Source organism: Streptomyces sp. NPDC101776, from assembly GCF_044766845.1.
Taxonomy (GTDB): domain Bacteria; phylum Actinomycetota; class Actinomycetes; order Streptomycetales; family Streptomycetaceae; genus Streptomyces.
This window is the reverse complement of sequence record NZ_JBIWMV010000008.1, coordinates 94,928-148,798: the sequence shown is the minus strand read 5'-3', so window position 1 is coordinate 148,798 and position 53,871 is coordinate 94,928. Positions and strand designations below refer to the sequence as shown.

General features: G+C 67.3%; 64 protein-coding genes and 2 pseudogenes (1 of these 66 running past the window's edge). 54 read left to right on the top strand and 12 right to left on the bottom strand.

Translation table 11 applies throughout. From position 1 onward, the window contains the following. The 4 genes from ACIRRY_RS25285 to ACIRRY_RS25270 form a co-directional block, all read right to left on the bottom strand. Positions 1 to 179, bottom strand: partial view of a hypothetical protein gene (locus ACIRRY_RS25285; protein WP_200691634.1) — the 5' portion only. The gene continues 112 nt to the left of window position 1, outside the view; 179 of the gene's 291 nt are visible here — the first part of the coding sequence; it begins with the start codon at positions 177 to 179; its stop codon lies off the left edge, out of view. Between the two features lie 88 nt (positions 180 to 267). Next, on the bottom strand, positions 268 to 867 hold the full coding sequence (locus ACIRRY_RS25280; RefSeq protein ID WP_403976621.1) for a phage tail protein: 600 nt from the start codon (positions 865 to 867) through the stop codon (positions 268 to 270). 161 nt (positions 868 to 1,028) lie between these two features. Beyond that, positions 1,029 to 1,442: a hypothetical protein gene (locus ACIRRY_RS25275; protein WP_403976619.1), complete on the bottom strand. Its 414-nt coding sequence runs from the start codon at positions 1,440 to 1,442 to the stop codon at positions 1,029 to 1,031. A gap of 276 nt (positions 1,443 to 1,718) precedes the next feature. Then, positions 1,719 to 2,183: a helix-turn-helix domain-containing protein gene (locus tag ACIRRY_RS25270; protein WP_403976617.1), complete on the bottom strand. Its 465-nt coding sequence runs from the start codon at positions 2,181 to 2,183 to the stop codon at positions 1,719 to 1,721. Positions 2,184 to 2,503: 320 nt separating this feature from the next. Here ACIRRY_RS25270 and ACIRRY_RS25265 point away from each other — a divergent pair, with 320 nt between their 5' ends. From ACIRRY_RS25265 to ACIRRY_RS25180, 18 genes are all read left to right on the top strand, one after another. Beyond that, positions 2,504 to 2,830, top strand: a complete 327-nt coding sequence (locus tag ACIRRY_RS25265; RefSeq protein ID WP_403976615.1) for a WhiB family transcriptional regulator — start codon at positions 2,504 to 2,506, stop codon at positions 2,828 to 2,830. Then, the gene (locus tag ACIRRY_RS25260) at positions 2,823 to 3,512 is read left to right on the top strand and encodes a hypothetical protein (RefSeq protein WP_403976613.1); all 690 of its coding nucleotides are present in this window, start codon (positions 2,823 to 2,825) and stop codon (positions 3,510 to 3,512) included. The genes ACIRRY_RS25265 and ACIRRY_RS25260 overlap by 8 nt, the downstream gene beginning before the upstream one ends. A 26-nt stretch (positions 3,513 to 3,538) precedes the next feature. Beyond that, the gene (locus ACIRRY_RS25255) at positions 3,539 to 3,754 is read left to right on the top strand and encodes a hypothetical protein (RefSeq protein ID WP_403976992.1); all 216 of its coding nucleotides are present in this window, start codon (positions 3,539 to 3,541) and stop codon (positions 3,752 to 3,754) included. A gap of 156 nt (positions 3,755 to 3,910) precedes the next feature. Beyond that, positions 3,911 to 4,465, top strand: coding sequence for a DUF1707 and DUF4190 domain-containing protein (locus ACIRRY_RS25250; RefSeq protein ID WP_403976611.1), 555 nt, complete (start codon positions 3,911 to 3,913; stop codon positions 4,463 to 4,465). 551 nt (positions 4,466 to 5,016) lie between these two features. Beyond that, positions 5,017 to 5,388, top strand: coding sequence for a 30S ribosomal protein S12 (rpsL, locus tag ACIRRY_RS25245; protein WP_003948652.1), 372 nt, complete (start codon positions 5,017 to 5,019; stop codon positions 5,386 to 5,388). A gap of 3 nt (positions 5,389 to 5,391) precedes the next feature. Then, positions 5,392 to 5,862, top strand: a complete 471-nt coding sequence (rpsG, locus tag ACIRRY_RS25240) for a 30S ribosomal protein S7 (protein WP_005481264.1) — start codon at positions 5,392 to 5,394, stop codon at positions 5,860 to 5,862. 39 nt (positions 5,863 to 5,901) lie between these two features. Beyond that, positions 5,902 to 8,031 carry an elongation factor G gene (gene fusA / locus ACIRRY_RS25235; RefSeq protein ID WP_403976609.1) on the top strand — a complete coding sequence of 710 codons (2,130 nt, stop codon included), beginning with the start codon at positions 5,902 to 5,904 and terminating at the stop codon, positions 8,029 to 8,031. A gap of 143 nt (positions 8,032 to 8,174) precedes the next feature. After that, the gene (gene tuf / locus ACIRRY_RS25230) at positions 8,175 to 9,368 is read left to right on the top strand and encodes an elongation factor Tu (RefSeq protein WP_403976607.1); all 1,194 of its coding nucleotides are present in this window, start codon (positions 8,175 to 8,177) and stop codon (positions 9,366 to 9,368) included. A gap of 168 nt (positions 9,369 to 9,536) precedes the next feature. Next, positions 9,537 to 12,611, top strand: a complete 3,075-nt coding sequence (locus ACIRRY_RS25225; protein ID WP_403976605.1) for a glycosyl hydrolase 115 family protein — start codon at positions 9,537 to 9,539, stop codon at positions 12,609 to 12,611. A gap of 64 nt (positions 12,612 to 12,675) precedes the next feature. After that, complete coding sequence (locus tag ACIRRY_RS25220) at positions 12,676 to 13,038, top strand: hypothetical protein (RefSeq protein WP_403976603.1); 363 nt, start codon at positions 12,676 to 12,678, stop codon at positions 13,036 to 13,038. Positions 13,039 to 13,202: 164 nt separating this feature from the next. Further along, entirely contained in the window at positions 13,203 to 15,218 is a 2,016-nt protein-coding gene (locus ACIRRY_RS25215; protein ID WP_403976601.1) for a hypothetical protein, read from the top strand. Positions 15,219 to 15,496: 278 nt separating this feature from the next. Next, positions 15,497 to 15,751: a hypothetical protein gene (locus ACIRRY_RS25210; RefSeq protein WP_403976599.1), complete on the top strand. Its 255-nt coding sequence runs from the start codon at positions 15,497 to 15,499 to the stop codon at positions 15,749 to 15,751. Between the two features lie 253 nt (positions 15,752 to 16,004). Beyond that, positions 16,005 to 16,517 (top strand): hypothetical protein, encoded by a 513-nt coding sequence (locus tag ACIRRY_RS25205; RefSeq protein ID WP_403976597.1) that lies wholly within the window; start codon positions 16,005 to 16,007, stop codon positions 16,515 to 16,517. After that, a complete protein-coding gene (locus tag ACIRRY_RS25200) occupies positions 16,517 to 18,115 on the top strand; it encodes a translation initiation factor IF-2 (RefSeq protein WP_403976595.1) in 1,599 nt (532 codons plus the stop codon). The genes ACIRRY_RS25205 and ACIRRY_RS25200 overlap by 1 nt, the downstream gene beginning before the upstream one ends. A 14-nt stretch (positions 18,116 to 18,129) precedes the next feature. Next, complete coding sequence (gene mycP / locus ACIRRY_RS25195; protein WP_403976593.1) at positions 18,130 to 19,392, top strand: type VII secretion-associated serine protease mycosin; 1,263 nt, start codon at positions 18,130 to 18,132, stop codon at positions 19,390 to 19,392. 131 nt (positions 19,393 to 19,523) lie between these two features. Beyond that, positions 19,524 to 19,979, top strand: a complete 456-nt coding sequence (locus ACIRRY_RS25190) for a hypothetical protein (RefSeq protein WP_403976591.1) — start codon at positions 19,524 to 19,526, stop codon at positions 19,977 to 19,979. A 24-nt stretch (positions 19,980 to 20,003) separates the two neighbouring features. Next, a complete protein-coding gene (locus ACIRRY_RS25185; protein WP_403976589.1) occupies positions 20,004 to 22,286 on the top strand; it encodes a hypothetical protein in 2,283 nt (760 codons plus the stop codon). A gap of 2 nt (positions 22,287 to 22,288) precedes the next feature. Next, entirely contained in the window at positions 22,289 to 23,020 is a 732-nt protein-coding gene (locus ACIRRY_RS25180) for a hypothetical protein (RefSeq protein WP_403976587.1), read from the top strand. Here ACIRRY_RS25180 and ACIRRY_RS25175 read toward each other — a convergent pair. The 5 genes and pseudogenes from ACIRRY_RS25175 to ACIRRY_RS25155 all read right to left on the bottom strand — a co-directional run bounded on the left by ACIRRY_RS25175 (position 22,944) and on the right by ACIRRY_RS25155 (position 28,096). Then, positions 22,944 to 24,322, bottom strand: a pseudogene (locus ACIRRY_RS25175) (S41 family peptidase). The gene ACIRRY_RS25180 and the pseudogene ACIRRY_RS25175 sit on opposite strands and share 77 nt — an antisense overlap. Positions 24,323 to 24,928: 606 nt before the next feature. Beyond that, positions 24,929 to 25,975: a cytochrome P450 gene (locus ACIRRY_RS25170; protein ID WP_403976585.1), complete on the bottom strand. Its 1,047-nt coding sequence runs from the start codon at positions 25,973 to 25,975 to the stop codon at positions 24,929 to 24,931. 113 nt (positions 25,976 to 26,088) lie between these two features. Then, a complete protein-coding gene (locus tag ACIRRY_RS25165) occupies positions 26,089 to 26,169 on the bottom strand; it encodes a tryptorubin family RiPP precursor (protein ID WP_362982842.1) in 81 nt (26 codons plus the stop codon). 359 nt (positions 26,170 to 26,528) lie between these two features. Further along, positions 26,529 to 27,368: a helix-turn-helix domain-containing protein gene (locus ACIRRY_RS25160; RefSeq protein WP_403976583.1), complete on the bottom strand. Its 840-nt coding sequence runs from the start codon at positions 27,366 to 27,368 to the stop codon at positions 26,529 to 26,531. A 224-nt stretch (positions 27,369 to 27,592) separates the two neighbouring features. After that, positions 27,593 to 28,096: an ATP-binding protein gene (locus tag ACIRRY_RS25155; RefSeq protein WP_403976581.1), complete on the bottom strand. Its 504-nt coding sequence runs from the start codon at positions 28,094 to 28,096 to the stop codon at positions 27,593 to 27,595. 140 nt (positions 28,097 to 28,236) lie between these two features. Between ACIRRY_RS25155 and ACIRRY_RS25150 the strand changes: the two genes are divergently transcribed. After that, entirely contained in the window at positions 28,237 to 29,115 is an 879-nt protein-coding gene (locus ACIRRY_RS25150; protein ID WP_403976579.1) for a helix-turn-helix transcriptional regulator, read from the top strand. Continuing rightward, complete coding sequence (locus tag ACIRRY_RS25145) at positions 29,112 to 29,303, top strand: DUF397 domain-containing protein (RefSeq protein ID WP_403976577.1); 192 nt, start codon at positions 29,112 to 29,114, stop codon at positions 29,301 to 29,303. The genes ACIRRY_RS25150 and ACIRRY_RS25145 overlap by 4 nt, the downstream gene beginning before the upstream one ends. Before the next feature lie 18 nt (positions 29,304 to 29,321). Here ACIRRY_RS25145 and ACIRRY_RS25140 read toward each other — a convergent pair. Continuing rightward, a pseudogene (locus ACIRRY_RS25140) lies at positions 29,322 to 30,404 on the bottom strand (right-handed parallel beta-helix repeat-containing protein); the annotation flags it as partial. A 691-nt stretch (positions 30,405 to 31,095) separates the two neighbouring features. Between ACIRRY_RS25140 and rpsJ the strand changes: the two are divergent. The 31 genes from rpsJ (at position 31,096) to truA (ending at position 48,728) form a co-directional block, all read left to right on the top strand. After that, positions 31,096 to 31,404, top strand: a complete 309-nt coding sequence (gene rpsJ / locus ACIRRY_RS25135) for a 30S ribosomal protein S10 (protein ID WP_003948644.1) — start codon at positions 31,096 to 31,098, stop codon at positions 31,402 to 31,404. Positions 31,405 to 31,421: 17 nt separating this feature from the next. Beyond that, positions 31,422 to 32,066, top strand: coding sequence for a 50S ribosomal protein L3 (gene rplC, locus ACIRRY_RS25130; protein WP_266861021.1), 645 nt, complete (start codon positions 31,422 to 31,424; stop codon positions 32,064 to 32,066). Between the two features lies 1 nt (position 32,067). Next, positions 32,068 to 32,724: a 50S ribosomal protein L4 gene (gene rplD, locus ACIRRY_RS25125; RefSeq protein WP_200681735.1), complete on the top strand. Its 657-nt coding sequence runs from the start codon at positions 32,068 to 32,070 to the stop codon at positions 32,722 to 32,724. Then, positions 32,724 to 33,143 (top strand): 50S ribosomal protein L23, encoded by a 420-nt coding sequence (gene rplW, locus ACIRRY_RS25120; protein ID WP_403976574.1) that lies wholly within the window; start codon positions 32,724 to 32,726, stop codon positions 33,141 to 33,143. Before rplD ends, rplW begins: the two co-directional genes overlap by 1 nt. 50 nt (positions 33,144 to 33,193) lie before the next feature. Continuing rightward, positions 33,194 to 34,030, top strand: coding sequence for a 50S ribosomal protein L2 (rplB, locus tag ACIRRY_RS25115; protein ID WP_403976572.1), 837 nt, complete (start codon positions 33,194 to 33,196; stop codon positions 34,028 to 34,030). Positions 34,031 to 34,042: 12 nt separating this feature from the next. Next, entirely contained in the window at positions 34,043 to 34,324 is a 282-nt protein-coding gene (gene rpsS / locus ACIRRY_RS25110; protein ID WP_019055518.1) for a 30S ribosomal protein S19, read from the top strand. Between the two features lie 40 nt (positions 34,325 to 34,364). Then, a complete protein-coding gene (rplV, locus tag ACIRRY_RS25105) occupies positions 34,365 to 34,712 on the top strand; it encodes a 50S ribosomal protein L22 (protein WP_006604878.1) in 348 nt (115 codons plus the stop codon). Then, positions 34,712 to 35,575, top strand: a complete 864-nt coding sequence (rpsC, locus tag ACIRRY_RS25100; protein ID WP_403976570.1) for a 30S ribosomal protein S3 — start codon at positions 34,712 to 34,714, stop codon at positions 35,573 to 35,575. Before rplV ends, rpsC begins: the two co-directional genes overlap by 1 nt. A gap of 5 nt (positions 35,576 to 35,580) precedes the next feature. Next, positions 35,581 to 36,000, top strand: a complete 420-nt coding sequence (gene rplP, locus ACIRRY_RS25095) for a 50S ribosomal protein L16 (RefSeq protein WP_010986348.1) — start codon at positions 35,581 to 35,583, stop codon at positions 35,998 to 36,000. After that, positions 36,000 to 36,224: a 50S ribosomal protein L29 gene (gene rpmC, locus ACIRRY_RS25090; protein WP_005481220.1), complete on the top strand. Its 225-nt coding sequence runs from the start codon at positions 36,000 to 36,002 to the stop codon at positions 36,222 to 36,224. Before rplP ends, rpmC begins: the two co-directional genes overlap by 1 nt. Continuing rightward, entirely contained in the window at positions 36,224 to 36,511 is a 288-nt protein-coding gene (gene rpsQ / locus ACIRRY_RS25085; protein ID WP_019055521.1) for a 30S ribosomal protein S17, read from the top strand. Before rpmC ends, rpsQ begins: the two co-directional genes overlap by 1 nt. A 106-nt stretch (positions 36,512 to 36,617) precedes the next feature. Then, the gene (gene rplN / locus ACIRRY_RS25080) at positions 36,618 to 36,986 is read left to right on the top strand and encodes a 50S ribosomal protein L14 (protein ID WP_003998823.1); all 369 of its coding nucleotides are present in this window, start codon (positions 36,618 to 36,620) and stop codon (positions 36,984 to 36,986) included. 2 nt (positions 36,987 to 36,988) lie between these two features. After that, on the top strand, positions 36,989 to 37,312 hold the full coding sequence (rplX, locus tag ACIRRY_RS25075; protein ID WP_019072281.1) for a 50S ribosomal protein L24: 324 nt from the start codon (positions 36,989 to 36,991) through the stop codon (positions 37,310 to 37,312). After that, positions 37,312 to 37,869, top strand: coding sequence for a 50S ribosomal protein L5 (rplE, locus tag ACIRRY_RS25070; RefSeq protein WP_385404836.1), 558 nt, complete (start codon positions 37,312 to 37,314; stop codon positions 37,867 to 37,869). The genes rplX and rplE overlap by 1 nt, the downstream gene beginning before the upstream one ends. Positions 37,870 to 37,874: 5 nt before the next feature. Further along, positions 37,875 to 38,060: a type Z 30S ribosomal protein S14 gene (locus ACIRRY_RS25065; RefSeq protein ID WP_003948630.1), complete on the top strand. Its 186-nt coding sequence runs from the start codon at positions 37,875 to 37,877 to the stop codon at positions 38,058 to 38,060. Positions 38,061 to 38,299: 239 nt separating this feature from the next. After that, positions 38,300 to 38,698 carry a 30S ribosomal protein S8 gene (gene rpsH / locus ACIRRY_RS25060; protein ID WP_013001411.1) on the top strand — a complete coding sequence of 133 codons (399 nt, stop codon included), beginning with the start codon at positions 38,300 to 38,302 and terminating at the stop codon, positions 38,696 to 38,698. Between the two features lie 22 nt (positions 38,699 to 38,720). After that, positions 38,721 to 39,260, top strand: a complete 540-nt coding sequence (gene rplF / locus ACIRRY_RS25055) for a 50S ribosomal protein L6 (protein WP_266769348.1) — start codon at positions 38,721 to 38,723, stop codon at positions 39,258 to 39,260. 3 nt (positions 39,261 to 39,263) lie between these two features. Continuing rightward, positions 39,264 to 39,647: a 50S ribosomal protein L18 gene (gene rplR / locus ACIRRY_RS25050; protein ID WP_019055526.1), complete on the top strand. Its 384-nt coding sequence runs from the start codon at positions 39,264 to 39,266 to the stop codon at positions 39,645 to 39,647. A gap of 37 nt (positions 39,648 to 39,684) precedes the next feature. Then, positions 39,685 to 40,290 carry a 30S ribosomal protein S5 gene (gene rpsE / locus ACIRRY_RS25045; protein ID WP_006376045.1) on the top strand — a complete coding sequence of 202 codons (606 nt, stop codon included), beginning with the start codon at positions 39,685 to 39,687 and terminating at the stop codon, positions 40,288 to 40,290. Then, a complete protein-coding gene (gene rpmD / locus ACIRRY_RS25040) occupies positions 40,290 to 40,472 on the top strand; it encodes a 50S ribosomal protein L30 (protein ID WP_055553514.1) in 183 nt (60 codons plus the stop codon). The genes rpsE and rpmD overlap by 1 nt, the downstream gene beginning before the upstream one ends. A 2-nt stretch (positions 40,473 to 40,474) precedes the next feature. Beyond that, a complete protein-coding gene (rplO, locus tag ACIRRY_RS25035) occupies positions 40,475 to 40,930 on the top strand; it encodes a 50S ribosomal protein L15 (RefSeq protein ID WP_403976567.1) in 456 nt (151 codons plus the stop codon). Positions 40,931 to 41,347: 417 nt separating this feature from the next. After that, positions 41,348 to 42,661, top strand: a complete 1,314-nt coding sequence (gene secY / locus ACIRRY_RS25030) for a preprotein translocase subunit SecY (protein ID WP_403976565.1) — start codon at positions 41,348 to 41,350, stop codon at positions 42,659 to 42,661. After that, positions 42,661 to 43,332, top strand: coding sequence for an adenylate kinase (locus ACIRRY_RS25025; protein ID WP_403976563.1), 672 nt, complete (start codon positions 42,661 to 42,663; stop codon positions 43,330 to 43,332). Before secY ends, ACIRRY_RS25025 begins: the two co-directional genes overlap by 1 nt. A gap of 131 nt (positions 43,333 to 43,463) precedes the next feature. Continuing rightward, on the top strand, positions 43,464 to 44,300 hold the full coding sequence (gene map, locus ACIRRY_RS25020; protein ID WP_403976561.1) for a type I methionyl aminopeptidase: 837 nt from the start codon (positions 43,464 to 43,466) through the stop codon (positions 44,298 to 44,300). A 249-nt stretch (positions 44,301 to 44,549) separates the two neighbouring features. Next, entirely contained in the window at positions 44,550 to 44,771 is a 222-nt protein-coding gene (gene infA, locus ACIRRY_RS25015) for a translation initiation factor IF-1 (protein WP_003948620.1), read from the top strand. A gap of 59 nt (positions 44,772 to 44,830) precedes the next feature. Continuing rightward, entirely contained in the window at positions 44,831 to 44,944 is a 114-nt protein-coding gene (gene rpmJ, locus ACIRRY_RS25010) for a 50S ribosomal protein L36 (protein ID WP_003998809.1), read from the top strand. A 207-nt stretch (positions 44,945 to 45,151) separates the two neighbouring features. Then, positions 45,152 to 45,532, top strand: a complete 381-nt coding sequence (gene rpsM / locus ACIRRY_RS25005) for a 30S ribosomal protein S13 (RefSeq protein ID WP_403976559.1) — start codon at positions 45,152 to 45,154, stop codon at positions 45,530 to 45,532. Positions 45,533 to 45,601: 69 nt separating this feature from the next. Continuing rightward, complete coding sequence (gene rpsK, locus ACIRRY_RS25000; protein WP_003956432.1) at positions 45,602 to 46,006, top strand: 30S ribosomal protein S11; 405 nt, start codon at positions 45,602 to 45,604, stop codon at positions 46,004 to 46,006. 116 nt (positions 46,007 to 46,122) lie between these two features. Beyond that, positions 46,123 to 47,145, top strand: a complete 1,023-nt coding sequence (locus ACIRRY_RS24995; protein ID WP_019055532.1) for a DNA-directed RNA polymerase subunit alpha — start codon at positions 46,123 to 46,125, stop codon at positions 47,143 to 47,145. An 83-nt stretch (positions 47,146 to 47,228) separates the two neighbouring features. Beyond that, complete coding sequence (gene rplQ, locus ACIRRY_RS24990; protein ID WP_403976557.1) at positions 47,229 to 47,729, top strand: 50S ribosomal protein L17; 501 nt, start codon at positions 47,229 to 47,231, stop codon at positions 47,727 to 47,729. A 153-nt stretch (positions 47,730 to 47,882) separates the two neighbouring features. After that, the gene (truA, locus tag ACIRRY_RS24985) at positions 47,883 to 48,728 is read left to right on the top strand and encodes a tRNA pseudouridine(38-40) synthase TruA (RefSeq protein ID WP_403976555.1); all 846 of its coding nucleotides are present in this window, start codon (positions 47,883 to 47,885) and stop codon (positions 48,726 to 48,728) included. Positions 48,729 to 48,880: 152 nt separating this feature from the next. Here the strand turns inward: truA and ACIRRY_RS24980 are convergent, their stop codons facing one another. Then, positions 48,881 to 49,603, bottom strand: a complete 723-nt coding sequence (locus tag ACIRRY_RS24980; RefSeq protein ID WP_403976553.1) for a glycosyl hydrolase family 28-related protein — start codon at positions 49,601 to 49,603, stop codon at positions 48,881 to 48,883. Positions 49,604 to 49,677: 74 nt separating this feature from the next. After that, entirely contained in the window at positions 49,678 to 50,559 is an 882-nt protein-coding gene (locus tag ACIRRY_RS24975; protein ID WP_403976551.1) for a hypothetical protein, read from the bottom strand. A gap of 353 nt (positions 50,560 to 50,912) precedes the next feature. On the opposite strand from ACIRRY_RS24975, the gene rplM reads away from it, so the two are divergent. From rplM to glmM, 3 genes are all read left to right on the top strand, one after another. Further along, the gene (gene rplM, locus ACIRRY_RS24970) at positions 50,913 to 51,356 is read left to right on the top strand and encodes a 50S ribosomal protein L13 (RefSeq protein WP_013001400.1); all 444 of its coding nucleotides are present in this window, start codon (positions 50,913 to 50,915) and stop codon (positions 51,354 to 51,356) included. 42 nt (positions 51,357 to 51,398) lie between these two features. Then, the gene (rpsI, locus tag ACIRRY_RS24965; protein WP_019055538.1) at positions 51,399 to 51,926 is read left to right on the top strand and encodes a 30S ribosomal protein S9; all 528 of its coding nucleotides are present in this window, start codon (positions 51,399 to 51,401) and stop codon (positions 51,924 to 51,926) included. Between the two features lie 216 nt (positions 51,927 to 52,142). Next, positions 52,143 to 53,501, top strand: coding sequence for a phosphoglucosamine mutase (gene glmM / locus ACIRRY_RS24960; RefSeq protein ID WP_403976549.1), 1,359 nt, complete (start codon positions 52,143 to 52,145; stop codon positions 53,499 to 53,501). Positions 53,502 to 53,871 lie beyond the last annotated feature (370 nt).

Below are 53,871 nucleotides of genomic sequence, written 5' to 3'. Positions count from 1 at the left end.
AGGAGGAGTCGGAGCAGCCCGTCCACGTCGTTGTCGTCGAGCTTGCGCAGCGCCTTGGCGGTGGCGCGGGTCAGCTCGGTGGGGAGGGTGTAGCTCTCGGTGTCGAGTTCGAACGACCATGTGCGGCCGAGGGCTTCGAGCCGCTGGGCGCGGGCTGCGTTGACGTCGAAACGGGCCATGGCGATGAGTGCTCCTTAACAGGCCTCAGGGGGAGGGGAGTTGGGCCCGGGGTGGGACAGACACGGGCGCCTGTCCCACCCCGGTGGGTCAGGACGCGGCGTACGCGGCGTCCTTCATCACGAAGCTGGCCAGCGGCGAACCGTCGGCGGCAGACATGGCCGTGTAGGTGATGCCGAGCTGGGCCGCCGACTTGCGGGCCAGCTTGATGTCGTCGGCCGCCGTGACCTGGCCGCGCGGCACACCGAAGCGGTAGGTCACGGTCGAGCCGTCGCTGGCCCGGACATCCGTGAACTCCAGCCCGAGAGCGCGCACATCGGCGAACGGCCGGTCGGCGATGTCGTACTTGTAGACGCCCGTCGAACCGGTCACCGCGCCCACCGCACCGCCGCCCATGAAGAACGGCAGCGTGTCCTCGTTGAACTGCATCAGCGAGAACTTCAGGGTCAGATCGCGGTCCGAGTACACGAAGTGCACCGGGCTGACGGCCTGCCACACGTCGACCGGCTCCAGCTTGTCCTTCTTGCTGAAGGTGACGCCGTCACCGGAGGTGAAGCCGAGGTTCTTCCAGGTTGCCCAGTCCGTGGCGGTGTCGGAGGAGAACGTCGACGGTACGGCGGTGTCGGCCGGGGCGACGTAGAGGCGGCCTACGCCGGCGATGCGGATCTCGGAGGAGTTGGTTCCTGCCATGGTGAATCTCCTTGTTTTCCAGGTGAGTTGAGCTAGGTGCTGCCGTACTCGGGAGATCCCGGGTACGAAGAAGGCCCCGCCGGGGGGTGGCGGGGCCTTCGGTCTGTGGGGCGGCGCGGAGCGTCCGGGAAGGGGATCGGTGCAGGGGATCGGTGGCGGGGTCAGTAGACGTCCACGTACACCTTCATCACCGTGACGTAGCGGTTGGCCGCGGAGTACAGGTAGTCGGGCAGCCAGCGCGGGCCGTCCTGCTCCTCGACCTCGGTGACGAGGTTCGTGCCGTACTTGTGGTTCGCCATCGCCAGTACGGCCTGACGGGCGTCGTTGGCCAGGACGTGCGCGGCCTGCTTGGTCGGGCCGTACACCTCCAGCTCGATCAGCGGCTGGTCGACGTGGCGCTCACCGACCCAGGCGCCGCCGCGCCGGTTGACGAACACGGCGGCGGCCGTGCCGTCGAAGTCCGACGGCGCCTGTACGGCGACGATCGCGCCGGAGAGCCGGGAGTCGTCCTCCAGGATGTCGACGATCATCGCCTCGACGTCGGGGAAGGCGCTCGGTGGAGTGGGTGTGGTCATGCCGGGTCACCTCGGGGCAGCTTCGGGAGAGCGTGCGGGACGCGACGAGGCACTGAGCGGCCGACCTGCGGGCGCAGCTCCGCCGCTGCACCAACTGTGACAGACGAGCGTGCGCGCACGCAACTAAAAACCGAGAGTGCGTGGGGAGCCCGGGATCTGGGTGGGGGTGGATCTGGGTGGGGGGAGTGGGGGCGGTGGAGCTGGGGGAGGTGCTGTGGGGCGCGGGGGAGGGAGGGACCAGTCCCCTCGTTCCGCGAACCGGTGATCGGTCGGTGATCAGTCGGTGATCAGCAGTCGTGCGTCCTCGTGTGCCGACTCCGCCGCCGGCGCCTCGTTCGGCAGGAACTGCTCGACCACGCGCACGAACATCTCCCGCCGGTCGGCCGGCACCCCCAGCAGGTCGGCGACCTCCTCCAGCGTGGGGCGGCGGGCGAACTCGGCGCCGGGTGCGGGGGAGGCCAAGTAGTCGTGGGGGTCGGCCAGTTCCTCCGCGGTCAGTCGGCCGGAGCGGATGAGCATGTCGCGGACCGGCACGCCCAGCACGCGGGCGAGCCTGCGCGTGGTCTCCAGGTCCGGCATGCTCTGGCGCTGTAGCAGGCGGGTGACGGCGGCCCGGTGGACGCCCGCCTCGTCCGCTATCCGGGACTTGCCGCCGCCGCGTGGGCTGTCGATGTCGTAGCCGCGATCGCGCATCAGGTCCTCGACCCACGCGGCGAACGCGTCCAGATCCTGGCTGGTCATCTGTGTGCTCGCTTCCTTTGGATGGCAGCGAGTTTAGCTTGCTTGCGCGCAAGGAATTACGTGCTCGCGTGCAAGCACTGGAAAAAACGGCCCCAATTAAGGGGAGGTTCGGTGGAGATAGGGGTGTGATCGCCGGTTTCGTGACACGTGGTCGTCGCTCCTGTGAGGCGAGTGACCAAAGTTTACGTTGCGAGCGCGCGCGCAATCTGTAAACCTGGACGACCTGGACGGCACGTGCCAGACGCTCGTGCCAGATCCATGTCGTACCCATGGCACACCCATGTCGCACCCGTGCCGGCCCCGACCCATTGGGAGGCCCTATGTCCACCGACTCGTGCTCACCACCCCGCCCCCACGACAAACGCGCCGGCTGGCAGACCGCCGCCGCCTGTGCCGGGCTCCCGCCCAAGGCCGTCTTCTCCAAGAAGGTCAAGGAGGCCGCCCCGGTCCTGCGGGCCTGTGCCCGCTGCACGGTACGGCGGGACTGCGAGCGGATCGTCGCCCCGGCCGACAACTGGTTCGACGGCGTCTGCGGCGGCCGCCTCTACCGCTCCGGCCGCCCGGTCGAGATCCCCGCGCACCTCCTTCCGGCCGCCCTGACGGCGCTTCCCGCACTGCCCGCCGCGCGGGGAGGCTCCCTTGCCTGACCCGAGCCCGGTGCCCGACCCGAGTCCGGCGTCCACCGCGACGGACCCGACCGCGCACGCCGCCCTCTGGATCGGCACGCTGCTCCAGCAGTTCCCCGAACTGGCCGTCGAACTCGCCCCCGGCCGCACCGCGCCGGCCCACCGCGCCCCCGCCCCGCCGCCCCCGCCCGACCTCGCCGACCGGCTCCGCGAGGAGCGCGCGGAGGCGCTCCTCCTGGAGCAGCGGCACGGACTCGTCGCCCCCGGCCACGGCGCGGCCCCGCTGCGCCTGCACATCTCCGACACGATCCGGGACATCACGGACGGCGTCGTAGAACTGGAGGAGGCCGTGCGGGAGCGGCTCGGGCTGGGGCGGGCGCGGCGGGCGTCCGTGCCCGAGCGGTTGCGGCGGATCGCGGGGCTGCTCGACGAGGTCGCCGGCGACGCCGTACTCGCGGCGCATGTACGGGACGAGACGCGGCGGATGGCGCGGCGGTGCGCCCGCGCGCTGGGGGACGCGGAGACCGTCGTACGGGTGGCGGGCCGTTGCCCCTGGTGCGACTCGGTGTCGCTGCGGGCCTTCCCGGACCGGGGCGCGGTGCTCTGTGTGAACCCGGCCTGCCGTTGCGCGGAACCCGACTGCGGCTGCCACGACGACCCGGCCTACCGGCACACCTGGGACGAGGGGGAGTGGAGCCGATGAACACACCGACGATGACGACACCGAAGATGACGACACCGGCGAGGACGACACCGACGAGGACCGGACCGCCGACCCTGATCCCCGGACCGCTCGCCGCGCGGGAGGCCGGGGTCGCGCCCGCCACCATCCGCAAGTGGGTCCAACTCGGCCGGCTCCGGGCGGCCGGCAGGGCGGGCCGCGCCCAGCTGTTCCGCCTGGAGGACGTGTTCGCGGCGGAGCGCACCGCCCGCCGCACCCGCTGACACCGGTCACCCCGTTCCCCTCTGTTCTGTTCTGCAGGGGGGCGGGGTGGCAGTCCTCTTTCGGTATCGATCGGCATCGGTGGGGAACCGGTGCCGTTTTCGGTGCGTTGGAGCATCATGGAGGCATTCGGTCTCCGGCGCCGGGGGAGGTGTTCCGTGTCGTACCCGACACCGTGGCAGGGGCAGTGGCCGCACCAGCCGTCGCCGGGACAGGGCGGGGGCTCCATGCTGGCCGCGACGGCCGACCGGGAGCGGGCCGTGGACGTGCTCCGCGCGGGCTACGCCGAGGGCCGGCTGCGGGAGGACGAGCTGGAGAAGCGGGTCGCCCGGGCCTACGACGCCCGCACGGTGGGCGAGTTGATGCTGCTGGTCGCCGATCTGCCCCAGGGTCCGCAGACGGCCCCGGCCGTCCAGGGACCGCCGATGGGTTTCCGGCCGGTGCCGCCGACGTTCCTGCCGTCCCCGGTGCAGCGGACCAACGGCAAGGCGGTCGGCGCGCTGGTCTGCGGCCTGCTGACCGTGCCGACGCTCGGACTCACCGGCATCCCCGCTGTGGTCCTCGGTCACACCGCCCGCGCGGAGCTGCGGCGGACCGAGGAGGCCGGCGAGGGGATGGCGCTCACCGGACTGGTCTTCGGCTGGCTCTCCATCGGGGGCTGGGCGCTGCTGATCCTGCTGGGACTGATAGCGGCCTCCGCGTCGTCCGGCTGAGGGTCCCGTGCCGTCCGGCTGAGGGCTCCGCGTCCCCCGGCCGAAGGCTCCGTGCCGTCCGGGGGAGGGTCCCGTGCCGGTCCGGCCGAGGGTCCACTGCCGTCCGGCTGAGGGTCCCGTGCCGTCCGGCAGAGTGTCCCGGCCGTCCGGCCGAGGGTCCCGAGCTGTCCAGCAGAGGTCTCCGCGATCCCCGGCCGAGGGCTCCGAGCTCTCCGGCCGTCGGCTCCGAGCCGTCCGGCCGACCGCTCCGGGCCGTAGATTCGAAGATCGCGGAGGGGGTGCGGCTTCGGCATGTTCCGTGCCGAGCCGTGGGTGACACCCATTTGTTTTGACCGCAGCGAATGCGGTAGGTAGGCTCCTACCTTGTGCCTGGGGTGTGCCCTGGCTCCCGTGCGTGCCTTGAACCGCACTAAGGGAGCCGACACCGGCCACCGCGATCCGCGCCCCTTTTGCTTACCGGCGAAAGTCTGCAGGATCCGACACACCCGACCGCGTGGGTCGGCGACGTTCCAGGTTAGCTACACCATCGGCACACAGAAACCGGAGAAGTAGTGCCTACGATCCAGCAGCTGGTCCGGAAGGGCCGGCAGGACAAGGTCGAGAAGAACAAGACGCCCGCACTCGAGGGTTCGCCCCAGCGTCGCGGCGTCTGCACGCGTGTGTTCACGACCACCCCGAAGAAGCCGAACTCGGCCCTGCGTAAGGTCGCGCGTGTGCGTCTGACCAGCGGGATCGAAGTCACCGCTTACATTCCGGGTGAGGGACACAACCTGCAGGAGCACTCCATCGTGCTCGTGCGTGGCGGTCGTGTGAAGGACCTGCCCGGTGTTCGCTACAAGATCATCCGCGGTTCGCTTGACACCCAGGGTGTCAAGAACCGCAAGCAGGCCCGCAGCCGCTACGGCGCCAAGAAGGAGAAGTAGAAAATGCCTCGTAAGGGCCCCGCCCCGAAGCGCCCGGTCATCATCGACCCGGTCTACGGTTCTCCTCTTGTCACCTCCCTGATCAACAAGGTGCTGCTGAACGGCAAGCGCTCCACCGCCGAGCGCATCGTGTACGGCGCCATGGAGGGCCTGCGCGAGAAGACCAGCAACGACCCGGTCATCACGCTCAAGCGCGCGCTGGAGAACATCAAGCCCACGCTCGAGGTCAAGTCCCGCCGTGTCGGTGGTGCGACGTACCAGGTTCCGATCGAGGTCAAGCCCGGTCGCGCCAACACGCTCGCGCTGCGCTGGCTGGTCGGTTACTCCCGCGCCCGTCGCGAGAAGACCATGACCGAGCGTCTGCTCAACGAGCTTCTGGACGCTTCGAACGGCCTCGGTGCGGCCGTCAAGAAGCGCGAGGACACCCACAAGATGGCCGAGTCCAACAAGGCCTTCGCGCACTACCGCTGGTAGTCGCAGCCCACATCGAGACCGAGAGAAGACCGAAGCCTTATGGCTACCACTTCACTTGACCTGGCCAAGGTCCGCAACATCGGGATCATGGCTCACATCGACGCGGGTAAGACGACCACCACAGAGCGGATCCTCTTCTACACCGGCGTCAGCTACAAGATCGGTGAGGTCCACGACGGCGCTGCCACCATGGACTGGATGGAGCAGGAGCAGGAGCGTGGCATCACGATCACCTCTGCTGCCACCACCTGTCACTGGCCGCTCGAGGACGACGACTACACGATCAACATCATCGACACCCCCGGGCACGTCGACTTCACCGTCGAGGTGGAGCGTTCGCTCCGCGTCCTCGACGGCGCCGTCACGGTGTTCGACGGTGTCGCGGGTGTCGAGCCGCAGTCCGAGACGGTGTGGCGGCAGGCCGACCGTTACGGCGTGCCGCGCATCTGCTTCGTCAACAAGCTCGACCGGACCGGCGCGGAGTTCCACCGCTGCGTCGACATGATCCAGGACCGCCTCGGTGCGGTCCCGCTGATCATGCAGCTTCCGATCGGTGCCGAGATGGACTTCAAGGGCGTTGTGGACCTGGTCCGCATGAAGGCGCTCGTGTGGTCCGCCGAGGCCGCCAAGGGCGAGATGTACGACGTCGTCGACATCCCGGCCACGCACGCCGAGGCTGCCGAGGAGTACCGCGGCAAGCTCGTCGAGGCCGTCGCGGAGAACGACGACGAGATCATGGAGCTGTTCCTGGAGGGCCAGGAGCCCACCGAGGAGCAGCTGTACGCCGCGATCCGTCGCGTCACCATCGCGTCCGGCAAGTCCAACGGCATCACGGTCACCCCGGTGTTCTGTGGCACCGCGTTCAAGAACAAGGGCGTCCAGCCCCTGCTCGACGCGGTCGTGCGCTACCTGCCGACCCCCCTGGACGTCGAGGCCATCGAAGGCCACGACGTCAAGGACCCTGAGGTCGTCGTCAAGCGCAAGCCGTCCGTGGACGAGCCGCTGTCCGCGCTCGCGTTCAAGATCATGAGCGACCCGCACCTGGGCAAGCTCACCTTCGTCCGGGTTTACTCGGGCCGCCTGGAGACCGGCACCGCGGTGCTGAACTCCGTCAAGGGCAAGAAGGAGCGCATCGGCAAGATCTACCGCATGCACGCGAACAAGCGTGAGGAGATCGACGCGGTGGGCGCCGGCGACATCGTCGCGGTCATGGGCCTGAAGCAGACCACCACCGGTGAGACGCTGTGCGACGAGAAGAACCCGGTGATCCTGGAGTCCATGGACTTCCCGGCGCCGGTCATTCAGGTCGCCATCGAGCCCAAGTCCAAGGGTGACCAGGAGAAGCTGGGTATTGCCATCCAGCGTCTCGCGGAGGAGGACCCCTCCTTCCACGTTCACTCGGACGAGGAGACCGGCCAGACCATCCTCGGCGGTATGGGCGAGCTGCACCTCGAGGTGCTGGTCGACCGTATGAAGCGCGAGTTCAAGGTCGAGGCCAACGTCGGCAAGCCGCAGGTCGCCTACCGTGAGACGATCCGCAAGGCCGTCGAGCGCGTGGACTACACCCACAAGAAGCAGACCGGTGGTACCGGTCAGTTCGCCAAGGTGCAGATCGCGATCGAGCCGATCACCGAGTCCGACGGCCCGGCGTACGAGTTCGTGAACAAGGTCACCGGTGGCCGTATCCCGCGGGAGTACATCCCGTCGGTGGACGCCGGTGCGCAGGAGGCCATGCAGTTCGGCATCCTCGCCGGGTACGAGATGACGGGCGTCCGCATCACGCTGCTCGACGGTGCCTACCACGAGGTCGACTCCTCCGAGCTGGCGTTCAAGATCGCCGGATCGCAGGCCTTCAAGGAGGCCGCGCGCAAGGCGTCCCCCGTGCTCCTCGAACCGATGATGGCCGTCGAGGTCACCACGCCCGAGGACTACATGGGTGAGGTCATCGGCGACATCAACTCCCGCCGTGGTCAGATCCAGGCCATGGAGGAGCGTGCCGGTGCGCGCGTCGTGAAGGGCCTCGTGCCCCTCTCGGAGATGTTCGGCTACGTCGGCGACCTCCGCAGCAAGACCTCGGGTCGCGCAAGCTACTCGATGCAGTTCGACTCCTACGCCGAGGTTCCCAGGAACGTCGCCGAGGAGATCATCGCGAAGGCCAAGGGCGAGTAACACACACCGTTTACACGCTTTAGGCTTGACACCGACCGCCGGGGCTCACCCGGGAGGGCAGAGCCCGGCGGGCGGCATCCCAGCAAAGATCACCTGGCGCCGATGAGTAAGGCGTACCAGAACCACTCCGCAGGAGGACCCCAGTGGCGAAGGCAAAGTTCGAGCGGACTAAGCCGCACGTCAACATCGGCACCATCGGTCACATCGACCACGGTAAGACGACCCTCACGGCCGCCATTACCAAGGTGCTGCACGACAAGTACCCCGACCTGAACGAGGCCTCGGCCTTCGACCAGATCGACAAGGCTCCTGAGGAGCGCCAGCGCGGTATCACCATCTCGATCGCGCACGTCGAGTACCAGACGGAGGGCCGTCACTACGCCCACGTCGACTGCCCGGGTCACGCGGACTACATCAAGAACATGATCACGGGTGCGGCGCAGATGGACGGCGCCATCCTCGTGGTCGCGGCCACCGACGGCCCGATGCCGCAGACCAAGGAGCACGTGCTCCTGGCCCGCCAGGTCGGCGTTCCGTACATCGTCGTCGCCCTGAACAAGGCCGACATGGTGGACGACGAGGAGATCCTGGAGCTCGTCGAGCTCGAGGTCCGTGAGCTCCTCTCCGAGTACGAGTTCCCGGGCGACGACCTGCCGGTCGTCAAGGTCTCGGCGCTCAAGGCGCTCGAGGGCGACAAGGAGTGGGGCCAGACGGTCCTCGACCTGATGGCCGCCGTCGACGAGGCGATCCCGACCCCCGAGCGTGACGTCGACAAGCCGTTCCTCATGCCCGTCGAGGACGTCTTCACGATCACCGGTCGCGGTACGGTCGTCACCGGCCGTATCGAGCGTGGTGTCCTGAAGGTCAACGAGACCGTTGACATCATCGGCATCAAGCAGGAGAAGACCACCACCACGGTCACCGGCATCGAGATGTTCCGCAAGCTGCTCGACGAGGGCCAGGCGGGCGAGAACGTCGGCCTCCTCCTCCGTGGCATCAAGCGCGAGGACGTCGAGCGCGGCCAGGTCATCATCAAGCCCGGCTCGGTCACCCCGCACACGGAGTTCGAGGCCCAGGCGTACATCCTGTCCAAGGACGAGGGTGGCCGTCACACGCCGTTCTTCAACAACTACCGTCCCCAGTTCTACTTCCGCACCACGGACGTGACCGGCGTCGTGACCCTCCCCGAGGGCACCGAGATGGTCATGCCGGGCGACAACACTGAGATGACGGTTACGCTCATCCAGCCCGTCGCCATGGAAGAGGGCCTGAAGTTCGCCATCCGTGAGGGTGGCCGCACGGTGGGCGCCGGCCAGGTCATCAAGATCAACAAGTAGTTCTGATCTGATCTGGTAGCAGTTTCCAGAGGGGCCCGTACGACTTCGGTCGTACGGGCCCCTCTGCTGTTACGAAAGTATTCGGCGCGTACGACCCGTTGTCCCCTCCCTCCACCCGTCCCACCATTTGTCATGCCGCTGACCAAATTAGGTGTGGAGGGGTGTGCCATGTCTGCGTCCGTCAGTCGAAGAGCCGTTCTGGGTGCGGGACTTGCCGCGGTGCCGGTGCTGTCGTCGGGGGTCCCGGGGAACCTGGACACGGGTGCGTACATCGCCTTCTCGCGTACGGCGGGTGCCTTCCCCCTCGTCGGCGCCCCGGTCGTGGTGGACCCCGACGATCACCCCGGAGTCGTGCGGGTGGCAGAGGACCTGAGGGCCGACATCGAACGCGTCACCGGCGTACGCCCCGGAAGTGCGGTGGCCCGCACGGCGGTTCTGGTCGGCACGATCGGCCGCAGCGCGCTGATCGACGGCCTGGTGGCCGCCGGGAAACTGGACGTGTCCGGGGTGCGAGGCAAGTGGGAGACCTCGCTGCAGACGGTGGTCGAGCGGCCGATGCCCGGGCTGGAGCGGGCGTTCGTCGTCGCGGGGAGCGACCCGCGCGGCACGATCTTCGGTGCGTACGACGTGTCGTACGGCATCGGGGTCTCGCCCTGGCACTGGTGGGACGACGTGCCGCCGGTCCATCGCGACGAGGTGTGGGTGCGGCCGGGGCGGTACTCGCAGGGCACGCCGGTGGTGAAGTACCGCGGCTTCTTCGTCAACGACGAGAACCCGGCGCTGGGGACCTGGGCGCCGGCGTACTTCGGGCCGGGCAAGGCGGCGGGCTATCCGGGCGGCTTCACCGCGGACTTCTACGGCAGGGTCTTCGAGGTGCTGCTGCGACTGAAGGGGAACTACCTTTGGCCGGCGGTGTGGGGGCGGGCGTTCGCGGAGGACGACCCGGAGAACCATCGGCGGGCTTCGGACTTCGGAGTTGTCATGGGCACGTCTCATGAGGCACCGATGATGCGGGGCATCGAGGAGTGGAACCGGCATGCCGTGGCCGCCGTCCGGGACTCCTCCGGCGCGATCGTGACGCCCGGACACGATCCGTACGGCGGGACGGGCGAGTGGTCGTACCGGCTCAACTCCCCGGCGATCCGGGCCTATTGGCGGGCCGGCGTGCAACGCATGGTCGACCAGGGCTTCGAGGGCGTCGTCACGCTCGGCATGCGCGGCAACGGCGACACGAGCCTCCCGGACGGTGACGGGGTCGAGTTGATGCGGGAGATCATCGCGGCGCAGCGGCAGATCATCGAGGAGGTGACGGGCCGGCCGGCGGCCGAGACTCCGCAGGTGTGGACGTTGTACAAGGAGGTACAGCGGTACTGGGAGCGGGGGTTGAGGGCGCCGGAGGATGTCACGGTCGTCCTGACGGACGACAACTGGGGGAACGTCCGCAAGCATCCGGACCCCGCTGAGCCTGGGCGCGTCGGGGGCTACGGCCTGTACTACCACTTCGACTATGTGGGCGCCGGGCGCAACTACAAGTGGGTGGACACGGCGAACCTGCGGAACGTGTGGGAGCAGCTCCACGCGGCGCACGCGTACGGGAACCGCGGCCTGTGGGTGGCGAACGTAGGTGATCTCAAAGGGAACGAGCTGCCGACCGAGTTCTTCCTCAACTACGCCTGGAATCCGGAGGATTGGGATCTCGGGCGGCTCGGTGAGTGGGAACGGCGGTATGCGCGGCAGAACTTCGGGGTGTCCTCTGTGGAGGCCCGCGCGATCTCCGAAGTCCTGGCGGAATACGGGCAGTTGCAGGCCTGCCGCAAGCCGGAGTTGCTGAACCGGCGGATCACCCTCGTCGACGGCCAGGTGGTCTACGACGACCAGCGGACGCCGTTCGCCTTCGGACACCGGGAGTTGGAGCGGGTCACGGAGGAGTGGCGGGAGCTGGCGCGGCGGGCCGAGCGGATCGAGCGGCGGCTGCCGGGTGGCGGGGTGCGGGACGCGTGGTTCGAGCTTGTCGGGTACGAGGTGCTGGCCACCGCCAACCTGTACGCGCTGCGGTGGGCCGAGTTCACGAACCTGCTCTACGCGGCGCAGGGCCGGGCCGCGACGAACGACCTCGCGGACGCGGCGGAGGCGGCCCTGGCGCGGGACTTCGCACTGGCCGAGCGCTTCAACTCGGCGGTGGCGGGCGGGAAGTGGGCCGGTTTCCAGACCCAGCCGCACATCGACTACGGGGATGTGGAGCGGTACGGGCCCAATGCCGGGTGGCAGCAACCGGAGCGGGACAACGTGGCGTTGGCGGATGTGCTGTTTCCGGCGGTGCGGCGGATTGGGGTGGGGGAGGGGCAGGGGGAGGGGGCCGAGTTGGGGGTGGCGGTGGATGGTGCTTCGGAGCTGGGGGCGTGGTGGCCTGGGGGTGCGGCGGGGGTGGCGGCCGTGCTGCCTGCGTTCAGTCCGTATCAGACGCGGCCGCAGCAGTTCGTCGAGGTGTTCAACCGGGGGCGTACGGCCTTCGAGTACCGGGTGGAGACGTCGGTGCCGTGGTTGGTGGTGGAGCGGTCGCGGGGGCGGGTCGAGCGGCAGGTGCGGGTGGAGGTGGGGGTCAACTGGGCGCGGGTGCCGGGTGGTTCGAGTACGCGGGGGGAGTTGACCGTGCATGGGGCCGGGGAGTCGGTCACTGTCGAGTGCGTGGCGGAGAGCCCGTCGGTTCGGCGGTTGCGGGGGTTCGTTGAGGCGGGCGGGTATGTGGCGATAGACGGGGAGCACTACGACCGGGCGGTCGGTGGGTGGCGTCGTATCGAGGGCATCGGGCGGACGGGGGCGGGGATGACGCCGTGGCCCGTGACGCTGCCCAGGCAGACGCCGGGTGGGGCGGGTTCGCCGCGGTTGGAGTACGAGGTGAGTTTGTTGGCGGCGGGTGAGGTGACGGTGTGGGCGTATCTGTCCCCTCGTAACCCTGCGTTGCCGACGGGCGGGCTGCGCTACGGCGTCTCCCTCGACGACGGGCCGATCGCGACCGTCGACATCAACGCCGGTGCGGATGACGGGCTGTTGAACGCGGTGTGGGCGCGGAACACCTCCGACAACGTCAACGCGACGGCGACGAAACACTCCGTGACGAAGGCCGGGGTCCACCGGTTGAGGTTCTGGATGGTGGACCCGACGGTGGTGCTGCAGCGGCTCGTGATCGACACGGGGGGTCTGCCGGCGCTGTACCTGGGGCCGTTGGAGAGTCGGCGGGTGTAGCGGAGGGGTCTCAGTGGGTGTGCCGGGCGGGCCGAGTGGGCTGCGTGTGTCGGATGTGTCGGGCGTGCCGAGTGCGGTGGGTGTCTCGGCGCCGAGGAGGGATCTGGCTTCCTCGCCGGGTGAGAAGCGGGCTGCGGCGCGGGCGATCGAGGACCGTATCGAGCCCGACACGCGTGCGGCGGGGCGGTGGGCGGACGAGGAGAACGGCGCCGCTGTACGGGAGTTCGCCGCGCGGGACGGGGAGGGCTGGGTCACTTCGGGGGCGCTGAAGAAGGCGCACGGGACGTGGGCGGACCAGGTGAAGAACCTGATGGACCGGCTGGGCGCGGAGAGGGACGCGTTGCGGAGTGGGAACGCGGTGCTGACGAGTACGGATCTGGCGGTGGGGTCGAGGTTGCGGGAGCAGTCGTCGTTGGACACGTACTGAGGGCGTGGGGGCGTGGGCCATGGCGGCGTGGGCGCATGGGGGGGGGTGGGTGGTGGTGGGTTAGTGGATTCACCGGATTCACCGGATTCGACAGAGTCACCGGAGTTCTTGGATTCACCGGAGTTATTGGGGCAACTGGGCGCATGCCGACGTATCACGAGATCATGACCACCGACCTCGCCGCGCTGGTCACGGCCGCCGAGCGCTGGGACGGCATGGGGGGCGAGTTCGAGAAGCAGGAGGCGGCGTACCGGCGGGATGTGCACGGCATCTCCATGGGCACGTCGTGGACCGGGCTGAGCGCCGACGCGGCGAGCGCCCGCTTCGACGTCACGCTCAAGGAGTTCCAGTACGCGCAGACGGAGGCGAAGGGCATCGCGTCGTTGCTGCGGGACGCGCACGAGCGGTTCGTGGAGTTGCGGGGCCGGGTGGTGGCGGCGCGGGGGGAAGCGGTCCGGGCGGGCATGAGCGTCTCGGAGCAGGGGGTGGTGAGCCCGGGCCCGGATCAGCCGGACACCCCCGCGGGTCCGCATGCCGCGCAGCCGTGGCAGGACCGGATCACCAAGGCGGTGCGCGAGGTGACGGACGCGGACACGGGCGTCCGGGTCGCGCTGGCGGGGGTGGTGATCGACTCCGAACTGCTGGCCGGCGGGCGGGGCTTCAACGGCAGGGCGATGGGTGACGTCGAACAGTACGAGGCGGAGGAGACGGAGGGGTATCTGCGGAAGCTGGGCAGGGGTGGCCGGCTGACGGGACCTCAACTCGCCGAACTGGAGCGGTCGTTCCGTGACAACAGCGAGGACGAGGGGTTCTCGCGGATGGTCCTGGACGACCTCGGCCCCACCGGCACGCTCAAGCTCACGAACGAGCTGAACGACCGCATCCATGTCCAGGGCGGTGCGGGTGCCGGTACGTACTCGGCGATCGAGACGGGCCTGGCGAACTCACTCGCCACGGCGACGAAGCACACGAAGTCGGACTGGTACCGGAAGTGGCGCATGGGCATGCGGCACGCGGGCTTGCAGCACTTCGCCACGGACGCGCAGGGTCTCCACCTCGACAAGGCGGTCGGCTACCAGTCGTTGGTCACGCTGATGCAGAAGGGCCACGGGTATGCGCCGGGGATGGTCGAGGATCTCACCGGCGACATGATCGCGGCGGAGAAGAGGCAACCGGGGATCTGGCGGGTGAAGGGTACGCACGCCGGGGCGCGTGACGGTTGGTTCGCCAACGACCCCGTGGACGGCATGCTCGGCATCATGAGCCGGGACCCTGCGGAGGCCGCGCGCTATCTCCATTCCGACGCCCACATGAAATACCTCATGAACGACCGCGACTGGAATGTCACCCTCAACGATGAGGGGGTTTCGAAGGGCGGTCACTATGTGCCTCGGTCGGACGCGGACGATCGGGCGGGATTCGGGGCGGCGTTGCAGGCTGCGGCGACCGGGATCGATCCTGCGGATCCGGGTGGGGTGCGGGTGAGGGACCGGGCGACGAACGATGCGGTGTTCAGGTCGGCGCTGACGTCTTTGGCGGACCAGGGAGATGAGTTTCCGCCGTCGTTGCGGAAGCCGATGGCGAACATTCTGGTCAATCATGGGGGGACTGTGCACGCGGCGATGAGTGAGGTCGATGTCGGCAGTTCTCCACTGGATCAGCATCGGCTTTTCGAGGTCGCCAAGCAGGTGTCCAAGGACGAGGGTGCGTATGGGGTGTTGAACGGTGGGATGAACCAGGCGATGGTGTCGGCCATTCACGACGACCACTCGAACTCGGGCGATTCACTGAGCGCGGCGGGGCGGACCGTGGGGTTCCTGGAGGAGGCGCGGGTACAGGCTGCGGGGGACCCCAAGGTCGCGGAGTTCGGAGCCAAGCCGCTCGTTGACAAGGCGATCAGTTATATCCCTGTGGTTAGCGGCGATGTGCAGACGGGGTTTGACTATGTGACGGATCAGTGGCTGGCGGATGAGCAGCGGAGACTGGACAGCAAGCAGGCGGACGACAATGTCCAGGCGTATACCAAGAGGAATGGTCAACTGATGGCACTCGCCAATGAATGGGGAAGGGTGCATCCGCAAGATGGTGGCGTGCATCTCGATCCGCAGGCGGAGATTAGCCGATCAGCTGAGGACGGCATGGACCGTGCGACCGGGATGTCTGGGGAGCGATCCAAGTGAAGGCGTGCTTTATCGGCCTTGTGTGCCCGATCCTGTTCCTCTCATCCGCCTTTGTTGTGTCCTGCGGTAGGGCCTCGGACAGAGAGGTTCCAGGTGTGATCTGCGGGACGCGTATCGCTCCCAATCTTGCACGTCCGCTTGTGACGTCTACCGAGGACTGGCATGAGTACGATCGCGTTGACCGAGCCAAGGCGATCACTGCCCCTTGCTTGGTGCTGTCCGGACGAGAGGTAGTGCTTGGCTTCCGCTTCTCGTGGCGCGACAGCGAGACAGACCTTATGTATCTGGCTAAGGACACAGGATCGGTCTCGCGTGTCAGGGAACCTCGCGGCATCGACTCCGCCTACAAGACAATCGTCGGCACCGACGGAGCCATCTCGATCGCCAAATGCAAGACCAAAGGCGGCAACTACTTCACCCTCACCTTCCAGGTCCCCCGGATCAACCTGATGGACCACACCCACCGCAAGGACATCGAGAAGTTCATGCGTGCCTACTTCCCGGCGACCCTCAAGACGCTGGGATGCAAGTGAGGGCAAGAGGCCCACGGGTCTGAGTACTCGTGCCCCGAGCGCTTCACCCGGAGGTTCGACACCGGCTTCGCGATTCTTCAGGTGGGGCCTCCCCTTCACCGGAATCGTCCCGACTCCCAACTGAGGGCGGCCGGTTCTGATCGCTGCGCGCTACGCATCGAGTTCGGACTGTCACTGGGAGTAGCTAAGGTTGTGGTCGAGGCGCAGCCCCTCGACAGGAACGACGGACAGGTCAGGTACGGGGGAGGACAGTGTGCTGCCGAACGACAGTGGATCGGGAGCGACTTCGGGGTCGTCGTGGGCGTCGGGCATCTTCGACACGGTGCGGGGCGCCGCCGCGGACGTGGTCACCGAGTTCTCGTCCTTCACGGTGTTCCGGAAGCGCGTCGACCAGTTGATCCACGACCTGAAGGACTCGGACGCCGGCCCGGGCAGGGTCGGCCAAGAGCCACTCGTACGGCGGCAGTTCGGCGGCGGTGGCGGCCAATGGGCGGAGGCGGCCGGGCTGTTCACCGCGTACGAGACAGTCGTCGGCGAACTCGAAACACTCTCCAAGCTGCTCTCCGACTCGATGGAGGGCATGAACATCGCGGTCCTGGCCTCGCACAAGGGCTACCAAAACATCGACCTCGACGTCCGTGACCGTATGACCGCGATCAGCGCGGAGACGACGAAGTACTACGGCGGCACCTGCGCCCCGGACCCCCGGCTCCCGAAGAAACAACCCCCCACCACGACCGGGGCCGACGCGGGAGGCGCGATCTGATGTCCGCCACAACTCCCGGAACCGGCAGTACCTCCTTCGAGGACATGAGCCACGAGCGGATGCTCGCGTGGCTCGACCAGGCGAACTCGGGCACGGTGCGGTCAGCCGCCGACCGCCTGGCCGCGGCCGCCAAGGAGATCCGCAAGATCGGCGAGGAACTCAAGGTCCGCCCCCAGCACGTGGATTGGAAGGGCGAGGGAGCCGACGCCTTCCGCACGTGGGCCGGCGATCTGGCCAACTCCACCCTCCGCCTGGGCGACTTCAGCGACGACGCGGCGAAGTGGCTGGGCCAGGCGTCCAACGCGATCGCCCACGCCCAGGCTTCGATCCCGCGCGACACAAAGACCGCACGGTCGAACCCGAACGCGGCGACACCGGCCCACAACGCCCCGGAGACCACGCCCGTCAGCACCAACTCCACGACCGAACTCGCCGCCCTCACCGCGGCCAAGGAGAAGGTCCGCCAGGAAGCCGCGTCACAGATGCTCAAGCTGGGGCAGTCGTATCGACTGTCGGCGACGCAACTGGAGGGGTTGGAGCGGCCGACGTTTCCGCCGCCGCCGACGGAACTCCAACCGGCCGTCGTCAAACGGGACAAGAACGAAGTGGTCTCTGCTGGAGGCGGGGACAGCCGTACGTCGTCCACCGGTGGTACGACCGTAGCGTTTTCGCTTGCTGCGGCTCCTCCGATGGCGACGCGGGCCGCTGACGACACTGGACCGGCGGCCGGTGAAGCCCGCCTGCACACGACAGTTCAGCGACCCTCGCTCGAAGTACCGGACCAGGTGGGGGTGAAAGTCGACGGCGTTCACGTGCTCCCGCACCCGTCAGCGCTGCCGGCGAGTCCGGTCAGGTCGCCGGAGGAGGGCCGGACTGTCGGCAGCAGTTCGGGGTCCACCGGAGTGATGCCGCCCACGGTGTCGGGCGGCGTACGGAACCCGTCTTCGCTCCCCTGGGGAACGGGAACGGGAACGGGAACGGGAACGGGGCGCCCGGCGACCGGAGGACGTGCTGTTGCTCAGCCCGCGCGAGGGGCGGCAGGGACCGTGCGTCCGGTGACCGGTGGCCGGCCTGTGGGGCCGCTGGGACGAGAGACCGCGCAGCCGACTACCGGGCAGGTGTCCGGCAGCAGGGGCAGTAATGGCATCACCGGTGGTCGTCCCACGTCACAGGCGGCCGGATCCGCGACTGGTCGGCGTGCCGGTGGGTTGCCCCGCGGCACTGTCGTCGGTGGCGAGACAGCCGGTGCGGGTGGTGGTGCAGGCGGTACGAGCGGTACGACCGGGCCGAGGTCAGCTGGGGGTACGGGAGGCGTAGGCGCCGGACAGCGAGCGACGCCAGCTGGCCGTAGAGGCACCAGCGACGGTGTCATGGGCGGTCGCCCGCAGCCGCAGCAGCGTTCGGGGGCCCGGCCGAGCGGTTCCCGTCCGTCGACCTCGCGGCGGAACGGCGAGCAGGACAGACGGAACGGCGAGCAAGGCAAGAAGGCCGATGACCGGAGCGAGGAAGACGAGCCCGGGAAACCCACCGGCCGCTCGGACACCCAGCCCCGGCCACCGACTCTGTGGCCCCCGTCCCCTAGCACCCAGCCCCAGTGACCAAGAGGAAGCAGATGTCTGCCAGCACGTCGAGGCACTCCCGCCTGGGGAGTGCCGTCTCCGCAACAGTGGGCTTGTTGTTGGCGGGCATGGTGACCACGCCCGTGTACGCGGAGTCCGTCCGGGAGCGGGAGTGGCACCTCACCGCCATGAAGGCCGAACAGATCTGGCAGACCAGTACAGGCAAGGGCATCACCGTCGCGGTCATCGACACCGGAGTGAACGACAACCTGACCGACCTGAAGGGCCGGGTGCTCGCAGGCAAGGACGAGGCACCGGATTCACCCGGCGACGAGCACACGGACTACGACGGCCACGGAACCACCATGGCCCTCCTGATCGCCGGTACCGGCCAGGGAAACGGAGGCGAGGGCACCTTCGGACTCGCACCTGGCGCCAGGATCCTCCCCGTGCGTATGCCGGACAGGGGATGGGACGCCGGCAGGTACAGCAGGGAGTTCAGCCGGACCCTGAGCGGTGGGATCCGCTACGCGGCCGATTCAGGGGCACAGGTCATCAACATCTCGATGGGATCGTCCAAGGGGTCGGACCAGCTCTCGGCCGCCGTGAAGTACGCGCTTGACAAGGGGGCGCTCGTCTTCGCGGCGGTCGGAAACAGCGGCGCCGGCGGAAACCAGATCGAGTACCCCGCCGCCACCCCGGGCGTGGTCGGCGTGGGAGCGGTGGGCAGAGACCTGCACAAGACCGTCGAGTCAGAGTTCGGCGCACAGGTGGATCTCGCCGCCCCCGGCGCCGAGATGTACCACGCCTGCCCGAACGGCAAGGATCTCTGCCGCTCCCACGGCACCAGCGACGCCACGGCCATCGCCTCCGCCTCCGCCGCCCTGATCTGGTCCAGGCACCCGACCTGGACCAACAACCAGGTCCTCCGCGTCCTGCTCAACACCATCGGCGCCCCCACGGACGGCGCGAAGCGGAACGACTCGATCGGGTACGGCATCGTCCGGCCTCGTATCGCGCTTCAGAGCCCGGGTGATCCCGGCCCGGCCGGGCAGTACCCGCTTCCTGACCTTGCCGCTGCACCGGCCTCGGCGGCTCCAAGTGCGAGCGCTTCGGACTCCGGTGCGGCAGGTGCGTTGGTGAAGGAGGGCGGCCTTCCGGCCTCACCATCGCCTTCGGGATCGCCTTCGGGATCGCCTTCGGGTGACGGCGGCAGCGGTGTCCTCCGGGCAGGTCTGGCCGTTGGATTCCTGGTGGTGCTCGGCGCTGGTGCGGTGGTGCTCGCCGTACGTCGACGCAGGCGCGGGCATGCATGAGCAGCGGAGATTTGCAGCTTTGCGAGTGGCCAAGTCGTCGTCCTCGTTGGTAAGTCGAGGATCTAGTAAGAAGCTCTGTACTCGGCCGCAGCCGGCTGGGAGTCGCAGTGGATCTGGGAAGGTACGGGGAAATGGCCTGGGAAGAGTGGGAGCAGCTCAAGGCCGACGCGGCCCGGAGAGGCTCGGCGCACATGCAGCTCAACCAGCTCCCCGCGGACGGGGGCGGGACTACGGGCGATCTGGTGGTGCACCAGGACGACCTCGGGGCCGTAGGGCATGAGGCGTACATCCTTCATGACCAGTTGCGGCAGCGCGTGGACATCGCCGGGAGTGGGTCCGGCTCGACGACGCAGGCCGGTGAGGAGTTGAAGGGCAGCGGCTTCGCGATGGGCGCCGCCCTCGGGGCCACGGTCTCGGTGTGGACCTCGCAGGTCAAGTCGGTGCTTCAGGCTGTCGCGCACATTTCGAACCACCTGGACTACAGCAAGAAGCTGCACGCTCAGGATGACACGCACATCGCCGCCGAAATCCGCGGCCGGGACGGTTCCGCGATGTCCGTGTCCAGCCTCAACCGCTACTTCCACTGAGAGAACTGAGAGAGACGAACCGCCGTGCCACTCAAGTACACGGACCTGCTCGACGTCGATCTCGGGAAACTCGGCGCGGCCGTCGACGACTGGAAACAAGTGGTCGATGCCCTCAAGTCGCTGGACGAGGACGCCCGTTCGGGGATGAAGGCCAAGTCGGACTCGGCTCGCTGGGCCGGTGTGAACGCCGATGTGACCCGGGGGTTCGTCGACAGGACGACCAAGGAGTTCACCGATCTGCACACCGAGGCGAACAGCATCTACCAGGTCCTCGACGACGCGCACAGTGAACTCCTCGCGTTGCAGCGGGGGTTGAAGTCCTTGGTCGAGGAGGCGCGGGCGAAGAACTACACGATCACCGACAACGGGGACACCACGGTCACCGTCCACGAATGCGTCCCGCGGGACCGGACGCCGACGGCGAAGGCCGGTGGCAAGGCGGGGCAGGACTGGCAGTCGATCGCCGACCAGATCTCGGCGAAGGTCGGACGCGCCGACGATGTGGACCAGTCGGTGAAGGCCGCGCTCGCCCGGTCCCACGGCAACGACCTGCACGACGCAGGCCACGCGGACTACGACTCGCTCAACGAGGCGCAGGCCGCACGTGCGGTCGAGCTCGCCAAGAAGGGCGAGCACATGAGCAACGCCGAGTTGAAGGAATTCGACCGGCTGATGAAGTACAACGGCACGGAAAAGGGCGGGGAGTTCGCGACCGACTTCTACAAGACCCTCGGCCCGGAGAAGACGCTGGAGTTCTACGGCTCCATGGCGCTCGACGGCACAGCCGGTGACAACAAGGTCCGTCTGGCCCTGACCAAGGACCTCCAGCGGTCCATGGGTCTGGCACTGGCCAACGCCACCGACCCGGACCACAAGTACCACGTGCCCGCGAGATGGGGCGACCAGCTGCGCAGGCTCGGCGGCCAGCGTCTGCGGCTCGAGAACGCCGGGCTCAACCAGCCGTACGGATACCAGGTTCTCGGCGGTCTGCTGCGGTACGGGAACTACGACGCGGCCTTCATCAATCCCATCGCCGGACACATCGTCCAACTGCACCACCAGAACCCCAATCTGTTCACCCTGAACAGGCCCCTGACGGGCGGGTTCGACGCCGATTTCGGCTACAACCCCTCGGGGAAGGTCGGAACAGGGTACGACCCGCTGACCAGCGTCCTCGAAGCGCTGGGGCACAGTCCGGAAGCCTCAAAGGCGTTCTTCGCCGACGACAGTCCGAAGGTGTACAACGCCGACGGCAGCGAACACAAAGGCGCGAAGCTCGGCTACACCTACTTCGACGAGCTGACGGACAAGAAGTTCCAGTGGCCGATGGACGGCTCGGGTGTGCCGTCGAAGGCCTACGGGGTGGACGCCCTGGGCCACGCGCTGGAGTCCGCGACGCTCGGGCACGCGTACGACGACCCGACACCGACGCTGGTTCGCGACGAGGACTCGGCCAAGATCATGAAAAAGGTCGTGCACACCTACGGCAACGATCCCAAGCTCGTCCAACAGCAGGCAATCCTCTCCGACAGCCTCGGGCGGATGGGGGCGGGCTATGTCGACGACCTGAACTGGGGACTGGACGAGAACCGCAAGGACAGCACCTTCGCGCCACGGTCGGGGATCGGCGGTCACGCCAAGTTCGGTCAGAGCGACACCATCAGTTTTCTCAGCACCCTCGGACAACATCCCGACGCCTACGCGGAGGTTTCCTCCGCGGGACGGGTGTACACCACAAGCGTGCTCGAAGCGCAGGTGGGAGCCGACGGCTCCATCAACGAGCCGCGCGTACGCGATGCGACCCGCAGCGGCGCGGAGATCCAGGGACTCCTGGACCAGTCACGGGCGGACCAGCTGAAGGCCGGGCAACTCGTGGCGGACAAGGAGTACAACGACGCGCTCGCGAAGCGCAACGGCTGGGTCGAGTTCGGCACCGGGGCAACCGTCGCGGCCGGTGTGGCCTTCCTGCCCGAGGTCGCCGCGGCCGGCGTCGTGGCAACGGCGATCCCTGTAATGACCGAAACGGGACAGGGCATGTTGGAGCAGCAGATCGGCAATGTCATCGGGGACTGGACCGACGCGAAACAGCAGGACAGCAGCGAGGACATCCAGGCTCAGCGCAAGGCGATCTTCACGGCCGGGCAGGCGAACGCCGAAAAGCCGGCCAGGACCTTCCTGACTCACCACAACATCAGTCAGGGAGACACCGGCTTTGGGCAGGACCTTGAGGAAGCCTGGATCAGTGGTTACCACAGCGGCAGCTTCCGCGAGGACCAACGGGGGCAGCTGCCCCAAACGGGAGAATGACGATGCTCAGCAACAGGCCCGTGCGGCACTTGGCCGCCACCGCGGCGACCGTCGCCGCCCTGGCCGCTTCTCTCACGGCCTGCGACAGCAATGAGCCAGCAGAGAAGCCGACGACCCAGGCTGTGTCGTCGAATCTGTGCGGAGCACAGCTCTCGACAGGCGCCAGGAAAGCACTCCTGTACGTGCTCGGGAGCAAGAAGTTCACGACCAGCGAATCCACTGCAGCCCTTGGCAAGACCGCTCGGGCGCTCGTCTCCGGCTATCAGGAGAAAGGGCCCGACGACTCCGCCACAGCGGAGGAATACCAACTGTGCACGGCCTACGCGCCCGCGGCCGACTTTGGTGTCGAGCTGTCCTTCTACCTCAGCAAAACAGTTCCCGCGCCCACCCCCCTCTTGCCGAAGTTCACCCAGTACGAGATGGGCGAACTGGCCCTCTCCAGGCCGCTGAACGCGTTTCTCTACATGAAGTGCTCCAGTGGCTCCTTCAGTTCGGACGGCGACAGCCTGTTGATCCGCGGGGAGCTGACGAACCCTCTGGCAGTGAACAGCGATGACGACACCTTGCGGGAAAAGAACATGAACGTCCTGCACGCGGTCTCTCTTGCGATGGCCAAGGAACTCGGTTGCAAGGGCGACGCTGGTCTGCCGGCGCGATTCAGTGCCCGGTTCGCAGTACAGCCACGGCCCGATCGAACCCCGAGTCCCGCCCCGCCGCGAACTCCTCTTTCGTGAAGACCGGCATCGTCACCTGTGGCGGAATCCCCATGCCGTCGAACGTCCGGCCCGAGTCGGTCAGGTACTCCTTGTTCGGGAGCCAGGCGGTCATGCCGTTGGGGAGTTCGCGTTCCATGACGTCGGAGAAGACGCCTTGCGTGGGCTGGCCGATGCGGACCGTGCGGCCGGGGCGGTCGGTGAGGGCCTGGGTGAAGGTCTCGCCCGCGCTCACCGTCGAGCCGCCGGTGAGGACGGCCACCGGGCCAGTGTAGTGCGGGGCGTGGGCGGGGAGTACCGGGATCGGCTCGGGGTGGGTGTGGCGGTTCGGGTCCGTCGGGCCGTTGCGGGCGCGCTTGGTGTACGCGACCTACGGCGTGTCCGTGAGGCGGGACGCGATGTGGATGCCGAGGGTGTCGGAGCCGCCGCCGTTGATGCGCAGGTCGATGATCAGGCCGTGCAGGTGGCGTGACCGTCGCGGTGTGAGGACGGTGTTCAACGCCCGGTCCAGCTCGACCAGTTGGGCCGCGTACGACACCTTCTCGTCGGGCAGGTAGCCGCCGAAGCCGGAGATGCGGAGATAGCCGAGACGGCCGCCCGGCAGGTCCGCGTAGGTGATACGGCCGTTGGCGAAGTCCCGGAGGTACGGGGCCTTCGCCAGATCCCGCGCCTCGATGAACTTCTTGACCTTCGCGTCCAGTTCCTCGCCGGGCACCTCGGTGCCGGGGCGGCCCTCGGCGAACACGCGGTCGCCGTCCTGGACCGCGACGTGGGCGTCGTAGAGCGGACGCACCATCCTGCTGAAGAGGTCGAACAGTTCCGTCCTCGTCGTGCTCGCGTGTACCAGCGGGCGGTACTGGGCCCGCACCGATCGCCAGTCGATGCCCTTGGCCGCGAAGAACGGGTAGTTCTCCTCGTAGGACTGCCAGAAGATGTCGAAGGAGGTCAGCGGGTCCATCGGGGAGGGGTGGGTGCAGGTGGTCGGCAAGGTGGAGACGCGGACCAGCTTGCGGTGGCCCATCGCGCTGGCCGCGCCGAGTGTGGCGTGGTCGCGGTCCCGGCCCAGCCGTACGGTCAGGACGTCGCCGCCCGCCGTGTAGGTCCCCAGGCCCGTCCGCCGGGCGGTGTCGCCCTTGAGGCAGCTCACGGCGGTGGTCTGGTACTCCTGGTACGTCCCCCGTGGGTGAGGGCGACGACCGTGCCGTAGCCGTCCATGCGCCAGCAGCCGTCGGCGGTGTGATCGGTGCCGGCGGCGGACGCGGCCGGGGCGGCGATGCTCGCGGCGAGGGTCAGGGCGATGACGGTGGCGGTGGCGGTACGCACGTTCTGTTCTCCCCGTGGTGCGGCGGTTCGACCTGCATGACCTGCATGACCTGCATGACCCGCATGACCTGCGTGTCTCACAACCCTGACCGACCGGTCACCGCCCCGGCCATCCGGTACACCCGCGCATCAGGGTGAGAAAAACCCCCGAGTGGGGGTCGGCGGTCATCGCGACCGCGGAAGTGTCGAGCTCCAGGTGATGCCGATGGACTTCTCCGACGGCGCGGCTGCGGCGGTCGTCGGCGCTTCCGGGTCGGTCGCACGGTGGGCGCCGACCAGGTCACCAAGATCAACAAGTGGTCTTGGCTGATCCGACCGGTCTCTGACCGGAAGGTCTCGAAGGGGCCCGTACGACTTCGGTCGACGCTGTTGGCGAATCCTGTCAGCGGGCCCGGGCGACCCTGTACAGCTGAGAAAGCGTGACACTCTCGCGAGAAGTGTCACGCTTTTTCGGAAGGGTGCCCCGGTCGCACCGGATTCGCCAACAGCATCGACTTCGGTCGTACGGGCCCCTTTGCTGTCCCTGGGGTGCTGATCCGAAGATATTGGTCGGCTGGCTTCGCCACCCCAAGCCCCTCGTCGTAGCCAGCGTTGACGCCCCCGGTGTCACGAACGCTGTGTCAGCCGTACGTTCTCGACGCCGAGCAGGCCGAGCAGCGGCACCTTGCCGACGCGCTGCTTCCGGTCCACATCCAGGCCGGACTTGCGGACGAGGTCGAGCAGCAACTCGGCCAGCGGCATCACCATGTGCCGCCCCCAGCAGCGCTCGGAGGAGTGGCCGAAGGGCAGATAGCCGGGAGTGGTGTCCGGATCGAGGTCGTTCCAGCGTTCCGGGCGGAAGCGTTCCGGGGCGTCCCAGAGGGCGGGATCCCGGTGGAAGAGGAGGGGCAGCACCAGAACGTCGTCGCCCTCGCCTATCCGGCCGTCGATGGCCGGATACTCGGGAGACGCGTTGCGCAGGATGTTCCAAGACGGCGGGAGCAGCCGCAGGGACTCGTGGATGATGTGCCGGTTCGGCATGCCGTCCTCGAAGGGGTGGCCGAGCCACAGGGCGTTCGCCACCAGAGTGGATACCGTGAAGCACACGGGAGCGGCGGCGCGCCGGTAGATTCCCATCGCGTAGCGGCGGTTCTGGTAACCGACTGCCTCGGCCGCGCGGGCGGCAAGGCCCGTGAGGTGGGGCGCGGGGCGGGGCCAGCCCGGCAGGGCGGCTCCGGCGGCTATGACGGACCAGGTGAGTTTCGGGGTGAGTTCGAGGTTACGGCTCATCAGTATCCGCAGCCGGTACGGATCGCCGCAGAGGATCAGGTCGCGCAGGAAGAGGTGCCCGGTCAGCGGCCAGGAACCCGACAGGTCCACGCCCTCGGGAAGCGGCCCGGCGAGCGCCGTACGAACGTCATCGCCGACGGTCCTGGTGACCGCCGAAGCCTCAGTCCTGGAGATGGAGCGTCCGTGCAGCGGTTTGAACGTGGGCCGCTCCGTTTCCTTGGCGCGACGCGCGGCCAGAACGCGGTCGGCGACCTCGGGGCCGGCCACCCCGACGGTGTCCGGCTCCAGCCGGAACACGTCCTGGCCGGGATGGTCGCGCAGCAGGGCGGCCAGACGCGGGGCGAACTCGGTGACGCGCTCTCTCGGCTCGGACGAGAGGGACATGGGCGCTCCGGGGCTGTCGGCGGGAAGACATCGTTGTCCCACGCCTTGCGGGGTCGCCGGGTGTGGGACAACGATGTCGGAAGGAATGTCCGGCCAGGATGGGCGGGTCGGGCTCAGTACCAGAGGTACCAGGCACTCGCCTTCAGGCTCTTGCGAGCGGCGACCTTGTTGCGGACGGCGAAGAGAAGCTTCATCACAGCACCTCCTTTCGGCAGGCGAACGAATCACCGGAACGGCGGAACCCTTCCCTGGCGAGGCCATGGCCAATCCGCATGGCGGTCAACTCCTGTCCAGATAAGACGAGTTGACATCCGGAGAGCTGGCGGCCGTCTCCGCGCCGGGAACATCGCGGTCGACAGCACCAGCGATTCGGTCAGCACCCGTTGAATCCAACCGGCGTCCTCCAGGGAGGTGTCGGCCCCTGCTGCACGAAGAGCTGGAAACCCACGCCGTCACCCAGGACCTGCGGCGTCTTCCCGGACCCCGACTCGATCACGGCGGTCAGATCAGCTCTGTCTGGAAGGCGCTTGACGACTATAGGTCTGCTGGTCGGTCAGAGGTCGGGTCGGCAGTCGCGGCAACGGCCGGGGCCGGGCGCGCGGAAGGCTCGCTCGCAGCCTTCGCAGTTCTGGAGTGGGTGCAGTACGGCTCGTGGTGACGGCGGGGCCTGGAACGCTGGTGGGGGCGGGAGTTGGGCCGTCAGACGGTGGGCCAGGAGGGCGGCGGGGCGGCGTACGCCCTCGGGGGGCAGGTCGGCTGTCAGTGCGTGGCGTACGGCTGTGGGGGTGACGTCCCGTTCCAGCCAGGCCGCGACACCGGGGGCCAGGTGGGCCGTGTCGCAGGCCGACAGGAGGAGGTCGGGGGCGTGCCGACGTAGGTCCGTGAGGAGGTCCGTGGCCTGCTGGATGAGGGCGGGGGCCGGGTACGCCGGGCGCGGTACGGCGGGGAGGGGCTTGCGGGGTGTGCGTTTCTTCGGTGCCGTCGAGGTGTGCGCGGGGGCCGGGTCTCTACGGCTGCTGCCGGGCTGGTTGCAGGAGATCGTGCGGGTGATGATGCGGCCGTCGGGGACGCGGTGGCGTTCGCGGCGCAGATAGCCGTGGGTCTCCAACTCCCGTAGTGCGGCGGCGATTCGGGTCCTGCCTTCGGGAAAGCGGGTCGCGAGGGTGTTGATGTCGGCGCGGGCTCCTGCGGGGAGGGACTGGATGTGGACGCCGAGTCCGATCGCGAGGGCCGACAGCTCCGGGTGCTGGGCGAGGTGGTTGCCGATCACCGTGAAGCGGGTGGTGTGGCGGGAGTTGTCGTGAGCCAACCCACCGGTCCGCCGGTTCGGGTGTTTGTCGGCGGTGTGCCGGGACTGGGCGCGCGGGGGCGCGCTAATGTCGTGCGTATCCATCGGGAAGCGATCTCTTCCTTGGTGGTCAGGCCCTCGCCTTGGGATTGCCGTCCCGGCGAGGGCCGTCGTATGTCTGCGGTTGTTGTGCGAAGCCTGTGTTGGTGCTGCGCTGAGCGTAGATCACGTAACCCGCTCGGAATCCAGCCCAGTTGATGATGTTCACCCGGATGGGTGAATCGAGCCGAGCCTCGCTGCCGGGAGGGTGGGGTGGGGCTTGGTGGGGGTCATTTCGCCGTCGTGGGTTCTTGGGAAAAGGCGCCAGGTGCACCGGAGTTCGGGTTTCCGGGTTTCGGTGCGTGGCCCAGTGCCAGTTCCGCCCAGACCGTCTTGCGGGGGCGGGGTCCCGGGTCCCAGCCCCAGCGGTCGGCGAGCGCGGCGACGATCAGCAGACCCCGGCCCGACTCCGACTCCCCGTCCGGCGCCGGGACTTGGGGGTACGGCGGGCGGTCACCCCGGGTGTCGGTGACTTCGATGCGCAGGATGCCGGCGACGACGTAGAGGGTGAGTCTGAAGTCCCTTCCCGGTACGCGGCTGTGCGTGGCCGCGTTGGCGGCGAGTTCGGCGACGAGCAGGCGGGCCGGGTCCAACGGGATCGCCCAGGCGCGGAGTTGTTCGGTGGCCAGGAGACGGGCGAGGCGGGCACCGCGGGGCGTGGGGGACAACTGCACCGTGAAGTTCCGGACGGAGTTGCCGAGTTGAGGGTCGGGCGCGGCAGTTTCTTGGTTCATGTCACTCAGCGTGGCGGACCGTGCTTGCCTTGACGTGCGATGACGCCTGTACGTATCCGCGCTGTCCCGTCGTTGTCTCGCGTTGTCTCGGCTGTCTCCGGCGACGTATGGGTACCGGTGCGCGTTGGAGGTGGGTGGCCATGAGTGACGACAGCGTGAGCAACGCGAGCAACGAGAACGAGGGTGTGGACGAGGCCGGCTGGGACCTCGAACCCGGTGACGAGAGCGCGCCGTTGGTTGAGGCGGTGGGGCGACTCGTCAAGTTCTGCCGGGAGCAGGCGGGGATGCGGGTGGCCGACTTCGCCCGCGTCATGGGGTACGGCGAGGACATGATCCGCAAGATCGAGCGCGGGGTGCGGATTCCTCGGGTGGAGTTCCTGGACCAGGCCGACGACGTCCTGAACGCGGGTGGGCATCTGCGGGCGTTCCAGGAGGATATGGAGAAGGCCCAGTATCCGAAGAAGGTACGGGACCTGAAGAAGAAGGAGGATTTGGCGGTCGAGCTTCAGCTGTACAGCAACCACAACATCCATGGGTTGTTGCAGACACCGGAGTATGCGCGGGCGCTGCTGGGGACGTGGAGGCCGACGTATTCGCAGGGCGAGTTGGAACGCATGCTGGCGGGGCGCATGGCTCGCAAGTCCATTTTCGAGCGCGACCCCGCGCCTGAACTGAGCTTCGTCCAGGAAGAGGTGACGTTGCGTCGCCCGGTCGGAGGCACAATGGTGTTGCGCCGACAGCTCGAACACATGCTGGAGGTGGCGCAGTTGCCCTACGTGGAACTCCAAGTCATGCCAACGGCTCGCGCGAACCACCCTGGAACGGGCGGGCGGATCCAGGTGCTGAAGTTCGTGGACGGTTCGGGGGCGGGGCGGATGGACGACGATTTCGGGGGCCGTCCGGTCGACAGCCCGAGGCAGCTCCGGGTCCTGGAACTGCGGTATGGCATCATCCGGGCTCAGGCTCTCACGCCAGAGGAGTCGCTGGCCTTTATCGAGCAAGTGCTGGGAGAAACATGATCCGCGAGCCTTCCGAGCTGCTGTGGTTCAAGAGCAGCTACAGCGACAGCAGCAACGGCAACGACTGCGTCGAGATAGCCGCCACCCCCCACACCATCCACGTCCGCGACTCCAAGCACACCCACGGCTCCCATCTCGCGCTCGCCCCCACCACCTGGACCGACTTCGTGGCGTACGCCGCCGAATAGCCGGACAGGGGCCCTCCCTTACGGGTTCACCACCGTCCCCCCGAACGTCACCCTCAACGTCCCGCTCGACGCGAACGACCACCCCAGCGTGCCGCTGTACGACCCGCACCGCGCCCCGTTCGTCCCCGTCCAGAACTGGTTCGAACTGTCCGCGTCGCCCACCGTCTTGTCGTTCGAGCCGCTGACCGCGAACCGGCAGGACGTGTTCGTGCGGAACACCGAAGTCCCCGTGTCGAACGAGAAGTTGCGCTCCGCGTTGTCGATGCCGACGTTGTTCGAGATCGTCATCGTGCCGGGGTTGCTGTTGTAGGTGAACCCGTGATGGCCGTTGCCGTAGGCGATGTCGTGCAGGACTACGTGGTTGACGGCGATGTCGTCGCCGCCGAGCTTGTAGCCGTTGCGGTCGCCGTCGCCGCTCTGGCTGCCGTCGGTCAGGGTGCCGTTGCCGTAGGAGAGGCTGTACTCGATGGTCACCGGGCCGATCGCGCCCGTGTCGGTCTTGGTGTAGAGGTCCCAGCCGTCGTCGATGTTGTTGTGGGAGACGTCGTAGCGGAAGACGTTCCCGGCGCCGGTCGTCAGCTTTGCCGCGAAGCCGTCCGCGTCCTCGCCGTCCGCGTCGGCGTTGTCGTGTGATTCCGAGCTGACGACCAGGTTGTTCGAGGGCCACGACGAGCTCGGCGTGCTGGAGGAGATGCGGCCCAGCTGGAGGCCCGTGTCGCGGTTGTACGACGTCACCGTGCGCTCGATGACGTTGTTGCTGCCGCCGACGTAGATGCCGTTGTCGCCCGCGTGCGACACCGTGAGGCCGTAGACGTGCCAGTAGTTGGCGTACAGCTGGAGGCCGCGGTTCGATGAACTCTCGCTCTGCGAGGAGAAGTTGAGGACCGGGGTCTCGCCGTTGTAGGCGGTCAGGGTGGTCCGTGCGCTCGATGTGCCGTCGCTGCCCACGGGGACGGTGACGGTCGACGAGTAGGTGTACGTCCCGCCGCGCAGGTAGATCGTGCCGCCGGACGCGATGCGGCTGATCGCTGTGGCGAGGGTGGTGGGGGCGGCGAGGGTGCCCGCCGCGCTCGCGGTGCCGGTCGGTGACACGTACTGCGTGGCGCTCGCGGCCTGCGCCGGGGTGCCGGAGAGTGCTACGAGCGTGCCGGCCACCAGGCCGACACCTGCCATGACTGGTCTCACTTGCATCGTTCTGCCTCCAGGGTCGTCCCATGACCAGGGGTGCCGTGCAAGGGAAAGCGCTTTCCCGCGTTCTAATGAGGGACCGTAAGCGCTTGCTATGAACGCGTCAATGAGTGCGTACTTGATTCTCATTCACAGGGGTGAACGGTGGTGGGGGCTGGGTGAGACGCGCGCTGGGGGCATGTGTTTGACCTGCGTCACTCCAGGGGTAATCTCTACGCCCCGATTGGCCAGCCGCCTGCGCCATATGGCAGACTGTCCGAGTTGCTCGGTCGAGTGTTGATGCTGCGCGCCTCCCGTCGGGAGGACCGGAAGCGAGTCCCACGGTACTCGTCGTCCCCAACTGTCTTAACGGCAGCGCTGGGGCGGACGTACGGGAATCTTTCGGGAAGTGCGGTGCGGCGCCGGCCAGGCACCCGGTGGGCCTCTTCGCCCTCGGCTTGCGGTTCCGGACGGGCCGTGCTTTCCCAGCAGGGAAGTTCCGAAGATGGGACTTCTGTGTCGGTGACAGTGCGACACACCCGACCGCGTGGGTCGGAGAAGCGAAGAGAACGGAAGCGCCCACCGAGGTGCAGAGCGTACGAAGAGACAGGACTACTGAGTAGCCATGGCGGGACAGAAGATCCGCATCCGGCTCAAGGCCTACGACCACGAGGTCATCGATTCCTCGGCGAAGAAGATCGTCGAGACGGTGACGCGCACTGGTGCGTCGGTCGCGGGCCCGGTGCCGCTGCCCACTGAGAAGAACGTGTACTGCGTCATCAAGTCGCCGCACAAGTACAAGGACTCTCGCGAGCACTTCGAGATGCGCACGCACAAGCGCCTGATCGACATCCTCGACCCCACCCCCAAGACCGTTGACTCTCTGATGCGACTCGACCTCCCGGCCGGTGTCGACATCGAGATCAAGCTCTAGGGGCCGGTGAGCTGAAGATGGCAAAGCAGATCAAGGGCATCCTGGGCGAGAAGCTCGGCATGACGCAGGTTTGGGACGAGAACAACCGTGTTGTTCCCGTGACCGTCGTCAAGGCCGGACCCAACGTCGTGACCCAGGTCCGTACGAATGACTCCGACGGCTACGAGTCGGTCCAGATCGCCTTCGGCGAGATCGACCCGCGCAAGGTGAACAAGCCCCTCAAGGGTCACTTCGCCAAGGCCGATGTCACGCCGCGTCGCCACCTCGTCGAGATCCGCACCGCGGGCGCCTCCGAGTACACGCTCGGCCAGGAGATCACCGCTGAGGTGTTCGAGGCCGGCGTCAAGGTCGACGTGACCGGCAAGAGCAAGGGCAAGGGCTTCGCCGGTGTCATGAAGCGCCACAACTTCAAGGGCCTCGGCGCCGGCCACGGTGTCCAGCGCAAGCACCGCTCTCCCGGCTCCATCGGTGGCTGTGCCACCCCGGGTCGTGTGTTCAAGGGCGTCCGCATGGCGGGCCGCATGGGCAACGAGCGGGTCACCACCCAGAACCTGACCGTTCACGCTGTTGACGCGGAGAAGGGACTGCTCCTCATCAAGGGAGCCATCCCGGGTCCGAACGGCGGCCTCGTCCTGGTCCGTACCGCGGCCAAGGGGGCCTGACATGAGCACCATTGACATTCTGTCGCCCTCCGGCGACACCGCCGGGACCGTTGAGCTCCCGGCCGAGATCTTCGACGTAGAGAAGATCAGCATTCCCCTGCTTCACCAGGTCGTCGTCGCGCAGCTGGCCGCCGCCCGTCAGGGCACGCACAAGGTCAAGCGTCGTGGCGAGGTCCGCGGTGGTGGTAAGAAGCCGTACCGCCAGAAGGGCACCGGCCGCGCCCGTCAGGGTTCGACCCGCGCCCCGCAGTTCGCCGGCGGTGGCGTCGTGCACGGCCCGACGCCGCGCGACTACTCGCAGCGGACCCCGAAGAAGATGAAGGCCGCGGCCCTGCGCCACGCCCTCACCGACCGGGCCCGCAACGCTCGCATCCACGTCATCACCGGCGTGATCGAGGGCGAGACCCCCTCCACCAAGGCCGCCAAGAGCTTCCTCGGCAAGGTCAGCGAGCGCAAGAACGTGCTCCTGGTCATCGAGCGCTCCGACGAGGCCGCGCTGCTTTCCGCGCGCAACCTGCCCCAGATCCACATTCTGGAGCCGGGCCAGCTGAACACGTACGACGTTCTCGTCTCGGACGACGTGGTCTTCACCCAGGCCGCTTTCGAGTCCTTCGTGTCTGGCCCCCAGGCCGCTGACACCGAAGGGAGCGAAGCCTGATGGCTACGCGTCACCCGAGCATCGCCTCGAAGGCCGCCAAGGCCAAGAAGCTCGCGCGCCTCGTCAAGGCGAAGCGCCACGAGACCGAGGGCAAGAACACCGTCGAGACGCCGATCAGCAAGTCGTTCACGGACCCCCGTGACGTGCTGCTGAAGCCGGTCGTCTCCGAGAAGAGCTACGCGCTCCTCGACGAGGGCAAGTACACCTTCATCGTGGCTCCGGGCGCCAACAAGACCCAGATCAAGCAGGCCGTCCAGGCGGTCTTCTCGGTCAAGGTCACCGGGGTCAACACGATCAACCGCCAGGGCAAGCGCAAGCGCACCAAGACCGGTTTCGGTCAGCGCGCGGGCTCCAAGCGCGCGATCGTGACCCTCGCTGAGGGCGACCGTATCGACATCTTCGGCGGTCCGGCCGCGTAAGCGGGTCGGAGCGTCCAGATAATCGGGAAAGTTCCGAGGACTGAGAGACAATGGGAATCCGCAAGTACAAGCCGACTACGCCGGGCCGTCGTGGCTCCAGCGTCGCCGACTTCGTCGAGGTCACGCGGTCCACGCCGGAGAAGTCGCTGGTTCGCCCCCTGCACAGCAAGGGCGGCCGTAACAATTCCGGTCGTGTGACCGTTCGCCACCAGGGTGGCGGACACAAGCGCGCCTACCGCGTCATCGACTTCCGTCGCCATGACAAGGACGGCGTGCCGGCGAAGGTCGCGCACATCGAGTACGACCCCAACCGCACCGCGCGCATCGCGCTGCTGCACTACGCGGACGGCGAGAAGCGCTACATCCTCGCCCCCCGCAACCTGTCGCAGGGCGACCGCGTCGAGAACGGTCCCGGGGCCGACATCAAGCCGGGCAACAACCTGGCGCTCCGCAACATCCCGGTCGGTACCACGATCCACGCGATCGAGCTCCGTCCCGGTGGCGGCGCCAAGTTCGCCCGCTCCGCCGGTGCCTCCGTGCAGCTGCTCGCGAAGGAGGGCACGATGGCCCACCTTCGTATGCCGTCCGGCGAGATCCGTCTGGTCGACCAGCGCTGCCGCGCCACGGTCGGCGAGGTCGGCAACGCCGAGCAGAGCAACATCAACTGGGGCAAGGCCGGCCGCAAGCGCTGGCTGGGCGTTCGCCCGTCCGTCCGCGGTGTTGCGATGAACCCGGTCGACCACCCGCACGGTGGTGGTGAGGGCAAGACCTCCGGTGGTCGCCACCCGGTCTCCCCGTGGGGTCAGAAGGAGGGTCGTACTCGTTCGCCGAAGAAGGCTTCGAACAAGTACATCGTCCGCCGCCGCAAGACGAACAAGAAGCGCTAGGAGCGGGTTTAGATGCCGCGCAGTCTCAAGAAGGGGCCCTTCGTCGACGGCCACCTCATCAAGAAGGTGGACGTACAGAACGAGGCCGGCTCCAAGAACGTCATCAAGACCTGGTCCCGCCGCTCGATGATCGTCCCGGCCATGCTCGGCCACACGATCGCGGTGCACAACGGCAAGACCCACATCCCGGTGTTTGTCACCGAGTCGATGGTCGGCCACAAGCTCGGCGAGTTCTCGCCGACGCGCACCTTCCGGGGTCACGTCAAGGACGACCGGAAGTCGAAGCGCCGCTAGCGCGGGGCGACCGACCATGACAAACACTGAAGGGACAACCATGGAAGCCAGGGCCCAGGCGCGGTACATCCGCGTCACGCCCATGAAGGCCCGCCGCGTGGTGGACCTCATCCGTGGCATGGACGCCACGGAGGCTCAGGCGGTCCTGCGTTTCGCCCCGCAGGCCGCGAGCGTGCCGGTCGGCAAGGTGCTGGACAGCGCCATTGCCAACGCCGCACACAACTACGACCACACCGACGCCGGCAGCCTCGTCATTTCCGAGGCGTACGTCGACGAGGGTCCGACCCTGAAGCGGTTCCGGCCGCGTGCCCAGGGCCGCGCCTACCGGATCCGCAAGCGGACCAGCCACATCACCGTGGTCGTCAGCAGCAAGGAAGGAACCCGGTAATGGGCCAGAAGGTTAACCCGCACGGGTTCCGGCTCGGCATCACCACGGACTTCAAGTCCCGGTGGTACGCCGACAAGTTGTACAAGGACTACGTCAAGGAAGACGTCGCCATCCGTCGGATGATGACGTCCGGCATGGAGCGCGCCGGCATCTCGAAGGTGGAGATCGAGCGCACCCGTGACCGTGTGCGTGTGGACATCCACACCGCTCGTCCGGGCATCGTCATCGGCCGCCGTGGCGCCGAGGCCGACCGCATCCGCGGTGACCTCGAGAAGCTCACGGGCAAGCAGGTCCAGCTGAACATCCTCGAGGTCAAGAACCCCGAGACGGATGCCCAGTTGGTCGCGCAGGCCGTCGCCGAGCAGCTCTCCTCCCGCGTCTCCTTCCGCCGCGCCATGCGTAAGAGCATGCAGTCGGCGATGAAGGCCGGCGCCAAGGGCATCAAGATCCAGTGCGGCGGTCGCCTCGGCGGCGCCGAGATGTCCCGCTCGGAGTTCTACCGCGAGGGCCGCGTGCCCCTGCACACGCTCCGCGCGAACGTGGACTACGGCTTCTTCGAGGCCAAGACGACCTTCGGCCGTATCGGTGTGAAGGTCTGGATCTACAAGGGCGACGTCAAGAACATCGCCGAGGTCCGTGCCGAGAACGCCGCGGCCCGTGCGGGTAACCGCCCGGCCCGTGGTGGCGGCCCGGGTGGCGGCGGCGACCGTCCCGCCCGCGGCGGTGGCCGTGGTGGCGAGCGTGGCGGCCGTGGCCGCAAGCCGCAGCAGTCCGCGCCGGCTGCCGAGGCCCCCAAGGCCGAGGCTCCCGCCGCCGCTCCTGCTGAGGCCGCGCCCTCTTCTACCGGTGGAACGGAGGCCTGACCGAAATGCTGATCCCCCGTAGGGTCAAGCACCGCAAGCAGCACCACCCCAAGCGCCGTGGTCAGGCCAAGGGCGGTACGCAGGTTTCGTTCGGCGAGTACGGCATTCAGGCCCTCACGCCGGCGTACGTGACGAACCGCCAGATCGAGGCCGCCCGTATCGCGATGACCCGCCACATCAAGCGTGGCGGCAAGGTCTGGATCAACATCTACCCGGACCGCCCGCTCACGAAGAAGCCTGCCGAGACCCGCATGGGTTCCGGTAAGGGTTCTCCCGAGTGGTGGATCGCGAACGTGCACCCGGGACGGGTCATGTTCGAGCTGTCCTACCCCAACGAGAAGATCGCCCGTGAGGCCCTCACTCGCGCAGCGCACAAGCTGCCGATGAAGTGCCGGATCGTCAAGCGCGAGGCAGGTGAAGCGTGATGTCGGCCGGTACCAAGGCGTCCGAGCTGCGCGAACTGGGTGACGAGGAGCTTCTCAACAAGCTCCGCGAAGCCAAGGAAGAGCTGTTCAACCTCCGCTTCCAGGCGGCGACCGGTCAGCTCGAGAACCACGGTCGGCTGAAGGCCGTCCGGAAGGACATCGCGCGGATCTACACCCTGATGCGTGAGCGCGAGCTGGGCATCGAGACGGTGGAGAGCGCCTGATGAGCGAGAGCAACGTGACTGAAGAGCAGACCGCTTCCCGCGGCTTCCGCAAGACCCGTGAGGGTCTCGTCGTCAGCGACAAGATGGACAAGACCGTCGTCGTCGCCGTCGAGGACCGCGTGAAGCACGCGCTGTACGGCAAGGTCATCCGCCGTACGAACAAGCTCAAGGCCCACGACGAGCAGAACGCCGCAGGCGTCGGCGACCGCGTCCTCCTCATGGAGACGCGTCCGCTGTCCTCGACGAAGCGCTGGCGCATCGTCGAGATCCTCGAGAAGGCCAAGTAATTCCTGCGGCCCCAAAAATGTGGGGGCCGCAGGACAGTTCCGCCAGGCTCCAAGGGCCGTTCACTGAACGGCCCTTGGGGAACCGGCAGACGATCAGGAGATAGACGTGATCCAGCAGGAGTCGCGACTGCGCGTCGCCGACAACACTGGTGCGAAGGAAATCCTTTGCATCCGTGTGCTCGGTGGCTCCGGTCGCCGCTACGCGGGCATCGGTGACGTCATCGTCGCCACCGTCAAGGACGCGATCCCCGGTGGCAACGTGAAGAAGGGTGACGTCGTGAAGGCCGTCATCGTTCGCACCGTCAAGGAGCGCCGCCGTCCGGACGGCTCGTACATCCGCTTCGACGAGAACGCCGCCGTCATTCTGAAGAACGACGGCGACCCTCGCGGCACCCGCATCTTCGGCCCGGTCGGGCGCGAGCTGCGCGAGAAGAAGTTCATGAAGATCATCTCGCTGGCTCCGGAGGTGCTGTAAGCATGAAGATCAAGAAGGGTGACACGGTTCAGGTCATCACCGGCAAGGACAAGGGCAAGCAGGGCAAGGTCATTGCCGCTTACCCGCGCGACGAGCGCGTCCTGGTCGAAGGTGTCAACCGGGTCAAGAAGCACACCAAGGCCGGCCCCACCGCCAAGGGTTCGCAGGCCGGTGGCATCGTCACGACCGAGGCGCCGATCCACGTCTCCAACGTCCAGCTGGTCGTTGAGAAGGACGGCAACAAGGTCGTCACGCGTGTCGGCTACCGCTTCGACGATGAGGGCAACAAGGTTCGCGTTGCCAAGCGGACGGGTGAGGACATCTGATGGCTACCACCACCACTCCGCGTCTCAAGACGAAGTACCGCGAGGAGATCGCGGGCAAGCTGCAGGAAGAGTTCTCGTACGAGAACGTCATGCAGATCCCCGGCCTCGTCAAGATCGTGGTGAACATGGGTGTCGGCGACGCCGCCCGTGACTCCAAGCTCATGGACGGTGCCGTCCGCGACCTGACCACGATCACCGGTCAGAAGCCGGCCATCACCAAGGCCCGCAAGTCCATCGCGCAGTTCAAGCTGCGCGAGGGTCAGCCGATCGGTGCCCACGTCACGCTCCGTGGCGACCGCATGTGGGAGTTCCTGGACCGCACCCTGTCGCTCGCGCTGCCGCGCATCCGCGACTTCCGTGGTCTGTCTCCCAAGCAGTTCGACGGCCGTGGCAACTACACCTTCGGTCTCACCGAGCAGGTCATGTTCCACGAGATCGACCAGGACAAGATCGACCGCACCCGGGGTATGGACATCACCGTGGTGACCACGGCGACCAACGACGCCGAAGGCCGCGCCCTTCTCCGTCACCTCGGCTTCCCCTTCAAGGAGGCGTAAGCGAGATGGCGAAGAAGGCTCTGATTGCCAAGGCTGCTCGTAAGCCCAAGTTCGGTGTACGTGGCTACACGCGCTGCCAGCGCTGCGGCCGTCCGCACTCCGTGTACCGCAAGTTCGGCCTCTGCCGCGTGTGCCTTCGTGAGATGGCTCACCGTGGCGAGCTGCCGGGCGTGACCAAGAGCTCCTGGTAGTCCGGTACTTCCGGACTCCCGAAGCTCTCGGTAAGCAAAGGGCACGGTCAGGTGCCCACCCCTTCATGGCTTAGGCTAGGAGGGTTGGGCGCCTGATTGCCGCCCATACGTACGCGGACCCTGTCCGCTAATGAATGCTTACTACGCCGTAGGTCCACCGCACCGCACCCGCCTCGTCTCGGATCGAGGAGAGGGATGGGCACCTGGAAACCCCGGCGAGAGAGGCCGAAGGCCAATTCATGACCATGACTGATCCGATCGCAGACATGCTTACGCGTCTGCGGAACGCGAACTCGGCATACCACGACTCAGTGACGATGCCGGCATCGAAGATCAAGTCGCACATCGCGGAGATCCTCCAGCAGGAGGGCTTCATCACGGGCTGGAAGGTCGAGGACGCCGAGGTCGGCAAGAACCTCGTTCTCGAGCTGAAGTTCGGCCCGAACCGTGAGCGCTCCATCGCGGGCATCAAGCGGATCTCCAAGCCCGGTCTCCGGGTGTACGCGAAGTCCACCTCCCTGCCCAAGGTGCTCGGTGGCCTCGGCGTGGCGATCATCTCCACGTCGCACGGTCTCCTCACCGACAAGCAGGCCGGCAAGAAGGGCGTAGGCGGAGAAGTTCTCGCCTACGTCTGGTAGCGGAAAGGAATCGGAAGAAGCTATGTCGCGTATTGGCAAGCTCCCCATCACGGTTCCCGCCGGCGTGGACGTCACCATCGACGGCCGTACGGTGCTGGTCAAGGGCCCCAAGGGCTCGCTGACCCACACCGTCGCAGCGCCGATCGACATCGCCAAGGGTGAGGACGGCGTGCTCAGCGTCACCCGCCCCAACGACGAGCGTCAGAACAAGGCCCTGCACGGCCTGTCCCGCACGCTGGTGGCGAACATGATCACCGGCGTGACCGAGGGTTACGTGAAGAAGCTCGAGATCAGCGGTGTCGGTTACCGCGTTGCGGCCAAGGGATCGAACCTCGAGTTCGCTCTCGGCTACAGCCACTCGATCACCGTCGAGGCGCCCGAGGGCATCTCGTTCAAGGTCGAGAACCCGACGCACTTCTCGGTCGAGGGCATCGACAAGCAGAAGGTCGGCGAGGTTGCGGCGAACATCCGCAAGCTGCGCAAGCCCGACCCGTACAAGGCCAAGGGTGTCAAGTACGAGGGCGAAGTCATCCGGCGCAAGGTCGGAAAGGCGGGTAAGTAAGCCATGGCATACGGTACGAAGATCGCTAAGGGCGACGCTTACAAGCGTGCTGCCATCAAGCGTCGTCACATCCGCATCCGGAAGCACATTTCCGGTACGGCTGAGCGTCCGCGCCTGGTCGTGACCCGCTCCAACCGCCACATCGTGGCCCAGGTCATCGACGACATCAAGGGTCACACCCTGGCGTCGGCGTCGACCCTGGACACCTCGATCCGCGGCGGCGAGAGCGACAAGTCCGCGCAGGCCAAGTCGGTCGGCGCCCTGGTCGCCGAGCGCGCCAAGGCCGCCGGCGTCGAGGCTGTCGTATTCGACCGCGGTGGCAACCAGTACGCGGGGCGCATCGCCGCCCTGGCGGACGCCGCCCGCGAAGCCGGACTGAAGTTCTAGTCGCTTCCGTAGCTAGCGGAAAGAGAGAGGTAATCCAATGGCTGGACCCCAGCGCCGTGGAAGCGGTGCCGGTGGCGGCGAGCGGCGGGACCGGAAGGGCCGTGACGGCGGCGCTGCTGCCGCCGAGAAGACCGCGTACGTTGAGCGCGTTGTCGCGATCAACCGCGTCGCCAAGGTTGTGAAGGGTGGTCGTCGCTTCAGCTTCACTGCGCTCGTCGTAGTGGGCGATGGCGATGGCACCGTCGGTGTCGGTTACGGCAAGGCCAAGGAGGTGCCGGCCGCGATCGCCAAGGGTGTTGAAGAGGCCAAGAAGCACTTCTTCAAGGTCCCCCGTATCCAGGGCACCATCCCGCACCCGATCACGGGCGAGAAGGCCGCGGGCGTCGTCCTGCTCAAGCCTGCTTCCCCCGGTACCGGCGTCATCGCCGGTGGCCCGGTGCGTGCTGTCCTGGAGTGCGCCGGCGTTCACGACATCCTGTCGAAGTCGCTCGGCTCGTCCAACGCGATCAACATCGTGCACGCGACCGTGGCGGCCCTCAAGGGCCTGCAGCGTCCCGAGGAGATCGCGGCCCGCCGCGGTCTGCCCCTCGAGGACGTCGCCCCCGCGGCGCTCCTTCGTGCACGTGCCGGGGCGGGTGCGTAATGGCTCGCCTCAAGGTCACGCAGACGAAGTCGTACATCGGTAGCAAGCAGAACCACCGTGACACCCTGCGGTCCCTTGGTCTCAAGGGCATCAACACGCAGGTCGTCAAGGAGGACCGCCCCGAGTTCCGCGGAATGGTGCACACCGTCCGCCACCTCGTGACGGTTGAGGAGGTCGACTGATCATGGCGGACAACAGCCCGATCAAGATCCACAACCTCCGTCCCGCCCCGGGCGCCAAGACCGCCAAGACCCGTGTGGGTCGTGGTGAGGCGTCGAAGGGTAAGACGGCCGGTCGTGGAACCAAGGGTACGAAGGCCCGTTACCAGGTTCCGGAGCGCTTCGAGGGTGGCCAGATGCCCCTCCACATGCGTCTTCCGAAGCTCAAGGGTTTCCGTAACCCGTTCAAGACCGAGTACCAGGTCGTGAACCTCGACAAGCTGGCGTCGCTGTACCCGGAGGGTGGCGAGGTCACCGTAGAGGGTCTCGTCGCCAACGGCGCGGTGCGCAAGAACAGCCTCGTCAAGGTCCTCGGCCAGGGCGAGATCTCCGTGGCGCTGCAGGTGACGGTGGACGCCGTCTCCGGTTCCGCCAAGGAGAAGATCACTGCCGCTGGCGGTACGGTCACCGAGCTCGTCTGACCTACGTCGGCATCATCGGCCGGGGTCGCCTCTCGAAAGAGGGGCGGCCCCGGCCGTTTTTCCGGTTCCTTGACCTACGGGTTCCCGTCCGCGGATCCGGCGGCGCCCCTCACGTCCGGACCGCCGCCCGCTTTCGGTTCTGGCTGGTCAGGTGCCGTCCACCAGCTCGTGGGGCCGTGCTGACCAGTCGGTCGGGCGGGCCCGTACGGCAGGCTCATGAGGGCGGTGTGAAGTGGCTCGCGTGCTTGTCGTGACTCAGGGGACCTTCGATCGGTATCCCTAAGGGCCGTCGATGTAGGTAGGCTGTGCGGCTGGTACCCAGCGTCGTCTTGGCATGCCGTAATCTCGTTCCACAGGCCATCAACCACACTTAGTCGTCACCTCACGCGCGCACACGCGGGGGTCGCAGGAGGCACCGTGCTCACCGCGTTCGCCCGGGCGTTCAGGACACCCGACCTGCGCAAGAAGCTGCTCTTCACGCTCGCCATCATCGTGGTGTATCGCGTCGGTACGCACATCCCGATCCCGGGCGTCGATTACAAGAGCGTCCAGACCTGTATCGACGTCTCGAACGGAAACCAGGGTCTGTTCGGTCTGGTCAACATGTTCAGCGGTGGCGCGCTGCTCCAGATCACGATCTTCGCGCTCGGCATCATGCCGTACATCACGGCGAGCATCATTCTGCAGCTGCTGACCGTGGTGATCCCGCGCCTGGAAGCCCTCAAGAAGGAGGGGCAGGCCGGTACGGCGAAGATCACGCAGTACACGCGTTATCTGACCGTGGCGCTCGCCATCCTCCAGGGCACCGGTCTGGTGGCCACCGCCCGCAGCGGCGCCCTCTTCTCGGGCTGCCCGACGGCGAATCAGATCGTCCCGGACCAGTCGATCTTCACCACCATCACCATGGTCGTCTGCATGACCGCCGGCACCTGCGTCGTGATGTGGCTCGGCGAGCTCATCACCGACCGCGGCATCGGCAACGGCATGTCGATCCTCATGTTCATCTCGATCGCCGCGACCTTCCCGTCCGCGCTGTGGGCCATCAAGAAGCAGGGCACGCTGGCCGGCGGCTGGATCGAGTTCGGCACCGTGATCCTCGTCGGTCTGGTGATGGTCGGCCTGGTGGTCTTCGTCGAGCAGGCCCAGCGCCGCATCCCGGTCCAGTACGCGAAGCGCATGATCGGCCGCCGTTCCTACGGCGGTACGTCGACCTACATCCCGCTGAAGGTCAATCAGGCCGGTGTGATTCCGGTCATCTTCGCGTCGTCGCTGCTCTACATCCCGGCCCTGGTCGCTCAGTTCTCCGGCAGCACGTCCGGCTGGAAGACCTGGATCGAGACCAACCTGACCAAGGGTGACCACCCGATCTACCTGGTCAGCTACTTCCTGCTGATCGTTTTCTTCGCGTTCTTCTACGTGGCGATCTCGTTCAACCCCGAGGAAGTCGCGGACAACATGAAGAAGTATGGTGGCTTCATCCCGGGCATCCGGGCTGGCCGGCCCACCGCTGAGTACCTGAGTTACGTACTCAACCGGATCACCTGGCCGGGTTCGCTGTATCTGGGTCTGATCGCTCTCGTACCGACGATGGCGTTGGTCGGTTTCAACGCAAGCGGCAACTTCCCGTTCGGCGGGACCAGCATCCTGATCATCGTGGGTGTCGGTCTCGAGACGGTGAAGCAGATCGAGAGCCAGCTCCAGCAGCGCAATTACGAAGGGTTCCTCCGCTGATGCGAATCGTCCTCGTCGGGCCGCCGGGTGCCGGTAAGGGAACGCAGGCTGTGCGTCTCGCCAAGACGCTGCACATCCCGCACATCTCCACGGGCGACCTCTTCCGTGCCAACATCAGTCAGGCCACGGAACTCGGCAAACTGGCGAAGTCCTACATGGACGCGGGCAACCTGGTCCCGGACGAGGTCACCATCGCGATGGCCAAGGACCGCATGGAGCAGCCGGACGCCGTCAACGGCTTTCTGCTGGACGGTTTCCCGCGCAATGTGTCGCAGGCCGAGGCGCTGGACGAGCTGCTGAAGACCGAGGGCATCAAGCTGGACGCGGTGCTGGACCTGGAGGTCTCCGAGGACGAGGTGGTCAAGCGCATCGCCGGCCGCCGCATCTGCCGGAAGGACTCCAGCCACGTCTTCCACGTGACGTACAGCCCGGCGAAGCAGGACGGCGTCTGTGACCTCTGCGGCGGCGAGCTGTACCAGCGCGACGACGACTCCGAGGAAACGGTCCGCACCCGCCTGGAGGTCTACCACACGCAGACCGAGCCGATCATCGACTACTACAAGGCCCAGGGCCTGGTGGCGACGATCTCCTCGCTCGGTCCGGTGGACGAGATCACCCAGCGGGCGCTGGACGCGCTGAAGCGCGACGACGAGGGCGACGACGACAAGTAGTCGCCAGGCAGATCCGGCCGCGGTGCCCGCAGGGGTGTCGCGGCCGTACTGTTGTACAGAGCCTTGTCTGTGTACGGCTCTTGTGTACGGCCATTCCTTGGTGACGCGGAAGACGGAGAGCGCAGGCCCCCATGGTGCAGATCAAGACCCCCGAGCAGATCGCCAAGATGCGTGAGGCGGGACTGGTCGTCGCCGCCATCCACGCGGCGACCCGTGAGGCCGCCGTGCCCGGCGCGAGCACGAAGGATCTGGACGAGGTGGCCCGCAAGGTCCTCGCCGACCACAACGCGAAGCCCAACTTCCTTGGCTACGGCGGCTTCCCGGCCACGATCTGCACCTCGGTGAACGAGGTCGTCGTCCACGGCATCCCCTCCGAGGAGGTGGTGCTGAAGGACGGCGACATCATCTCCATCGACTGCGGCGCGATCATCGACGGCTGGCACGGGGACGCGGCGTACACGGCGTTCGTGGGCTCGGGCCACTCCCCGGAGCTTCTTGAGCTGTCGCGGGTGACCGAGGGGTCGATGTGGGCCGGGATCGCCGCGATGAAGCTCGGTAACCGGCTTGTGGACATCTCCCGGGCCATCGAGACGTACATCCGGCGGCAGCCGAAGCCCGGCGGTGGCAAGTACGGGATCGTCGAGGACTACGGCGGTCATGGCATCGGTACCGAGATGCACATGGACCCGCACCTGTTGAACTACGTCGAGAAGCGGCGGGGGAAGGGGCCGAAGCTGGTGCCGGGGTTCTGCCTCGCCATCGAGCCGATGGTGTCCCTGGGGACCCCGAAGACCGAGGTTCTCTCGGATGACTGGACGGTCATCACGACGGACGGGACCTGGTCCTCGCACTGGGAGCACTCGGTCGCTCTGACGGAGGAGGGGCCGCTTGTGCTGACGGCTCCTGATGGCGGTAAGGCGAAGCTGGCCGAGTTCGGGATCACGGCTGCGCCGGATCCCGTGGCGTAGTTCTTCGTCTGCGCGCCCGGCGGGGGCTGGTCGCGCGGTTCCTCGCGCCCCTTTGGAGTGCGTCCCTCAGGGCGCTGTACAGGTGCGCGTGCTTAATGATCTACGCCCCGGGGCATCCTTCCTCGATTCGTCTTTCCGAGGGCCCTGACGTAGACTGACTCGTCGGCTCTCGTGCACCCGCATGTCCGCATGCACCCCGCAAGGGGAACGCACCGAGTCGATCAAGGTAGTCGATTCGAAGGGCGAAGCGTGGCCAAGAAGCAAGGTGCCATCGAGATCGAAGGCACTGTCGTCGAGTCTCTCCCGAACGCCATGTTCAAGGTGGAGCTCCAGAACGGCCACCAGGTCCTGGCACACATCAGCGGCAAGATGCGTATGCACTACATCCGCATCCTCCCTGACGACCGGGTCGTGGTGGAGCTGTCTCCGTACGACCTGACGCGTGGCCGGATCGTCTACCGCTACAAGTAGATCTTGCCCAGGTTCCGCGCAAGCGGCGCCGCAGGCAACTGACCCGGAGAACCTCACCAATGAAGGTCAAGCCGAGCGTCAAGAAGATCTGCGACAAGTGCAGGGTGATCCGCCGTCACGGCCGGGTCATGGTCATTTGCGAGAACCCGCGCCACAAGCAGCGCCAGGGCTGACGCAGGACCTTCCCTCTGCATCGACATCGCAGAGATTCGCGCGACGCGAGCAACACATGTTCATACGCAGGACCCGGGCGTAGTAGGCGTCCGACACCCCCGGCTCGGAGGCTGGGGACCCACGCCGTACCAAATCTTCGAACGAAGAGGCCGGCGGCTGGGATCCGGTTCTGCGGAAGACCTCCGAAGATCAACTGGAGCCATTGAATGGCACGCGTTTCCGGTGTCGACATCCCGCGCGAAAAGCGCGTGGAGGTCGCCCTCACCTACGTGTTCGGCATTGGCCGGACTCTTTCCCAGCTCACGCTGGCTGAGACCAACATCGACCCCAACACCCGCGTTCGCGACCTCTCGGAAGAGCAGCTCGTCGCGATTCGTGAGTACGTCGACGCCAACATCAAGACCGAGGGTGACCTCCGTCGCGAGATCCAGGCCGACATCCGCCGCAAGGTGGAGATCGGCTGCTACCAGGGTCTCCGTCACCGTCGTGGTCTGCCCGTACGCGGTCAGCGCACCAGCACGAACGCTCGTACCCGCAAGGGTCCGCGTCGCGCCATCGCCGGCAAGAAGAAGCCGGGCAAGAAGTAGTCCGCAGCGGACAACGCTTCACCAGCGGTCTTCGCTGTAGGACCGACCACCTCCCCGTAGGAGTAATAGATGCCCCCCAAGGGTCGTCAGGGCGCTGCCAAGAAGGTGCGCCGCAAGGAAAAGAAGAACGTCGCTCACGGCCACGCGCACATCAAGAGCACGTTCAACAACACGATCGTCTCGATCACGGACCCCTCGGGCAACGTGATCTCCTGGGCCTCCGCCGGCCACGTCGGCTTCAAGGGCTCGCGCAAGTCCACCCCCTTCGCCGCGCAGATGGCCGCCGAGTCGGCTGCCCGTCGCGCGCAGGAGCACGGCATGCGCAAGGTCGACGTCTTCGTGAAGGGTCCGGGTTCGGGCCGCGAGACCGCAATCCGTTCGCTTCAGGCGACCGGGCTTGAGGTCGGCTCCATCCAGGACGTCACCCCCACCCCGCACAACGGCTGCCGTCCGCCGAAGCGCCGCCGCGTCTGACGCACGGTTGTCTTGAGGATTCGGGCGGTATGGCACTTCGGTGGCGTACCGCCCGTACCCTTGAAGTACTGGTCGGACATCAAATAGTGGGTGTCCATGACTGAAGGAATCGCAGCATGCTGATCGCTCAGCGCCCCTCGTTGACCGAAGAGGTCGTCGACGAATTCCGCTCCCGGTTCGTGATCGAGCCGCTGGAGCCGGGCTTCGGCTACACCCTCGGCAACTCCCTTCGCCGTACGCTCCTCTCCTCGATCCCCGGTGCCGCTGTCACCAGCATCCGGATCGACGGCGTCCTGCACGAGTTCACCACCGTGCCGGGTGTCAAGGAGGACGTCACCGACCTGATCCTCAACATCAAGCAGCTCGTCGTCTCCTCGGAGCACGACGAGCCCGTCGTGATGTACCTGCGCAAGCAGGGCCCGGGTCTGGTCACCGCCGCCGACATCGCGCCCCCGGCCGGTGTCGAGGTGCACAACCCCGACCTCGTCCTCGCCACGCTCAACGGCAAGGGCAAGCTGGAGATGGAGCTGACCGTCGAGCGCGGTCGCGGCTACGTCTCCGCGGTGCAGAACAAGCAGGTGGGCCAGGAGATCGGCCGTATCCCGGTCGACTCCATCTACAGCCCGGTGCTGAAGGTCACGTACAAGGTCGAGGCGACCCGTGTCGAGCAGCGCACCGACTTCGACAAGCTGATCGTCGACGTCGAGACCAAGCAGGCCATGCGTCCCCGTGACGCCATGGCGTCCGCCGGCAAGACCCTGGTGGAGCTGTTCGGTCTGGCGCGTGAGCTCAACATCGACGCCGAGGGCATCGACATGGGCCCGTCCCCGACGGACGCCGCCCTCGCCGCCGATCTCGCCCTGCCGATCGAGGAGCTGGAACTCACCGTCCGCTCCTACAACTGCCTCAAGCGCGAGGGCATCCACTCCGTGGGTGAGCTCGTGGCTCGTTCCGAGGCCGACCTCCTGGACATCCGCAACTTCGGTGCGAAGTCCATCGACGAGGTCAAGGCGAAGCTGGCCGGCATGGGCCTGGCCCTGAAGGACAGCCCGCCCGGATTCGACCCGACCGCTGCCGCCGACGCCTTCGGCGCCGACGACGACGTGGACGCGGGTTTTGTGGAGACCGAGCAGTACTGATCGGTTGTTGCCGGTGAGCGTCCGCTCGCCGGGTCCTGACCCCGGTACCTGATACGGCCGGGGCAGATACCAAGGAGAAAGACATGCCGAAGCCCACCAAGGGTGCCCGTCTGGGCGGCAGTGCCGCGCACGAGAAGCTGCTGGTCGCGAACCTCGCGAAGGCGCTCTTCGAGCACGGCCGTATCACCACCACCGAGGCGAAGGCCCGCAAGCTGCGGCCGTACGCCGAGCGGCTGGTCACCAAGGCGAAGAAGGGTGACCTTCACAACCGCCGTCAGGTGCTCCAGGTGATCACGGACAAGAGCGTCGTCCACACGCTCTTCACCGAGATCGGCCCGCGCTACGAGAACCGTCCCGGTGGCTACACCCGTATCACCAAGATCGGTAACCGTCGTGGGGACAACGCGCCCATGGCTGTCATCGAGCTGGTCGAGGCGCTGACCGTTGCGCAGGCTGCGACGGGTGAGGCCGAGGCCGCCACCAAGCGTGCCGCGAAGGATGCCGAGGCTGTTGTCGAGGCTCCGGTTGAGGTCGTTGAGGACGCGAAGCCGGTTGAGGCCGACGAGGAGTCGAAGGACGCGTAACACCGTCTTTTGGCTGCCGCGCCATCGTGGCTGGTCGCGCTCACGCGGCGGTAGCCGCAAATCAGCACAGCCCCGCGCCCCTTCAGGGGCGCCTCAGTGGGCCCGTTCCTTCTTGGGACGGGCCCGCTTTTGTGTTCCTGAGAGGATCTCCGTGTGAGTGATGACGTAGAGGCCGGGTTCGTACGCGTACGACTGGACCTCTCCTACGACGGGACCCTGTTCTCCGGGTGGGCCAAGCAGGCCGGGGGGCGGCGGACTGTGCAGGGTGAGGTCGAGGACGCGTTGCGGACCGTGACGCGGGCGGGGGACGTGACGTACGACCTGACCGTGGCCGGGCGGACCGATGCGGGGGTGCATGCCCGGGGGCAGGTGGCTCATGTCGATCTGCCGGGGGAGTTGTGGGCCGAGCACCGGGAGAAGCTGCTGAAGCGGCTCGCGGGGCGGTTGCCGAAGGATGTGCGGGTGTGGGGGGTCGCGGAGGCGCCCGAGGGGTTCAACGCGCGGTTCGCGGCCCTGTGGCGGCGGTACGTGTACCGGGTGGGGGACCGGGCGGGGGGCGTCGATCCCTTGCTGCGGAACCATGTCCTCTGGCACGACTGGGAGTTGGACGCCGAGGCGATGGACGCCGCTGCCAAGTCCCTTGTGGGGGAACACGACTTCGCCGCCTACGCGAAGAAGCGCGAGGGCGCGTCGACCGTCCGGGAGATTCTTGACTTCGGGGTGCGGCGGCGGGGGGACGGTGTCGTCGAGATCGAGGTGCGGGCCGACGCCTTCTGCCACAACCAAGTGCGGTCCATGGTCGGGGCGTTGCTCTTCGTCGGCGACGGGCACCGGGGCGCGGAGTGGCCGCGGAAGGTGCTGGACGCGGGGGTGCGGGACAGTGCCGTGCATGTCGTACGGCCGCACGGGCTGACCTTGGAGGAGGTCGCGTACCCGGCGGACGCGCTGCTCGCGGAGCGGCAGACGCAGGCCCGCCGGGTAAGAGGCGCTGTGCACTGAGGAGTTGGGGCCGAGCGCTCTACGCCGGTTCTACGATCGGCCAGGCCACCGTTGACGTGTCGCCCGCAACTCCCTTGACGCTGAAGGATGTTCCGGGTGTGCGAGTGGAGACGTAGGCGAGGCCTGCGGGGTGCCGCCCGGGGACTGGATCGTCAGGAAGATGAAGCCGGAGGCGCCGGCGGTCGACCTTGCCGTCCCGTTTGGCCAGGCAGCCGAGGAGTTGGAGGAAGCGGCCGCCCGCCGAGGTCGAGAGGCGGAAGCCGTCCTGGCCGTCGCGGTCGGTGTTGCAACCGGCCATCACCATCGAGTAATTGACGCGCCTTGTTCAGGACGGTGAGGTTCTGGTCGTCCTGGCAGCCGCGCAGGGCCAGGCCGTACAGCCGGGGGCCGCCCTGGTGGGCGGACTTGGGGTACGCGTCGGTCGTCGAGGAGGCGTCCGGGGCCGGGTCGACGACGATCGGCGCGGCGCCGTCGAAGCCGGTGCTGAGCTCGGTGTCCGGGTACATCGGCCGGAGGAAGGAGCCGACCATGAACGTGCGGTCCGGGAAGTGCGGGTTCCAGTCGCCGTGCAGCGTCACGCACAGGGGGAGCCGCGGGGGTGCGCCGAGCTTGTACCGGCCCGGCGGGACGTACACGGTGCCGCCCTGGCCCGCCGCGTCGATCGCCTTCTGGACCGCGGGGCGGTCGTCGGCGGAGTTGTCGCCGAGTGCGCCGTAGGCCACGTCCTTGACGTTCAGCCAGCCGGCACCTGTGTCCGTGGCGGCAGCCTCACCGGCCGTCGCCACGGTGGTGGCGAGGGCGGCCCCGCCGAGGCCCGCTCCCGCGGCGAGCACGCGGCGTCCGGAGGTGGATGTCGGGTGGTCGTGCGAGGCCATGGACAGGTCCCCCTGGGGCCCGATGGTGATCGTCGGGGGAGGGTCGCACAAGGGTGTTTCCCCGGTCGGGGGACCTAGTCCTGGGCCGCCGCCGAAGCCTGGGCCTCGCCGCGGGCGTGGATCTGGTCGAAGGCGAACTTGGCGAGGTCGTCGCCGATCGAGAAGACCGCGGTGTCCTTCGTCGTCACGTCCGTGCCGCTGGTGAAACCGGCGACCGTGAAGTAGGCGTAGCGGCCGTAGGCGTTGGTCGTCGTACGGCAGATCGCGCCGTCGCAGAAGGCCTTGACGCCCTTGCCGGACAGGGACTTGATGGCGCTCTTGGTATCCGCCTGGCCCTTGGCCTTGGTCGCCTGGGCCTCGGTGTCGAAGAGGGCCACACCGACCGTGACCGCGATGTTGCCCTTGACGTACGTGACCCGCATGAGGCGGGTGCAGTCGTTCGCGGTGAGGATCTTGGGGAGGGTGCCGGAGGCGACCGAGGCGCAGTTCGTGGTGTCGGCCGTCGGACCCTTCTTGTACACCGTCGAGGCGACCGTCAGCTGGGTGCCCGGGAAGAGGGTCGCGGGGCTGAGCGGTGCCGTGTCCTTCGCCTTGCTGGAGATGAACTCCTTCGGGTCCAGCGGCGGGGGCGCGCTGGTCGGCGCGAAGGACGGCGAGGTGGCACCGGTGCCGTCGGGCACGGACGCGCTCGCGGGCAGGTTCGTGGGCTTGCCGGACGCGCTCGTGTCGTCGTTCGCCGACATCACGGCCATGGCCACGGCTGTCCCGACGCCCACCGTCGCGAGCGCGCCGCCGACTATGAGCAGCAGTCTCTTGCGCCGGTTGCGCGTCTCGGCCTGGTCGGCGAGCGCGGCCCAGTCGGGGGTCTCGTCATCGACGTTGCCGCCCCAAGGCTGCTGCGAATTGGGTTTCCAGGGATCCCACTGGGACTGGGGTCCCCCCTGTCCGAAGCTCATGGGTCGCATCCTAGACGGGGGGACGGGGGTACCGGTGCGCCTCAACGAGGCCTGTGGGAACTGACGTTGAGATGTCACGGTAAGTGGTTTCGCCGTCGCTTTCCGCACGCACTCCGGTCGGTCCCGGCGCGTTTTGACCCGCCCGGCCAGGCGCGGGTACTCTTACGGTTTGTTATGCGTATCGGCTTGGTCGTTCTCATGCGAGAAGCCCGTACGTAGGTTCCCTGGAGCAGTTACCAGTGGGCGGCATACGGGCTTCGTCCCCGGCCATTGTCGTCCCCAGCTGCACGATCGCTTCAGTGATGCCGTGTGCCATGTGTCAGGACCCATCCACTGAAGAAGAAGGCTGCGAAGTGCGTACGTACAGCCCCAAGCCCGGCGATGTGACTCGCCAGTGGCACGTCATCGACGCTCAGGACATCGTCCTGGGCCGTCTGGCTACCACTGCGGCGAACCTCCTCCGTGGCAAGCACAAGCCGACCTATGCCCCGCACATGGACATGGGCGACTTCGTCATCATCATCAACGCCGACAAGGTTCACCTGTCAGGCAACAAGAAGACCCAGAAGCTGGCGTACCGCCACTCCGGCTACCCGGGTGGTCTGCGCTCCGTCCGTTACGACGAGCTGCTGGCGAAGAACCCCGAGAAGGCCGTCGAGAAGGCCATCAAGGGCATGATCCCCAAGAACACCCTGGGCCGCCAGATGATCAGCAAGCTGAAGGTCTACTCGGGCGACCAGCACCCCCACGCTGCCCAGCAGCCGGTGCCGTTCGAGATCACCCAGGTCGCGCAGTAGTTCCGGCCACACCCCTAAACAGAAAAGAATCTGAGGAGAACCGTGGCCGAGACCACCGTTGAGCAGCCGGTCGAAGAGACCGAGACCGAGCTCGTCGACATCGAGAGTTACACCACCGAGTCCGACGTCCCCGTCGAGGGTGAGTACACGTCGGAGTCGCTCGCCGGCCGCTTCGGCGACCCGCAGCCGGCCGCCGGCCTGGGCCGCCGCAAGAACGCCATCGCGCGCGTCCGCATCGTGCCCGGCACCGGCAAGTGGAAGGTCAACGGGCGTACGCTCGAGGACTACTTCCCGAACAAGGTCCACCAGCAGGAAGTCAACGAGCCCTTCAAGGTGCTCGAGCTCGACGGCCGCTACGACGTCATCGCCCGTATCTCGGGTGGCGGCGTCTCCGGTCAGGCCGGCGCCCTGCGCCTCGGCGTGGCCCGCGCGCTGAACGAGGCCGACGTGGACAACAACCGCGCCGCCCTCAAGAAGGCCGGTTACCTCCGTCGCGACGACCGTGCGGTCGAGCGCAAGAAGGCCGGTCTCAAGAAGGCCCGCAAGGCCCCGCAGTACAGCAAGCGCTAAATCTCGCCTGTTTGTACTCCGAACGCCCCGGCGGCACGCCACTCGTGCCGCCGGGGCGTTCGTTTATCACAGCCGGGGGCGTATAACGGCACAAGACGCTCAAAGGCTTGTGTGATCGGATGAACAGGCATCGTATGCCTGGATGCAGGGCTTTCGCCCTGCGGGACTTTGCATGACTTTCGCCTTGCAGGATTTTCGCCTTCCTCAGGAGGACAAGTGGGACGACTCTTCGGCACGGACGGCGTGCGCGGTGTCGCCAACGTGGATCTGACGGCCGAACTGGCCCTCGGGCTCTCCGTCGCGGCGGCGCACGTACTCGCCGAGGCGGGCACCTTCGCGGGCCACCGGGCGACGGCCGTGGTCGGGCGGGACCCGCGCGCGTCCGGGGAGTTCCTGGAGGCCGCGGTGGTCGCGGGCCTGGCCAGCGCCGGCGTGGACGTACTGCTCGTCGGTGTGCTGCCCACCCCCGCGGTGGCGTATCTCACCGGCGTGCTGGGCGCCGACCTCGGCGTGATGCTCTCCGCGAGCCACAACGCCATGCCGGACAACGGCGTGAAGTTCCTCGCGCGCGGCGGGCACAAGCTCGACGACGAGCTGGAGGACCGGATCGAGAAGGTCTACGAGGAGCACCGCACCGGCGCCCCCTGGGACCGCCCGACCGGCTCGGGCGTCGGCCGGGTCCGGCACTACAACGAAGGCTTCGACCAGTACGTCGCCCATCTCATCGGCGTGCTCCCGAACCGGCTCGACGGGCTGAAGATCGTCCTCGACGAGGCGCACGGCGCCGCCGCGCGGGTCTCCCCGGAGGCGTTCTCGCGGGCGGGTGCCGAGGTCGTCACCATCGGCGCGGACCCCAACGGGCTGAACATCAACGACGGTTGCGGCTCGACCCACCTGGGTCTGCTCAAGGCCGCCGTCGTCGAGCACGGCGCCGACTTCGGCATCGCGCACGACGGCGACGCCGACCGCTGCCTGGCCGTGGACCACACCGGTGAAGAGGTCGACGGGGACCAGATCATGGCCGTGATCGCGCTGGCGATGCGGGAGCGTTCCGCACTGCGCTCCGACACCGTCGTCGCGACCGTCATGTCGAACCTCGGCTTCAAACTGGCCATGGAACGCGAGGGCCTGACGCTCGTCCAGACCGCGGTCGGTGACCGCTACGTCCTGGAGGAGATGAAGGAGCACGGCTACGCGCTGGGCGGCGAGCAGTCCGGGCACGTGATCATCCTGGACCACGCGACCACGGGTGACGGCACGCTGACCGGGCTGATGCTGGCGGCGCGGGTCGCGGACACGGGTCGTACGCTCAAGGATCTCGCGTCCGTGATGACGCGGTTGCCGCAGGTGCTGATCAATGTGCCGGATGTGGACCGTACCCGGGTGGGTACCTCCGCGGATCTCGCTGCCGCGGTTGCCGAGGCTGAGCGTGAACTCGGCTCCACGGGGCGGGTGTTGCTGCGGCCGTCCGGTACCGAGCCGTTGGTGCGGGTGATGGTCGAGGCCGCTGATATCGACCAGGCGCGGTCTGTGGCCGGGCGGTTGGCGGATGCGGTGAAGTCGGCGCTGGGGTAGGCGGGGGGAGCCGGTGGTCGGTGAGCCGGCGTTTGGACAGGTGAGGTTGGGCCGGTGGCCGGTACGTCGGCGTTTGACCAGGCGGGTTGGGCCGGTGGTCGTTGAGTCGGCGGCCGGTCGAGTTGCGTCGATGCCGTGAAGTCGGTGCTCGGCCAGGTGAGTTGGGCTGGTCGCCGGTAAGTCGGGGGCCGGTTGAGCGAGTTGAGTCGGTGTCGTGAAGTCGCTGCTCGGGCATGCGGGTTGGGCCGGTTGTGGTGAAGTCGGTGGCCGGTCAGGTGAGTTGGGCTGGTCGCCGGTAAGTCGGGGGCCGGTTGAGCGAGTTGAGTCGGTGTCGTGAAGTCGCTGCTCGGGCATGCGGGTTGGGCCGGTT

Excerpts from the sequence above, each read along its gene's own strand:
- ACIRRY_RS25280 (WP_403976621.1), bottom strand. The coding sequence starts at position 867 with ATGGCAGGAACCAACTCCTCCGAGATCCGCATCGCCGGCGTAGGCCGC.
- ACIRRY_RS25275 (WP_403976619.1), bottom strand. The coding sequence starts at position 1,442 with ATGACCACACCCACTCCACCGAGCGCCTTCCCCGACGTCGAGGCGATG.
- ACIRRY_RS25270 (WP_403976617.1), bottom strand. The coding sequence starts at position 2,183 with ATGACCAGCCAGGATCTGGACGCGTTCGCCGCGTGGGTCGAGGACCTG.
- ACIRRY_RS25265 (WP_403976615.1), top strand. The coding sequence starts at position 2,504 with ATGTCCACCGACTCGTGCTCACCACCCCGCCCCCACGACAAACGCGCC.
- ACIRRY_RS25255 (WP_403976992.1), top strand. The coding sequence starts at position 3,539 with ATGACGACACCGGCGAGGACGACACCGACGAGGACCGGACCGCCGACC.
- rpsG (WP_005481264.1), top strand. The coding sequence starts at position 5,392 with ATGCCTCGTAAGGGCCCCGCCCCGAAGCGCCCGGTCATCATCGACCCG.
- fusA (WP_403976609.1), top strand. The coding sequence starts at position 5,902 with ATGGCTACCACTTCACTTGACCTGGCCAAGGTCCGCAACATCGGGATC.
- ACIRRY_RS25225 (WP_403976605.1), top strand. The coding sequence starts at position 9,537 with ATGTCTGCGTCCGTCAGTCGAAGAGCCGTTCTGGGTGCGGGACTTGCC.
- ACIRRY_RS25215 (WP_403976601.1), top strand. The coding sequence starts at position 13,203 with ATGACCACCGACCTCGCCGCGCTGGTCACGGCCGCCGAGCGCTGGGAC.
- ACIRRY_RS25210 (WP_403976599.1), top strand. The coding sequence starts at position 15,497 with ATGTATCTGGCTAAGGACACAGGATCGGTCTCGCGTGTCAGGGAACCT.
- ACIRRY_RS25200 (WP_403976595.1), top strand. The coding sequence starts at position 16,517 with ATGTCCGCCACAACTCCCGGAACCGGCAGTACCTCCTTCGAGGACATG.
- mycP (WP_403976593.1), top strand. The coding sequence starts at position 18,130 with ATGTCTGCCAGCACGTCGAGGCACTCCCGCCTGGGGAGTGCCGTCTCC.
- ACIRRY_RS25190 (WP_403976591.1), top strand. The coding sequence starts at position 19,524 with ATGGCCTGGGAAGAGTGGGAGCAGCTCAAGGCCGACGCGGCCCGGAGA.
- ACIRRY_RS25180 (WP_403976587.1), top strand. The coding sequence starts at position 22,289 with ATGCTCAGCAACAGGCCCGTGCGGCACTTGGCCGCCACCGCGGCGACC.
- ACIRRY_RS25170 (WP_403976585.1), bottom strand. The coding sequence starts at position 25,975 with ATGTCCCTCTCGTCCGAGCCGAGAGAGCGCGTCACCGAGTTCGCCCCG.
- ACIRRY_RS25165 (WP_362982842.1), bottom strand. The coding sequence starts at position 26,169 with ATGAAGCTTCTCTTCGCCGTCCGCAACAAGGTCGCCGCTCGCAAGAGC.
- ACIRRY_RS25160 (WP_403976583.1), bottom strand. The coding sequence starts at position 27,368 with ATGGATACGCACGACATTAGCGCGCCCCCGCGCGCCCAGTCCCGGCAC.
- ACIRRY_RS25155 (WP_403976581.1), bottom strand. The coding sequence starts at position 28,096 with ATGAACCAAGAAACTGCCGCGCCCGACCCTCAACTCGGCAACTCCGTC.
- ACIRRY_RS25150 (WP_403976579.1), top strand. The coding sequence starts at position 28,237 with ATGAGTGACGACAGCGTGAGCAACGCGAGCAACGAGAACGAGGGTGTG.
- ACIRRY_RS25145 (WP_403976577.1), top strand. The coding sequence starts at position 29,112 with ATGATCCGCGAGCCTTCCGAGCTGCTGTGGTTCAAGAGCAGCTACAGC.
- rpsJ (WP_003948644.1), top strand. The coding sequence starts at position 31,096 with ATGGCGGGACAGAAGATCCGCATCCGGCTCAAGGCCTACGACCACGAG.
- rplC (WP_266861021.1), top strand. The coding sequence starts at position 31,422 with ATGGCAAAGCAGATCAAGGGCATCCTGGGCGAGAAGCTCGGCATGACG.
- rplD (WP_200681735.1), top strand. The coding sequence starts at position 32,068 with ATGAGCACCATTGACATTCTGTCGCCCTCCGGCGACACCGCCGGGACC.
- rplW (WP_403976574.1), top strand. The coding sequence starts at position 32,724 with ATGGCTACGCGTCACCCGAGCATCGCCTCGAAGGCCGCCAAGGCCAAG.
- rplB (WP_403976572.1), top strand. The coding sequence starts at position 33,194 with ATGGGAATCCGCAAGTACAAGCCGACTACGCCGGGCCGTCGTGGCTCC.
- rpsS (WP_019055518.1), top strand. The coding sequence starts at position 34,043 with ATGCCGCGCAGTCTCAAGAAGGGGCCCTTCGTCGACGGCCACCTCATC.
- rplV (WP_006604878.1), top strand. The coding sequence starts at position 34,365 with ATGGAAGCCAGGGCCCAGGCGCGGTACATCCGCGTCACGCCCATGAAG.
- rpsC (WP_403976570.1), top strand. The coding sequence starts at position 34,712 with ATGGGCCAGAAGGTTAACCCGCACGGGTTCCGGCTCGGCATCACCACG.
- rplP (WP_010986348.1), top strand. The coding sequence starts at position 35,581 with ATGCTGATCCCCCGTAGGGTCAAGCACCGCAAGCAGCACCACCCCAAG.
- rpmC (WP_005481220.1), top strand. The coding sequence starts at position 36,000 with ATGTCGGCCGGTACCAAGGCGTCCGAGCTGCGCGAACTGGGTGACGAG.
- rpsQ (WP_019055521.1), top strand. The coding sequence starts at position 36,224 with ATGAGCGAGAGCAACGTGACTGAAGAGCAGACCGCTTCCCGCGGCTTC.
- rplX (WP_019072281.1), top strand. The coding sequence starts at position 36,989 with ATGAAGATCAAGAAGGGTGACACGGTTCAGGTCATCACCGGCAAGGAC.
- rplE (WP_385404836.1), top strand. The coding sequence starts at position 37,312 with ATGGCTACCACCACCACTCCGCGTCTCAAGACGAAGTACCGCGAGGAG.
- ACIRRY_RS25065 (WP_003948630.1), top strand. The coding sequence starts at position 37,875 with ATGGCGAAGAAGGCTCTGATTGCCAAGGCTGCTCGTAAGCCCAAGTTC.
- rpsH (WP_013001411.1), top strand. The coding sequence starts at position 38,300 with ATGACCATGACTGATCCGATCGCAGACATGCTTACGCGTCTGCGGAAC.
- rplF (WP_266769348.1), top strand. The coding sequence starts at position 38,721 with ATGTCGCGTATTGGCAAGCTCCCCATCACGGTTCCCGCCGGCGTGGAC.
- rplR (WP_019055526.1), top strand. The coding sequence starts at position 39,264 with ATGGCATACGGTACGAAGATCGCTAAGGGCGACGCTTACAAGCGTGCT.
- rpsE (WP_006376045.1), top strand. The coding sequence starts at position 39,685 with ATGGCTGGACCCCAGCGCCGTGGAAGCGGTGCCGGTGGCGGCGAGCGG.
- rpmD (WP_055553514.1), top strand. The coding sequence starts at position 40,290 with ATGGCTCGCCTCAAGGTCACGCAGACGAAGTCGTACATCGGTAGCAAG.
- rplO (WP_403976567.1), top strand. The coding sequence starts at position 40,475 with ATGGCGGACAACAGCCCGATCAAGATCCACAACCTCCGTCCCGCCCCG.
- ACIRRY_RS25025 (WP_403976563.1), top strand. The coding sequence starts at position 42,661 with ATGCGAATCGTCCTCGTCGGGCCGCCGGGTGCCGGTAAGGGAACGCAG.
- map (WP_403976561.1), top strand. The coding sequence starts at position 43,464 with ATGGTGCAGATCAAGACCCCCGAGCAGATCGCCAAGATGCGTGAGGCG.
- rpmJ (WP_003998809.1), top strand. The coding sequence starts at position 44,831 with ATGAAGGTCAAGCCGAGCGTCAAGAAGATCTGCGACAAGTGCAGGGTG.
- rpsM (WP_403976559.1), top strand. The coding sequence starts at position 45,152 with ATGGCACGCGTTTCCGGTGTCGACATCCCGCGCGAAAAGCGCGTGGAG.
- rpsK (WP_003956432.1), top strand. The coding sequence starts at position 45,602 with ATGCCCCCCAAGGGTCGTCAGGGCGCTGCCAAGAAGGTGCGCCGCAAG.
- ACIRRY_RS24995 (WP_019055532.1), top strand. The coding sequence starts at position 46,123 with ATGCTGATCGCTCAGCGCCCCTCGTTGACCGAAGAGGTCGTCGACGAA.
- rplQ (WP_403976557.1), top strand. The coding sequence starts at position 47,229 with ATGCCGAAGCCCACCAAGGGTGCCCGTCTGGGCGGCAGTGCCGCGCAC.
- ACIRRY_RS24980 (WP_403976553.1), bottom strand. The coding sequence starts at position 49,603 with ATGGCCTCGCACGACCACCCGACATCCACCTCCGGACGCCGCGTGCTC.
- ACIRRY_RS24975 (WP_403976551.1), bottom strand. The coding sequence starts at position 50,559 with ATGAGCTTCGGACAGGGGGGACCCCAGTCCCAGTGGGATCCCTGGAAA.